Below are 52449 nucleotides of genomic sequence, written 5' to 3'. Positions count from 1 at the left end.
TTTACAAGCTCCTCGTAATTGCGTCCTTGTAAAATTATGCTACGGTTATGCGTTGGAAGCAATATCTAGTTTTAAGACACGCCCTAGTATCTGAATTGAAAAATAATGATGTCATTTTACAATCGGAATATGAATATTTTAAGAATGGTTTTATTGAATCAAAGAATAGCATTGAAATATATCGAAATAAGCTTATGAAAAAAATAATAGCAAATAACCTAAAAGTAACAAAACACCCATCCGTCCATAAAGGCAGGTGGGTGTTTGCTTATACACCATTTTTTTTACGAAAGTCAGAAGGGTTAACTCCTGTCCATCTTTTGAATTGTCTGCTGAAGTGGGAGAGGTTCTTGTAGCCTAAACGATTTGAAATCTCATTTAAAGATATCCTGGGCTGCTGGAGTAATATTTTGGCTTCCTGTAGCTTTAAGTCAGATAGATAGGTGCGGGGCGACATTTTATATATTTTTTGAAATACCTCTAATCCATAGTTAGGGCTGATCCCTAGCGAAGCAATGATGGGCTGGATGCGAATGGTGTAGTCTGAATTTCCCTGGGTGCAATTTTTCTTAAAAGCACTCTTGATGGCTTCGGCAATTTCTTTGGCGTATTTCGCAGTGGTCATGGACTGGTTAGCACGTATCTCCGTCAGGACCGGCTGGATATCTACCAGCACCTCCAATAACTCGAACAAGACCATTTGTGCTTTTAGCTTCGCTTTGGTGAACGACAACTCAGGCTCATGCAGAATATCGATCCATTTTTGAAGGCATTGTTTCAACTGGTCATGATACACATTGGAGGGCGTATAGACCCAATCACAGTTTTTCATGATTTGCATCCGCAAGGAGGGCTCGTCTATATCGAAATGAGCACAAAAATAGGTCATCGATGTAGCGGAAATACACTTATTCGTATGCTCGAACCCAGGCGGAATCAGCAGAATATCATCACGGTTCACAATGAATTGTTCATGATCCATTCTTGTCTCCTGAGCCCCATCCAGCACAATCAGAATCTCAAAGGCATGGTGGGATTCTGTAGTCATGCTCCAATCGGCAGGAACAGTCTGTGTATGTGCGCCAAAAAAGCGTATATTCCAATCAATGCGCGGCAGCAGCAGCGTCTGTGCACCTGTGTGATACCTATTCATATGTTCCAATTTGCAGCACCTGCCTTTGATTTGGGTAAATCTAGCCGTAATCATCCCATCGCTTAAGTACGTTAGTAGTTATTATAATATACATAGGCAATAGAAAAAGGGTAAATAATATGGCTAAACAGCGAAGGGAAGCAAATAAATGACGAAGATTAATAATCCAATAATCCCTGGAATGGCACCAGATCCCTCTATTATTAGAGTGGATGATGTGTATTATATTGCGACATCCACGTTTCATTGGAATCCCGGCATTCAAATTTTCAAGTCAACCGATTTAGCGAACTGGGAGCTGACGGCCTTTGCCCTGAATAAAGGTGAAGTGAATCTAAGAGGCACTAATACTCCAGCCGGGATCTGGGCACCGCATCTATCCTATGATTCTTCTACGAACCGGTACTGGTTAGCCTATTCGCATATGTTGAACATGGCAGGCCGTGAATTTAACTCGGATTCCTATGCCATGTGGGCAGAAGATATCCATGGACCCTGGTCGGAGCCTATCTATCTGACATCCATCGGTTTCGATCCGGCGCTGTTTCATGATGAAGACGGCAAACACTATGTGTCCATTCTTGAATGGGAGACCCGTGAAGGGTATCAGGCGCCTGGACATATTGTGATCGCTGAATTTGATTTGAATGAGGGGAAGATCGCTGGACAATGGCACCGGGTGACGCAAGGATTCACCAGCCGCGGCTGTGCTGAAGCACCGCAGATCTATAAATATAGAGATATGTACTATCTACTATTAGCTGCTGGCGGAACGGGATATGCTCATGGTGTTGAGCTGGGACGTGCGGAGAATATTTTTGGCCCCTATGAACCGCATCCGTCGGGAGAGCCCATTATCACCTCCTCGCCGCGCCATCTATTCTCACTGGGTAATCCGGATGCCGGGCATTTTGAGATGTATAATCCAGGCTCAATCATGCAAAAAGCAGGTCACGGCTCATTAGTTCAAACCCAAACAGGCGAATGGTACATTGCCCATCTAATGTCACGGCCTGTGGAAGGAACGCTTTTAAACCCATTAGGCCGTGAAACCTCGATCCAAAAAATGCATTGGACAGTAGACGGCTGGCTGGAAATGAAGGATGGATCGAATGTAGCCAAAATGGAAGTTGAGGGGTTAACAGGTGTTGAATTAGAGGGGGACAGGCTCTCTCATGATGTATTCGATGATTTTAACCAGGAGCACTATGATATTCATTTTCTGACTCCATACCGGGACCAGCAAGCAGCATGGGTGAATACGGTTGAACGTCCGGGTTACTTACGCATTCATGGAGGGAATTCTTTCTTCTCGCAGATTAATCCGGCGATGTTGGCCACGCGTGCAACCTCCCTTCATTATGAAGTTCAAACCAAGGTGGAATTTCATCCCGATCATTATTCGGAAACGGCGGGGATGGGGCTATACTATGATTCGAATAATTGGCTGTATGTTCACTTGACCCACTCCGAATCAGAGGGCACCGTTCTATCTGTGCTGCAGGCCAAGCTGGGGGAACGTATTGAATTGGTCCACAATTACATTCCAGTCCCTGAAGACACAGCGGAGCTCAAGCTGATCTATCATTCAGGCATCGCGAGTATCCTTTACCGCTTCGGGGATAACGGGGATTGGCAAGCTTTTGCAGAGAATATCGATGCTCTCTATCTGTCGGATGAAGGCGTGAACGGGGAGCCGGGGGAGATTGGCGGATTTACAGGCTTGTTCAATTTCATCGGCTCCGTGGATGCCCACCAGCATGACTCCTACGCTGATTTTGAGTACTATAGAGTTAAGAATTACTAACAGGAGTGGTGAATGGTTGTGAAGAAAAGTAGACAAACCCCCGTGCTGGTCGCGGTCTCTATCCTGCTCATTATTGTCAGCAGCCTGATCCCCTCGGCTCAGTCGGCTTGGCTGGGGGCGTTACAGACTCTTATGCTGGGAGCCGGATTGCTCGGCTGCTGTATGGCTTTTTGGCGGTTTGCCAAGGGCGGTAAGGGTGGTAAGGGCAAGAGCTGAGTTCTATGTACTGAACGGTTGGCGAAGACAGGATCGATGCATCGGATGGTTGAGCTATGTAAGGTGAGCCAAGCACTGCATGGATGCTGGTGCTGAGAATCAAGGACTAAGTCGCGGCGGATGCTGCGGCTTTTTTTGATAGAATCTATATGTTTTGGGATCCCCGCAAAGTACCTGAGTCATTTATCGAAGCTAAAGCCCCACTTTGAGGGGTCATTTTGTTTTGTAGGGGGACCCAGAGGCCCTTATTTTGTGAAAAAGACCGATTCTCTCCCCTTTGCGGACAGAGAGGACGTTAAAGGGCTGTGTGGAGACGGAAATGAGGCGGAATAGGTTAATTAAGCGCCTCTCAGTCCGCATGGCCTTCGGAATGGTCCCATTTGCCGAAATAGGGGATCTGTAGTCCGCATGGCTCACCATCCATCACCTTCTTCGACATCCGTACCCTAATCCCGCCACATCCAACTCGTTCCGCGGCTCTCATTCCTATAGCCCGCGTATCCCGCGTTATACCCAGTCTCATCCCGCCGAAGGACGATGGACCGCAGGCAAGGCAGAATGGGCGGCTGCCATCTGTTCGCGTATTCCTCTAAGCCGGGCCTTCAGCTCGAGGATGCTGCAATCCAGGATCTGGCTGATGTCGGGCAGGGGGAGCTGGATGCCGTACCATAAGGCACTGGCAACGTGATCGTCCCAATTAAGCAGGGTAGCAGCGCAGCGGCTATGATCCCGGGCGAGCACAGCACATTGGCGGATGCACTCTCTGTAGGCAGCCGCAGCAGCGCTGTCCCCTGAGAGGCTGCTCTTCAGCCATAGTGGATGGAGTGCCACGAAGGTGGCGGTGGTTGCTTGCTCGGCGCGGGCGCCTTTTTCCAGCAGAAGGCAGCTTAGCGCATAGACGGGACTGCTATATTGCCGGGTGTAGTGGTTGAATCCGGCAGCAGCGGCTGCCGTGGGCGATAAGGGGTCAGGCATGTGGTCACGTTCCTTTCTGAATCTATACTGTGCAATTCATTCCAGCGCGCAAAAAACCGCAGGCAGAGGAGGACCTCTGCCTGCGGTTGTGGATAACAGGCGTAAGACGCCTGGCACAAAAGCGTGGCGGATCAGGGCTCTCTCCTTACGCTTACGAGGTTAGCTGTCGGATTCGGACGGTGAGAGTCGCCCTACCTGCCGGAGACCTGCGCGTGGCATTCTCCTTCGGATTCACCCCAAGTCGGCCTGACGGCCGGATGGTTCCCCCGTTTTCCACATGACGGAAATTCAGCGTGCATGCATTGATTGTTTTCATGAATGCATTCATTTGCTTTCAACACGAATCATACTCTTTTCGGAGGGGGTTTGTAAAAATGGAAAAGAGTGCTATTCGCCTTTTTTTCAGCAAATGGCTGAATGGCTGTGCATAGGGAAGCTAAAACACCTATATGTAGCAGATTATCTGCCATTTATCTCGCTCAAGCGCTGTTTTTTATTTTTGGCAGAGATCACCACCACAGCGGAACCTTCTGATTCTTCCAGGCAATGATCCGCTTCACCTCACGAACGGTTCCTGTTGTAATCTCATAGTCGCTGCGCTGCGCTGCATGAAGGTCCAGGAAGTGCAGCATCCCTCCATAAGTCCCAACAGCCAGCAGCGTCTCATCCGGATTGATAGCTAACCCTGAAATAGTGCTTCCGGCATAATAACGCCACAGCTCCCGCCCCTCTGCATCAATGAGCCTTAAGTAGCCATAAGCGTCGCCAATGACAACACCCTCTTTCAGCGCTGCCGCTGCATACACCCGGGCTTCCTCGTTAACAAGCGGATATTCCTGGTCTGCCGGGAGTTTTCCTGCTACCACATCTTCAAGGGGAACGGCAAGGGTAACGCCATTATAGAAGTGGCAGGCATTGAACCATACGCTATGCTGGTCCTTCGTAAATATAGTATAGTGCGGGTAACTGGATTCCGGATTGAATAAGTGAACCTGCCCTGAAGTTATGTCATATAAAAGATGATCACTGCCCTGGCTGCCATAGGAAATCCATCTTCCATCCGGAGAGACGGCACCATGCGGCATGTCAATTTCAATGTGCTCTATCTCATCTGCTTTATATTCTTCGAGATCAGGATGCAGCAGATTCACCTCCCAGGGCTTCTCCTCCGATTGCTGGACCAGGAAAATTCCCTGGCTCATAACAAGCAATAACGCCCCGCCCCCGTTAAAAGGAATGACCTGCTCCAAGGGTAACGCCTGGTCCAGGCTGTCTATGTCCAAGACGGGAAAGTCCGGGTCCAGCGCTTGAATCGTTCCATTCAGCTCACGCCATGAGAGGGTTGCTACAACTGTGCCCTGAAGTGTGCTGTTCATGGATTGCATAATGGTAATCCCCTGAGTTCCGGCGAGCGCATAGAACTGATTATCAGGTGATGCCCCAACCAGGCTAAACTCGCCGAATACGGAAATAACATCCTTATGTACAACCACAACTGCATTCTTCTCCCAGGGGGTACCGGTACTGAATACCACAGCATCATCACTGATGAAATGGATACCGCGAATCGCCTGCATCTCCTTCTGAAAGTGGCCGGAGAGCGGCCACGTTGCCGCCGGCAATTGCGCCCGCAGCTCAGCCATCTCACCGTGCTCATTAGCTCCTCGAATCATCTTATAGATTTTGGCGGCGAGGGTCCCGCGTGTATCCTCTGCGGGTTCATTTCCCGCTTTGTCCCAGCCTTCAGTCAGTCCTTTATGTACGAATTGGTTAACGTCGCCCGCATAACGCTGCCCTTCTTCACGCCATTTGGCAGCCTGCTCATTTTGTAGCCAGTTCAATTGATCAGTCCTCCTGTTCCAGATATATATAAACATACATATTTTACATCAATGAATCGCAAAAAAAGGTACTGCTCCTGTTGAGAGAACAGCACCTTTGTGTATATTACAGAACAGCAGCATCCATAAGCTCTTGAAGCTCAGGAAGATTGAAGCCCTTGACTGCCCGGTCCCCGGATACAGTGACTGGAATGCCCATGAAGCCCAGCTTCTCCACTTCCTCCTGATAGACCGAGCTTATCATCACATCCCGCACCTCGAAGGGAATGCCTTTGCTCTCCAGCAACTGCTTGACCTGATTGCATTCGCTGCAGCCGGAGGTCGAATAGACAATTACGTTCGCGCTCATTGCTCCACTGCTTCCTTTATCGCTTTTTGGGTAATCTTCCAGTGTGAGGTGTTCCAGCGGACTTCGCTGTCCTCCAGCAGGAAGATTTGCGGGGATTCATGCTTGATTCCGAAATCCTCAGCAATCTGATTGGAGACAGGACGGTCTTCGATCACATGGACAACGGCTGCAGGAGTATCTGAATGCTGTGCATAGGCCTGGAATTCTTCGTTGGCCTTGGCGCTGATCGGACAGGTGGTGCTGTGCTTGAAGAGCAGTTTTTTGCCAGGCTGCCCGATATATTGCTCTAGTTCTTCCTTAGTGTGAATTTGTTGAATAGACATCGGAGGATCACCTTCCTGGGTAAGAGTTAATGAAACCTGTTGTCAACAATTGTGTTGTTAACAACTATTAATCATGATTGTAACATAGTTCAAAATTAAAGCAAAAGTAAAGTTCTGCTTAGTCCGGCCCCTCCCTTGAAGGATGTTGTTAACGGCCCGAGGCCATGCTAATGTGAGAGGGATGAATCTAGGCTCGGTGCATAATCATGCAGATATGAGGGGGGAGCTCATGAAAAGGGTTGCTTGTGTTACCGGTGCTGACCGTGGACTGGGATTGTGTCTCGTTCGATCTCTTTTGGAGAGTAAGTACATGGTGTTTGCCGGACAGTATTTGCCGGACCCTGCGGCATTGGAAGCTTTGAAAGCGCAATACCCGGATAGCCTGAGGCTGGTCCCTCTTGATATCGGCAATGCAGGGAGCGTAAAGGAGGCTGCACGGAGTATTGCCGGGAGTACAGGGCACCTTGATATGATTATCAATAACGCGGGGATTATCCACCGGTCGGATGATGCAACGGTGCTCGTGGATATGGATGATGAAGCGATGGCGGAGATTTATAACGTGAACACGCTTGGTGCGCTGAGAGTGAGCAATGCATTGATGGGCTTACTGCTGCAAGGCCGCCAGCGTCTGGTGGTTAATATCTCGTCGGAGGCCGGAAGCATCGGACGGAACAAGCGGATCAATATGTATGGCTATTGTATGTCCAAGGCCGCACTTAATATGCAGTCTTCGCTGCTGCACAATCATCTGCGTGCGATGGGCGGACAAGTGATGGTCTTCCATCCCGGCTGGCTGCAGACCTATATGAACGGGGAGAAGGATGCGAAGGCGCCTGTAACTCCTGAAGAATCGGCAGGCAAGATTATGACAATCGTTCATAACCATAAGATGTATTTGGCTGAAGAACCGGCTTTTATCGATCTGGACGGCAATCTCTGGCCCTGGTGACACGAACATTCAGGACAGGCTATCTTGGCAAAAGAGAGGTGTGTACATCATGTCTTCATACAAAGCACTGGCGTTCGGCAGCTATACTGAAGTGAAGTACCATCCCTTCGAGGGAGTAGACCGTGAACTGGAGCAGCTCCTTGAGCCCGAGTTCCATGTGGTCTCCACGGAGGATTACGGACGGATGAACCGGGCAGAGCTGGCAGAATGCAGACTGGTGATCTCCTATACGGAGTTCTCCGAGGAGCAATTACCCACTGCGCAGAGCGGGGCCCTGCTCGCTTATGTGGCTGGCGGCGGCGGGCTGCTTGTCGTGCACAACGGCATATCCCTGCAGCGTAATCAGGAGCTTGGGGCGATGCTTGGTGCCCGGTTCACCCATCATCCGGCGTTCACAGCGCTGCAGATGAAGGTGACTGCGCCGGAGCACCCGATTATGGAGGGGATATCTGATTTTGTTATAGAGGATGAGCCTTATTATTTCGAGCAGCATCCCCACTTCGGGACAACGGTGCTGGCCGAATATCCGCATGACGGAGCGATGAGACCGGCGGCATGGTGCCATGCCTTCGGTGAAGGCCGGGTGGTCTATCTGATGCCTGGGCATCATCTGCCTTCCTTCTCCTCAGAGCCGCTGCGCCGGATGATCCGCAGAGGCGGATTGTGGGCTGCCGGAATGCTGTAATACGTGACGCTTATGATAAAAGGCAGGATACCGCTTGGATAACATGCGGTGTCCTGCCTTTGTGTAAGAAATGGGATGATCAGCTATGATGCCCTATTTCGGGGGCTTAAGCATCAGCAACAGGGACGACCTCGTTCTGATGAAGAGCTTCCAGTACCTCTGCCCGCAGCGTATCGGTGAAGGCGGCCCAGACCTTTTTGCCGACATCCAGCTCTTCGCGCCCAATCGATTGCAGCGTCTCAAGCCATACCCGCTTGTCATTAATGAGTCCGAGCTGGTCCTGAATGTCCTTATAGAAGGCTTCATGGGCATGGAATTTCTGATTTAGCGCAAAAGCAGCCGCATTTGCCGTATAACGCAGTTCCTTGGCGGCGATCCGCAGCTCATGCAGAGCTTCGAAGGCTTCCTGCGATTCGGCTGCCGGACCCTTGAATAGGGTCTTACAGGATTTTTTCTTCTGTTCAAAGGCGACTTCAAGCTCGCGCATGGCTACATTGGCGTCTTTTTTGGCAGCGAGGGGTTCTAGGCCTGTCTTAATAAAAGGTGTCCACAGCGCTTCGAGCGCGTGGCCGGACAGCTTGGGCAGTGCCTTCTTCAGCTTCTTGCGGGCAGCCTTCCGTGTATCCTTCTGGTGTTCGATTACCGCCTTCAGCAGCTTGGCAGTCTTCTTATCGCCCGCCGCCTCCGCCGCCTTGCGCCGGTCCTCAAAAGACCCGATCAGCACATCTGCATCACGGACTCTGCCGAGCTTCTTCTGGGCCTGCTTGAAGCTTGTATACAATTCTGCCGTTGCAGTATGGCCCGGATCAAGAATGGACAACAGCGTCAGCAGCTTGCGGCTATTGACTCTGGCCTGATGAATATCCTCATCGTTGAACCCTTTGCGTGCATCCTTGCTGTAGTCCTGAAAATTAATATACAGCTTGTGCATGGCCTGTTCCCATTGCCTGGATTTACTAAGTTGCCTGTCCTTTGCCTGTGGTTCGGTTGTCATGCAGCATCACTCCTAGAGGTTGTGTATAGCATGAGCTTATGCGCGGATCTTATGGCTGGTATATTCTTCTGTACTACATTAAGGATAACGGGTTCGCTCCGCCATTTCAAATCTGTAAGGGGATACATTGCCGATTGTACGGTGCGGGTAGAGATCGGTTACAATGTGAATAGTTAACGGAGCTAAGATTAGCGCAGGTCTTATAGATAGAAAGGGGAATCAGCATGCGGAGTGAGCCTTATGATGTACTGGAGAGCGGGGCGGCGGGAAGGCTGCCGGAGCAGATGATCCTCTTCACACATACCGGCGGTGAAGCAGGGGAAGAGAGAGAAGAGGCATCTGCGGAGGATATGCTGATTCCGTTCGCTTTTGAAGAGGTGCTGTGCCGTGATGTCGGGGCCGGGAGGGTCCCGCCGGTGCTGCATCTCTGGAGCCACCCCGGCGGAGTCGCGCTGGGGCTGCGGGACAGCAAGCTGCCCCGCGCAGCAGAGGCGATGCAGGCGCTGGAGCAGCAGGGCATCCGTACGGCAGTCCGCCATTCGGGCGGCGCTGCGGTACCGCTGGATGCGGGAGTCATCAACGTGTCCCTCCTGCTGCCGAAGCCTGCGGGCAAGCTGGACTTCCACGATGATTTCCGGCTGCTGGCTTCGGTCATTACCGAAGCGGTAGCTGCGGGCTATCCGCAGGCAGCGGCGCAGATCCGGGCGGAAGAAGTCACCGGGTCGTATTGCCCCGGTGATTTCGACCTGGCGATCGGCGGCCGCAAGTTCTGCGGCATCGCCCAGCGCAGACAGAGCAGCGCGTACTTCGTCCACGCGTTTGTGATTGTGTCCGGCCCGGGGCTCGCGCGCGGAGAGCTCATCCGCCGCTTCTATCAGGATGCAGCGGACGGCGATGCCTCCCTGGACTATCCGCGCGTGCGGCCGGAGACCATCGCCGCGCTCGCGGAGCTTGGCGGCCCGGCTTCGGCGGCCGAATTCACCGCGGGCATCCGGCAGGCAGTTGCCGGCCGGGGAACCCGCCTGCTGCCGGCGGAACTGCTGCAGCAGGAGACGGGCTACAGCCTGCGGTACAACGACCCGCAGGTGCTTGAAGCAGCGCATATGCTGCGCGAGAGGTACGCCCGCTGAGGCGGGCTGTATGCGAAAAACAGCCCCCAACTACATATACAACTCCGGACGCCGGTCCGCGAAGACCGGGATCTGCCCCCGTACCTCCCGGACCCGGGCGAGGTCAAGCTCGCCGCTGAGGATCTCTTCGCCGCCGGAGGCCTCGCTGACAATCTCGCCCCAAGGATCGATAATCAGGGAATGTCCAGCGAAGGTATTCGCCGGATCTGCCCCTGCCCGGTTACATGCCACTACGTAGCACTGGTTCTCAATTGCCCGGCTGATCAGCAGCGCGCGCCAGTGAGAGAGGCGAGGGAGCGGCCATTCAGCGCTGATGAACAGGATCTCAGCCCCTCCGGCCATATGGACCCGGACCCATTCCGGGAAACGGATGTCGTAGCAGATCAGCCCGGCGCAGGTAATGCCGTCCAGCATGAACAGTCCTTTGGCGGAGCCGGGCTGGAGGTAGAGATGCTCCTCCATCAGCTTGAACAGATGCAGCTTGCTATACTCCCCGGTGCACGCCCCGCTGCGGTCAAAGACATACATACTGTTCGTAATGCCGCCGTTCTCCTGCCTGACGGCAATGGAGCCGGCAATGATATTCACGCCGTATTCCCGGGCCAGACCTGACATCAAGGCGCCTGTAGTATGTCCGCCGGTGTCGGCGATCTCGCCCAGCCGGGTCAGATCATATCCCGTTGTCCATAGCTCGGGAAGAATAATGCAGTCCGGCCGGCCAGCGGCAGCTTCACGAATTTTGCGCACGGCGGCAGCATAATTCACCTCCGGTTTGCCAAATGCTATATCGAGCTGAATCAGGGCTATTTTCATACAGCAGCCTCCTCCAAAAATTATTAGGGTCAACGAATTGGGTGTAAAGTATGTTTTGTCGAAAAGGTTTTGCACAATTTACTTGCGTTAGGGGGTTAATCTTGAGCAAAGTTCAGCCGGATGAACATAAGATCTTTCAACTGCTGCAGGCCCTGCACAAAGAAATCGGCCCCAAATTCGAGCGCTGCGCCGGCATGACGCCAACCCGCTTCAGGCTGCTGCAAGAGCTGTACCGGACTTCCGAGATCAGTCAGATTGCACTGCAAAAACTTCTGGAAATCGATGCAGCAGCAGTTACCCGCCACCTGAAGGGACTTGAAGAGAACGGGATGATTGCCCGCCGCAATAATCCATCCGATAACCGGGTGACGCTTGTCTCCCTGACCGTTCAGGGCCGGGATCATATCCATGACTACCGGGAGAGCAAGACCGAGTTCATCAGCGATCTGCTGAACGGATTCAACGAACAGGAGCGCACGGTGCTCGCAGAGATGCTTACCCGGCTGCAGCATAATATCAATGTACTGTAGCCGTAACCTATAATCAAACCCATAAAGGAGCTATTTCACATGAACACTACCAAAAACAATGACTTCACCAGCATTATTACAGGACGCCGCTCGATCCGCAAATATGATTCATCCGTCAAAATCAGCAAAGAGGAAATGACAGAGATTCTGACTGAAGCTACGCTGGCGCCTTCGTCCGTGAATATGCAGCCTTGGCGTTTTGTAATCATCGAAAGCCCTGAAGCCAAAGCTAAGCTGGCCCCTATTGCCAAGTTCAACCAGACTCAAGTCGAAACCTCTGCAGCGGTGATTGCCGTATTCGGTGATATGAATAACTTCGATTACGCTGAACAAATCTACGGAACGGCTGTTGAACGCGGACTTATGCCTGCCGAGGTAAAAGAAAGACAGCTTGCCGCCCTCGGTGCCCACTTCGCTAAGCTGCCCGCAGATGTGAACAGAGAGACTGTGATGATTGACGCCGGTCTGGTCTCCATGCAATTGATGCTGTCCGCCCGCGCACACGGGTATGACACCAATCCGATCGGCGGATTCGAAAAGGATCAAATCGCAGAAATGTTCGGTATGGACAAAGAGCGCTACATTCCGGTTATGCTGATCTCGATCGGCAAAGCACTAGATGAAGGCTACGCCTCCGTCCGTCTGCCTATCGACACGATTGCTCAGTGGAAATAACGTTATACCCATGAAATTCTAGGAGGAAGATCTGAATGATTATTATCCATGCACTGCTTCATGTGAATCCTGCACGGGAGGAAGAGTTCCTGGCCACGGCGAAACCGCTGATTGCCGCCACGCACGAAGAAGAAGGGAATCTGTCTTACGAGCTGTATAAGCATGCAGCTGACGGAAGTCTCTATATTATGATTGAGACCTGGCGTGACCAGGCCGCCGTTGCCGCTCACAACACAAGCCCTCACTTCACCGGCTTCGCCTCCAAAGCGGGAGAGTTCCTGACCGCACCGCTTGAGGTTAAGGTGTATAGTGCTGAGGAATTGAGCAAATAATTAAGGTGTTAAATGATTAACCCTATACAATTTGGAATCCCGGGATGCTCCGGCAGTCTAATGACTGCTGCGGCATCCTTTTTTGTTTTGGGGTCCCCGCAAAGTACCTGAGTCATCACCTACGCTAAAGCCCCACTTTGTGGGGTTATTTTGAATGACCCCATGCCGTTTATAAAACGTACAAGCCGGGTATCTTACCTTACCCTGACTTGACTTGTCATTTGCTGGCGAAGCAGGCGCGGGAAGAACGAAGGAGATGAAGACAGCATGACTAGTGTACATAACAATCACCGGTTACCCTCAATTTCTGCTGCTGCGGACCAGGACGGACAGCTCCAGCAGGATCTCATAGATTACGTGAATTATCATATTTCGGGCGGCTCCCTGGCCTCGCTGACCGAAGGCGCGGAGGAAGCTGAGCCGGCTTTTGCCCCTCTTTTGCAAAGTGATACCGCGCGCGCCTACCGACAGGAGTGCGGGGGCGTCATAACCGATATGCAGCAGCTCGGGCAGCTGCCGGGTATAAGCCAGGAATGGCTTAATCAGCTCGCGGACACAGTAGCGGGACTCGATTCCGGCAAGCTCAGGGCGCTGGCCCCGCAGACCACCCGGCATAACCGGGTAGATCCTTATGTGAACGGGCCGCAATGCCTGGACATGCTGCTCGGCGAGATCCGCAAGGCTGAACGTTATATTCATCTGTCTGTCATGCTGTTCTTCAATGATCATTCGGGGAACCTTATCGCGGATGAGCTGCTTCATGCACTTGAGCGCGGGGTAGAGGTCAGAATAATGGTGAATTATACAGTCACTGCGCTCGGATACGGCCAGAATCTGGAGGTGGGGCAATTCTCCGACATTGCCGGGCGTCTGGAGCAGGCGGGAGCCAGGCTGCTGGATACCTTCCACTCCTATTACGGTGCGGAGGAATGGGTTGCGAAGCGCAAGGCGCTGAAGTCACAGGGCGTGCCTGAGAGCATCCTTTTTCTGCAGGATAAGGTTCAGGAGGATGTGGAGGTGACCGGGCTGAATGTGATTGACCACCGCAAATTCATGATTATAGACGGAATAACTTCTATTATCGGCAGTCTGAATATCGGGGACCAGTATACCTTTGCGACACCTATCCAGGAAGCCCCGGACCAGCAGGTGGATGGACGTCCGCTCGGTATCCCCGCGAAGGAAGAGGAGTGGCATGACGGCTGCTTCCGCATTCAGGGGGCAGTGGCCCAGTCGCTGAACGCTGTTTTTCACTCCAGGTGGCTGCTGCTCGGGGGAGATCACTTTGACCTTGCGTCACCCTTTTATCGTCCTGCGGTGGACTATGCGTTCGGGGAGGAGGAGTGTACGCTCTTCGCGAGCTTTCCCGGCAACCCGGTGAATCTGATTCAGCAATATATTCTGGATGTGATCACCTATGCAGCCGATGAGACCCTTATTGTGAATCCGTATCTGATCGATCAGGCCTTCTGGGACCGGCTGGGTGAAGTGGGGCCGGAGCGTGCCTGCCATCTCGTCATCTGCAATCCGCTGGAGGTTAATGACCATCCGACGAACCGGGCGGCGGTGCGCAGCAACATGTATGTTCCCTTTTGTAACGGCGTATCCTTCTATGATTATAGTGCGACTGAACGCTTCTCCCACTGGAAAATCATCTACGACCACAGAGCGCAGGCGGTATTTCACGGCTCGTATAATATTAATGAACGGAGTGCCTGCCATGATTACGAGCTGGGCCTGCTGGTGAAGGGCAGAGATCTCGCGGAGAAGGTGAAGCGCATGATTGATTATGACCTCAGCGTCTCCCGTAAGATCAAAGGCAAACACGAGTTCTTCAAGCATCCCTGGCTGCATCCCAGCACGTATCTGAATAAAGCAACGCAGAACTACACCTGATATCCTCTCCGGCGTCCGGTCATGTATAATGGCGATATACCAATGAACGAAGATGGAGCTAATGAAGATGAACATACACATTCTTGGACAAGGTCCCCGGACCGGGGAAATCAGATTCGCGGCAGCAGAATGGGGGGAAGCCAGAGCCATCTGGTGCGGGCCGCCTGTACAGACGGGAGAGGTCTGGGAAGCTGAATGGGAGCTGCCGGCGCTGTTCATGAGCTGGGTCGATATTGTGCCGGCTCCCGGAGGTGCCTTTGGCCTGCGTATCGAAGGGGACATGGTTATCCTGACGGGCGTGCTGGAAAATATAGAGGAGGACGGCGCGGGTTATCTGCGGATCGGCCGCGACCTGATCATGTTCGAATGCCTGGGCGAACCCATGGCGCTGGGCGGGTTCGTTGAGCTGAGGACCCGTGAAGTGAGGCTGTATCCCGTGAATCTGTAAGGGCCGCAGGGCACCCGGCTTACGAACGATTTCCTGCCCCGGCATAGCCACCTTCAGGCAAATGCGCTAATATAATATAGATTGAAACAAGTAACAGCATAAGGAGCAGAAATCTGATGAACAGCGATATTCAACAATTTAAGACGGAATTCTTCAAGGCGCTGGCTCACCCGATGCGGATTCGGATTCTGGAGTTGCTTAGCGAAGGCGAGAAGAATGTGAACGAGCTGCAGGCGATTCTGGGCTCCGAAGGCTCTGCGGTATCCCAGCAGCTGGCCGTCCTCCGGGCCAAAAATGTGGTCACCAGCGTCAAGGAAGGGACCACTGTCATCTATGCCCTCCGTGATCCTCTGATCAAGGAGCTTCTGGCTGTAGCCAGGCAGATTTTCGACAATCATCTGGTGAGTACCATTTCCCTGCTCGAAGGCATCCGCAGCGAATAACCCCGGCTTCCGGGGGCGGATTACCCCGTTGACAAGAGCAGCGGGCAGGAGTAATGTGAGTATTATATTCAAATAATCAGATATTTAGAGAAAAGAAGGTTATAGGATGACAGGGTGGGGCCGTTTCAAAGGCTATAACATTGCTTCGCTGCGCAAGGATATCATTTCAGGGACAATCGTCGGCGTTATTGCCATCCCTCTCGGGATGGCATTTGCTATTGCTTCCGGTGTGAAGCCGGAGTACGGAATTTATACAACCATTGTGGCCGGTATACTGATTTCCTTATTCGGCGGGTCCAGGTTCCAGATTGGCGGGCCTACGGGTGCATTCATTCCTATTTTGTTCGCCATTGCGATGCAGTACGGGTATGAGAATCTGCTGATTGCCGGAATGATGGCCGGGGTAATTCTTGTCTTGATGGGTGTTCTGCGGCTGGGGGTATTGATTAAGTTCATTCCGAAGCCGGTGACTATTGGTTTTACGGCCGGGATTGCCGTTATTATTTTCAGCGGGCAGATTGCGAACTTCCTTGGCCTGAGGGATATGAAGCGGCATGAAAGCTTTATCGACAATATGAAGGAGATCGGGGCGCATCTCTCCACAATCAATCTGTATAGCATTCTGACTGCGGGAGTATGTCTCGCCGTAGTGGTGCTGGGGTTGAAATTTGCTCCGAAGGTGCCGGGTTCTCTGATCGGACTGTTGTGTGCTACGGTTATCGCTGCCCTGTTCTTCAGCGGCAAGGTGACGACCATCGGCTCTGCCTACGGAGATATTCCGAATACACTCCCTAGCTTTCACTTCCCGGTCATTACATGGGAGAAAATCAAGCTGCTGATCCGTCCGGCCTTTGTCATTGCACTGCTGGGGGCCATTGAGTCGCTGCTCTCCGCAGTCGTGGCCGACGGCATGTCGGGCAGCCGCCATGACAGCAACCGGGAGCTGATCGGTCAGGGGGTCGCCAATATCGCTGCGCCGTTGTTCGGCGGGATACCGGCTACCGGCGCGATTGCCAGAACCGCCACCAATATCCGCAGCGGCGCCGCGTCCCCGCTCTCCGGGATCATTCACGGTGTAGTGGTGTTCCTGATCCTGCTGCTGTTCGCCCCGTACGCCTCCAGCATTCCGCTGGCAGCGATGGCCCCGATTCTGATGGTCGTAGCCTGGAATATGAGTGAACGCAAGGAATTCCTTCATCTTCTGAAGCTGAAGACCGGGGATTCGCTGGTGCTGGCGATTACCTTCCTGCTGACGGTATTCGCCGATCTGACCGTGGCGGTAGAGGTGGGGCTGATCCTGGCCGTTGTCCTCTTCGTCAAGCGTATGGGCGAGGTACACAGAATCTCCAAGGTGCTGCCTGACCCGTCTTCCGTCAAGGTCGAGGCCCATATGGTAACCGAGAGCCACGACTGTCCGCAGATCGGAATCTACAATGTGGAGGGACCGCTGTTCTTCGGAGCCGCTTACCGCTTCGACCACACCATGCCCGAGCTCGGCCCGGATCAGCCTAAGCTTATCCTGCTGCGCATGGGCAAGGTGCCGCTGATGGATACGACAGGCGAGGCCAATCTGGCAGCGCTGGTGAAGGACCTGCAGGCGGCAGGCGGCAGGCTGATGATCTCAGGCATCCAGAGCCAACCGCTTGAGCTGCTCAAGAGAACAGGACTGTATGACCGGATCGGTGCCTCCCAGTTCTATGATCATACCGGCGAAGCGATCAATGATGCGCTGGGCAGCGTGAACCCCAGCCGTTGCCGGGGCTGCGCGCATGCGGCCTTCAGAGAATGCAGCGCCCTCTCAGGGCTGGAGGAATCCTCATCGCGCAGCGCGGCCTTCAAGGGCCGCACTCCGGCGGTGGCCCGCAAGCTGAGCGGCGGGGTATAACCCTTGTAATCCGGACAAAGAAATCGCCTTTTTGGTAAAATGGAGGGTCCGCCTTCCATCCCAAAAGGAGCGATTTCTTTGTCGTTTACTATAACATGTACCGGCTTTATCCTATATTATCCTAAATCTCCTGCGTGTAGAATCATATCGACCAGACCTGGGAAACGTGTATTTAAGTCATCCTTTCTGAGCGAATAAAAGTGCTGTTTGCCTTCTATGCGCGGCTGGATAATTCCAGCTTCACGAAGCATTTTAACGTGGTGGGACAACGTTGATTTTGAGATGTGGTCGACTTCAAAGGCGGAGCAGCGTTTCTCGCCAGAACTGGCTAAACAATGTGCAATCTTCATGCGCAACGGGTCACCTAATGCATTGCAGACCGTGGTCAGACGCATCTCTGAAACTGTAGGTATCGATAAATGTCTCATAAGGTAGATACTAGCATATTCAATATCTTCTTTCAATGTTCGATAATTTTCGAATTATAATATACGTTGCTTTAGAAGTGTGGTATAGTTCTTCTTATGTTAAATAGTTCGAAAATATTCGAACTATAAAACAACTTTGTATAACACTACAGAAAATTCAGGAGGTAACAAAATGTCTAACACAACAAATGCCGGTAATACCACTAACGCTCAACACACGGATAAGAACATAACCATGTTAAATAACTATTTCCGTTTGTATGATGCCTCTCGCACCGACGATCGGGCTATGCACGACTTGTTGTCACTGTTCACGCAGGATGCTGAAATTGTGTCGGGCGGGAGAAGCCGCACAGGATTCGAGGTAGTGATTAAGACTTTTTATGAACACAACAAAGACATTAAACATATGTGGGACGCATGGGTACTTCAGCCTGACGGCAGCTACCTGACCAACTGGGCAGTATGCGGACAAGCTGCCGATGGCACGGTCTATGCGAAGGCGGGTATAGATATTATGCATGTGAATGATATGGGGCAGATTACGTATCTGAAGAACGTGCAGACGACTGAGGATGAGTACAGTGAATATATTTCGTAAGCGAAAAGTAATTCATATGAGGGTTACTGCATAAGCCTACGGTTAGGCAGTAACGAACCGGCTCAAAGCAAAAACCGGCGGGGAATTTACAGACGTAAATTTCCCGTCGGTTTTATTAAAATATAAGAACTTATATGTTGCACACGATAACTTATCCTTCTATTTCTCGCTGAAACGGTACCGTCCTTTAAAAGGACGGCGAAGCCGTTTCCACTTGTGTCTTGTCCACTTGTCACTGGATATCCCGTGAACCCTCCCGTTGAACCTTCCCATATTGGACACTCCAGCCCCATATTTGTACAATTACATAAATGGACTATATCAAGGTAAGGAGATTATCCTTCATGAAAGAACTGAATTACACCAAGGTCTTCATCCTTCTGGCTGCTATGACGGCGGCAACGCTGGCGGTATACCGCGTAGTTTCGCTGCAGACGGATACGTTCTATGCCTTTCTGATCTGGAATCTGTTTCTGGCCTGGGTGCCGTTCTTCTTCTCCATGGCCGCGCATGAGCTGGATAAGCGGAAGATCGGGGGGCTGCTGATTCTGCCGTTGGGCGTTGCCTGGCTGCTGTTTTTTCCGAATGCGCCTTATATTATGACCGATCTGATTCATCTGACCGTCCGCAAAAGCAAGTATATCGTCGGCGGAACGATCCAGAACCGGTACTGGTATGATCTGACCACCCTCCTCCTGTTCACCTGGAGCGGCTGGCTGACCGGATTCTTCTCCCTGTACCAGTTCCAGCACGTGATATACCGGAAAAGCAACATGCTGCTCTCGTGGGTCTTCGTCCTGTTCGCCTGTGTTATGGGCGGCTACGGCGTCCTGCTCGGCAGAGTCTACCGGCTGAACAGCTGGGATGTGCTGACGGACCGCCATCAGCTGTACCGGCTGGTCATGGACAGCCTGAACCGGCAGTCTGTGTTCTTCAGCCTGTTCATCGCTTTTGTCCTGCTGGTGATCTATGCCACGATGTATTGCCTGCTGAACGGGCTGGGGGGCGGGAGCCGCAGGAGTTATTCCGAGAGCCGGAGGAAGATAGGTTAAATGTCCTCCTCATCGCCGAGTTCAGGCGGAAGCTCCATGTCCATCTCTAGCTCAGGAGCCGGAACATATTGGTAGCGCTCCAGGTCAACCATGCCCCGTTCATCGAAGCTAACGCCCTCTCCGGTTAAGTACAGCTGCTGCAGGGAGGCGGACTCGTCTTCGGTGAGCGAGATCATGCCTTTGGCGTTGATAACCCTGTGCCACGGCAGCTTGTACTTCCTGCTCATGGAGTGCAGAATGCGCACGACCTGCCGTGCTGCCCGGGGGCTTCCGGCCGCCCGGGCAATTCCGCCGTAGGTCATGACGGAGCCTTCCGGAATCGATTGAATGATGAGGATAACTTTTCGTGTGAATGGTGTCATCTTGCGGGCTCCTTTAAATTCTCATTCTGTAACAATACTATTCTAACCATAACATAAAGCGGCTGCTGCAAGGAGCATTGGCACTAGTCCAGCAGTAACTGACAATCTCATACGAAGCTTGGCCTCAGCCGGCCCCTCTGTTACAGAGCGGGCTTATTTGAAATATAAGAATGTATAGGTTTCACGCTATACATTATCCTTCTATTTCTCGCTGAAACGGTACCGTCCTTTAAAAGGACGGCAATGCCGTTTCCACTTGCTGTGCCATTCAGGGGCCGGGCGGCTTCTGCTTCTCCTATCCAGCAAATTTTGGTGAATAGGAGTTAGAGAGACGGGGGATAATCAGAGCAATAGATCTCTGACAGGAGTGATAGCGGTGAAGAACAAGCATTCTGCACTGAACAGTGAAGCTGCCGGTACCCTGTCCGCGCATCCTCCGCTAAGCCCTTCGCTGGAGGAGACGGTGGAACGGCTGCGGAAGATTTTCAATAACGACGGGACACTGAGAGTAAGGATCATAGAGAACAGCCAGGGCGCTCCCGTCCGCTGCGGATTAATCTATGTCGATGGAATGGTGGACCGGAATCTGATTCAGACAGGGATCATCAAGCCGGTACTTGCTTACCAGCCCGCAGAAGAAGAGTATCGGGACCCCAAGGTTCTAATGGAAAGAATCCGGATGACCGTTATTGATACGCCTGATGTCACGGCCACCGGGGAGCTGGAGGGATTGATCGGAGCGGTCGTCAGCGGGAAGGCGTTGCTGCTCCTGGATGGCTATGCCGGAGGGCTGGTTATCAATGTTCAGGGATGGGATTCCAGAGCGATAGAAGAGCCTACTACAGAAAAAGCAGTGCGCGGTCCCCGGGAGGGGTTCACCGAATCGCTGCTTGTCAATCTGACCCTAATCCGCCGCAGAGTGCAGGACCCGGATCTGAAATTTGAATTCACGCAAATCGGAACACGCAGCAGGACACAGACCTGCATCTGCTATATGGAGGGCCTGGCCTCTCCTGCCATTATTAAGGAGCTGTATGACAGGCTGGAGAAGGTGGAGCTTGATCTGATTCTGGATACGGGTTATTTGTCCGAGCTGATCCGTGACGAGCCGTATTCTCCGTTTGAAACTGTCGGAAATACCGAGCGGCCGGACACACTGGTAAGCAAAATCCTGGAGGGCCGGGTTGCGGTTCTTATCGAAGGCACCCCTTTTGCGCTGACTGTCCCTTATGTATTTGTAGAGAACTTCCAGGCCAGTGAGGATTATTATATAAATTATTATTTTGCATCGTTTAACCGTGTGCTTAGAGTGATGGGCGCCTTCATGTCGATCAGTATCCCGGCCGGTTATATTGCCCTCGTGACCTATGCCCAGGAGATGGTCCCCACTCTGTTGCTGCTAAGCATTGCGACTGCCAGGCAATCGGTGCCTTTTCCAACCATAGTTGAAGCCCTGCTTATGTTGACCATTTTCGAGGTGTTGCGGGAAGCGGGGGCGCGGATACCGACTTCGATTGGGCAGGCGGTAAGCATTGTCGGAGCGTTGGTGCTGGGTCAGGCTGCTGTGGATGCACGGATTGTCAGTGCGCCGATGGTCATCGTGGTGGGCTTGACAGGGATAACGACCCTGCTGAATCCAAGGCTGACCGGGCCGCTGATCATCGCCAGACTGGCGCTGCTGGGCGCCACCTTTTTCCTCGGTCTCTACGGATATTTCTTCGGTCTGCTCGGTCTGGTCATTCACCTGATGAGTCTGCGCTCCTTCGGGGTCTCTTACATGCTGGGAGTTGGCTCGATCCGCCCGCAGGATATTAAGGATACAACCATCCGTGCCCCCTGGTGGGATATGAATCTGCGGCCGGCGATGATTGGAATGCGCAACCGGAGACGGAAGCCGCCGAAAAGACCGGCGAAGCGGTCATGAGATCCCTGCGAAGAGGGATCGCCTCTCTGATCTCACTACTGCTGCTGTTGAGCCTGGGACTCACCGGCTGCTGGAATTATACCGAGGTGGATGATATGGCGATTGTAGCCGGGGTGGCCATTGACAAAGATGAGGATGGGAAGCTGTTGCTTACAGTAGAGATCGTAGATACTGGCGGGGCAGCCAACAAGGCTCAGGCGGGCTATAAAATGGTCAGCCTCAGCGGGAATACGATGTTTGAAATCGTCCGCAATATGATCTCTATGACCGGCAAGAGGCTATTCTGGAGTCACGCCAAGGCAATAATCATCAGTGAGGAAGCCGCCAGAGAGGGGCTGGTGAAAGTCATTGACTGGTACAGCCGGGACACGGAGACCCGTTCGGATGTGTTCATCTTCATATCAGGAGAGAAGACGGCCCGCGAGGTGCTCAATCTGAACAGTACCACAGAAGCGATTCTGTCTTTTGAATTAGCCCAGATGATGCATGACGAGAAGTATATGAACATCGCTCCGGCTGTGGAGATCTGGGATTTCATTGACAAGCTGGAGACTTCAGGGATTTATGCTACAGCCCCAATCATTCATATTCATCAGAAAAATGGTGAAAAGAGCGAAAGGGTGGCAGGCACCGCCGTATTCGTGAAGGACCGGATGGTGGGCAAACTGAGCGGCGATGAGACGAAGACGATGCTTATGATCAAAAATGTACTGCAAGGAGGGGTGCTGGTTGTGGATGATAAGCGGGGGAACCCGGCGTATTCCCTGGAGATTGTCTCCAATCAGACCAAGCTGAAGCACCAAATGGTAAATGGCAGGCTCCAGATGGAGATTCGTACGGCAACCAAGACGGGGCTGGATGAGGTGATGACCACGGACGGATTCTTAAAAAATGAGACTATTCATGATATTGAGCAACGGGCGGCTGAGCAGCTGCAGGCGGATATTCTTACGTTAGTTCATAAGATGCAGCAGCAATATGAAGCTGATATTTTTGGCTTTGGCGAGAGCCTGTACGAGAAGCAGCCCAAGCTCTGGGCGGAGCTGAAGGATCACTGGCCTGAGGTCTTTGCCGGTCTTGAAGTGAACGTCAAGTCCAAGGTGACGATACAGAGCAGTGCCAAGACATCGCGGGCCATCCGGCTGGGAGATTAAGCTATGGCTATTTACGTGGTGTTGATCTATGCCTTGATCGCTGTAATTGATCCATATGGGCTGCGGAAGAAGGGAATGAAGCGGGATTTCCTGGTCTGTTCTGCCCTGTACCTGATCTCCTTCGCGCTGGCCTTCGCACTCTCGATGCGTTGGGAGATACCCAGTCCGTCCCCGCTGTTTGTGGATTGGATCAAAAGGCTATATTAGCGCGTGACGCTGAAGGAGGAGGAGAGTGTGAGCAAAGAGATTATTCCGGCTGGCCAGTCGATCAGCATCGCTGTATTATTTATCACCGGAGCTTCCCTGTTCCTGGGAACCTCGTCACAGTCCGGCAACAGCAGCTGGATTGCCCAATTGCTGGCGATTCTGCTGGCGATTCCCCTTATGCTGATCTATGCGAGACTCCATGTCTTGTTTCCGGGCAAGGATCTGTATGACATGCTGATTGAAGTGTTCGGCTCCGTCCTGGGACGGATGCTCTGTTGTCTGTATATCTGGTATGCTTTACATCTTGGAGCGCTGGTGCTTCGCAATTTCGGGGAGTTCAGCAAGACCGTGGCTTTAACCGCAACTCCGATGCTCGCACCTATGCTTGTGATCGGCCTGCTCTGTATCTGGGTGGTCCACGCCGGGATCGAGGTGCTTGGAAGAAGCGCCAAATTCCTGCTGCTGTTCTCGCTGATTGTAATTGTGGTCCTACAACTACTCTCTGTACCCAAGTTTGAGTACCATCATCTGAGGCCACTGCTCCATACCAGATTAGACCTTATTCTTGCAGATACGGCTGGCTCGTTCACCTTCCCTTTTGCCGAGATTGTAGTCTTCCTGGGCGCGTTCAGCGCCATCCCGGCCAAGGGCTCTGCCAAGCGGGTGCTGGTCAGCAGCACACTGATTGCAGGGGTTATCATTATTATGATTACACTGCGCAACCTGCTGGTGCTTGGCCCTGATATTCTGTCCGGTCTGTACTTCCCCTCTTACGTGGCGGTCAGCCGGATTAATATCGGTGATTTCGTTACCCGGATCGAGGGCTCGGCAGCCATTGTGTTTGTTACGGCGCTCTTCGTCAAGGTCAGTCTGTGTCTGTATGTAACCTGTAACGGGGTAGCGAAAGTATTCAAGCTGGGTAGCTACCGGTCTGTAGTGCTGCAGATGGGACTGATCATGATCTATCTGTCGGACTTCATCTATTCCAATATTATGGAAATGGAAGAGTTCGCGTATCACATCTACAAGGTATATGCCCTCCCGTTCGAAGTGGTGATTCCTGTGCTGCTGTGGCTTACAGCCGAGCTTGTTGTCCGCAAAAGGTGCAGCAGGCACAAGGCTCTTCCAGAGCAGCAGCCGGAAGGTTTATAGAGCAGAGCAGCGTCATTTCTTCAGCCCCGCCCTGCGGGGCTTTCCGGATTTCAACCTGTGCTGAAGTTAGCTATAATGAGAGATAAGAGAGAATTTCATAGAACAGGTAAGAAAGGCGTGGATTACAGATGAGCGTATCCAGCATTGTAATGTCCTCACATTGGGGCAGAGAGGTCAGACATAAGCTTATTACGCAAGGCTCCAAGGTGCTGGCCGTGGTGTTTCCAGGACAGAATTATTCCGCCGAGCGGCCGCTGCTGGATTATGCAGGCAAGCTGGCCCGGGAATACGGCTGTGACCTGCTGCTGCTCGAATACGGCTACCAGGCTGCCAGAGTAGCCTTCAAGCGCGAAGAGATTGATATTGTTGCCGAGGAATGCAAGATTGCGCTTGCTTCGCTTCCCGACTATGAGCAGTTCCTGTTCATCAGTAAGAGTATGGGCACGATTATTGCCGGTAAGGCGGCGTCGGAGCCCGGAATGGGCGAGAAGGTCTCGCATCTGTTCCTTACCCCTGTTCCCGAGAGCCTTCCGTTCATCCGGCAGAGCCGGGGCAGTGTGATCTACGGCGGGAGTGACCCGATGTTCACCGGGCAGCATCCTGCCGAGCTTAGCAGCATGAAGCAGGTAAGGGTATATAGAATTGACGATGCCAACCACTATCTGGAGGTGGATAGCGTCAACGAATCGCTGGCTGTGCTGCTGGTTATTATTAATTTTTATCATGAATTTTTCCGAGATTCACTATAAAAGGAGATGAGAGCATGATTACAGAAGCGGCAATGCTTCAGGTGAAGCCGGGACAGACCCATTCCTTCGAGCAGAGCTTCAGGGAGGCTTCCCCGCTGATTGCTTCGATTGACGGCTATTTAGGCCATGAGCTTCAGCACTGTATGGAAGATGAGCACAAGTATCTGCTGATTGTCCGCTGGCGCAGCCTGGAGGATCATACGGTAGGCTTCAGGGAATCGCTCCAGTATCAGGAGTGGAAGGCGCTGCTGCATCATTATTACAGCCCTTTTCCTATAGTAGAGCATTATACGAAGGTTAGTCTGGATTAGTGGAGAGGGTATGTATATGCAGGGGAAGGTAATCGGTCAAGGCAGAACGGCTGAAGTGTTGGAGTACGGGGAAGGAAGGATTCTTAAGCTGTACCGTGACGACGTTCCAGAAGAACATGTGGACTTGGAATACCGCATCAGTAAATGGGTCTATGAACAAGGTGTTGCTACTCCGCAGCCTCATGAGCGGGTGGTTGTAGAGGGCAAACAGGGAATTGTATATCAGCAGATCGCCGGTCCTACCCTGCTGCAGCAGATGAGCCGGAAGCCGTGGCTTAACTTCAACGGCTTCAAACAGATGGCAGGCCTGCATTACAGCCTCCATCAGCTGGGTGGCATGGGCGAAGCCGGAGCACAGAAGAAGCGTCTGGAGCAGCATATTATCGCCGCACCCATGCTTGAGACAGAGGAGAAAACACAGATTCTGTCCCGGCTTGCCCGGCTGCCGGACGGGGAGAAGCTATGCCATGGCGATTTCCACCCGGATAATATCCTGATGGACGATAAGCTGTGGGTCATTGACTGGATGACCGGCGTCCGCGGTAATCCTGCGGCAGATGTGGCACGTTCAGTAATCATGTTCAGTATCGGGGCCATGCCTCCGCAGGCTTCCGTGTTCGCTAAGGGGTTCCTGGGGTTCGCCAGGAAGCGGCTGACCGAGCAATATGTCGGCAGGTATCGGAAACTGTCAGGCTTGACGCTTGCGGATATCGAACCGTGGATACTGCCGGTAGCAGCCGCACGGCTGGTGGAGGGACTTCCGGTTCCCGAGAAGGAGCTGCTGGTCCGTGAGATCCGCAGACGTCTGAGAGCATAGCGCTGCAAGCAAGAGACTGTATAGGGGAGGCGGAAGTGCTGGTGAATACATATATTGCATGGCTGCGCGGCATTAATGTCGGCGGCAACAAAGTGATCAAAATGCAGGACCTGAAGGCCACCCTCGGAACACTTCCATTCAGGAATGTACGCACCTACATCCAGAGCGGCAATGTTATATTTGAGAGTGAAGCATTAACCGGCGAGGGGCTGGCCGAGATGATTAGCGGGAAGATTCAGGAGACCTTCGGCTTTGAAGTACCGGTGATGATTCGTTCTCTGGAGGAGCTGGAGGCAGTTATTGCCGGCAATCCGTTCCCGCAGAGTGAGCAGGAAGCCTACAAGCGGCTGTACGTCTCGTTCCTGGCAGCGGAGCCAGCCGCTGAAGCGCTGGAGAAACTCCGCCCCTATGAGGATGGAGCTGATAAGCTGCGGGTGATCGGCAGGGAGCTGTATGCCTTCTATGAAGTGAGTGTAAGCGGGTCGCCGCTGTTCAAGGTGCCGTTCGACAAGCTGCTGGGAACGGCGCTTACTGCTCGCAACTGGAACACCCTGAACAAGGTAGCCGCACTGGCCCGTAAGCCGTAAAGGAAATAGTAGCTCTACCAAATACCCCACCGGGACATCTCCTGGCGGGGTATTTGGCGTGTCCGGCACGTTCAGCAAACATTCAGCGGGCATTCATTACGGGTTAAGGTACAGATGCCATAATACACCTAAGAAATGAACGAATCGGAGTGGATCATACAATGAAATTACTGAAGAGGCCGGGTATCGATGTTGTCCTGCTAATGATTATGCTGCTGGCAGCCGTCCTGTACGGATACGGAATCTGGAATGACCAATATGCCAATACGTACTATACAACCGCAGTGGGCAGCATGCTGCAGAGCTTTCATAACTTCTTCTTCGCTTCCCTGGATTCGGCAGGGTCTGTAACGGTCGATAAGCCGCCGGTAACCTTCTGGCTGCAGACCTTAAGCGCGCTGGTCTTCGGCCTGCATGGCTGGAGTGTCATTCTGCCGCAGGTGCTCAGCGGTGTAGGCTCGGTACTCTTAGTCTATCTGCTGGTGAAGCCAACCTTCGGACGGGCGGCGGCACGGCTTGCAGCGCTCGTTATGGCCGCTACTCCGGTAGCAGCAGCGGTAAGCCGGACGAACAATATTGATACGCTGCTGGTATTCACACTGCTGCTGGCGGCATGGTTCCTGTTCAGAGGCACCCGGACCCACCGGCTTGGCAGCCTGCTGGCAGCTTTCGGACTCATCGGTGTCGCCTTCAATGAGAAGATGCTGCAAGCTTATATGGTTCTTCCGGCCTTCTATCTATTCTATCTCCTGGCAGCCAAGGTGAACTGGAAAAAGAAGACCGGCACCCTGGCAGCCTGCACTGCCGTACTGCTGGCAGTGTCTCTATCCTGGGCTGTAATTGTCGATTCCATTCCGGCCGATGAGCGTCCTTACATCGGGAGCAGCGGCACCAACTCTGTGCTTAATTTGGCTTTTGGCTATAACGGTGTGTCCCGTCTGACCGGTGACCGTAGTACTGGGGGAGCCGGAGGTGGCGGCTTGGGCGGTGGTGGTATGCCAGGAATGAACGGGGAAATGCCGGACTTAAGCGGTGAATTCCCGCCCATGGATGGAGCTGACGGGCAAGGGGGCGCAGACGGGCAAGGGACGATGAACGGCCGTGATTCCGCCGCCGGGGACAATCAGAGCCGTGACAGCGGCGGGACTGCACCAGGCCAGGACGGACGCGGTGGCGGAATGGTGCCGGGCGGTCAGGATGGAGGACGGCGCGCAGAAGGAGAGAGCGGCGGATTCGGCGGGTTCGGAAGCCCGAACGGACGCGGTGGGATGGGCGGTGGCGGGATGTTCAACACAGGCACTGCTGGTCCGCTGCGGCTGTTCCAGCAGGAGCTGTCCGGCCAGGCGAGCTGGATGCTGCCGTTCGTGCTGTTCGGCAGCATCGGGATCTTGGCCAGCCTGCGCCGCAGGAGCTTCACCCGGCAGCATAAGGAAGCCCTGTTCTGGTTGGCCTGGCTGATTCCGGTCATGGGATTCTTCAGCATCGCCGGCTTCTTCCACCAGTACTACCTGATCATGATGGCTCCGCCGGTGGCGGCGCTGGCAGGTGCAGGCTGGTCTCAGCTCTGGAGCTACTATAAGGAGCGGAAGACCTGGCTGTCCTGGCTGCTGCCCGCAGCGGTGCTGGCTACAACGGTGCTTGAGGTGTACATTATCCGTCCGTATAACGATACCATCGGCAGCGGGTGGTCCGTGGGCATACTGGCAGCAGGTATTGCAATGACAGTAGTGCTAATCATTCTGCGGCTGCTGAAGGCGGTACAGGGTAAGCCTTCCTGGTTACATGCCGCTGCGGTAACAGGGTTCCTGGTGCTGCTGATTGGCCCGCTCTACTGGGCATTCACACCGATTGTCTATGGCAATAACAGCATGACGCCTGCAGCAGGGCCGGATAGCGGCAGCTCCTTCGGGATGAGCGCAAGGGGCAACATGCCCAACATGCCCAACATAGCCAACATGGGCGGCATGGGGGGAAGAAATAACGCCGCTGGTATTAATGAGTCTCTGCTGGGCTTTCTCAAGGAGCATAATACCGGCGAGAAATATCTGTTCGCAGCGATGGATTATGGAACAGCAGGCCCGTATATCATCGACGAAGGGGAGCAGGTTGTTATCCTGAACGGCTTCAATGCGTCAGATACGCCTTACACCCCGGACAGCCTGAAGGAGCTTATAGAGAGCGGGCAGGTGAAGTACTTCCTGGTCAGCGGCGGCATGGGCGGAATGAGGGGCGGCAGCTCGGAGATTACGGAATGGATCACCAAGAACGGCACGGAGGTTCCGGCCGCAGACTGGCAGGGAACACAGAGCAGCGGCAATGCCGGAACCCTTTACGAGATAACCCTGGACTAACCTGCGGGAGCAGGAGAACAAGAAGCGCGTATATCCGGCCCTGTGCCGGCGCGCTTCCTTACTACTTTTGAGGAGGAGCTGCCCATGAGTATCCAAGTGCGCTATTCCATTATTATACCGATGTTCAATGAAGAGGCTGTTATTCAGGAAACCTACCGGCGCATCAAAAAAGTAATGGGCACAACAGGCGAGCCTTACGAGCTGATCTTCATTAATGACGGCAGCACGGACAATTGCGCGCAGATGATCGAGGAATACAGCTATTGGGATGAAAGTGTGAAGCTGATCGATCTGTCCCGCAATTTCGGGCATCAGGTTGCTATTACCGCAGGGATGGATTATGCGCTGGGCGATGCGGTTGTGATCATTGACGCGGATCTGCAGGACCCGCCCGAGTTGATTCCGGAGATGATTTCGGAGTGGAAGCAAGGCTACCAGGTCGTATATGCCAAGCGGATCAAGCGAAACGGAGAGTCCCTGTTCAAAAAGTGGTCGGCCAGCTTATTTTACCGGGTGCTGCGTTATTCGACAGATATCTCTATTCCGGTGGACACTGGCGATTTCCGCCTGATGGACCGCAGGGTCTGCGACGAGCTGAAGCGTCTGCCGGAGAAGAACCGCTTCGTACGCGGTCTGGTCAGCTGGGTTGGATTCCGGCAGAAGGCGATAGAATACGAGCGGGAGGAGCGGCTGGCCGGAGAGACTAAATATCCGTTAGGGCGGATGCTGAAGCTGTCACTGGACGGCATTACCTCCTTCTCTTATAAGCCGCTGAAGCTGGCGGGTGTTCTTGGAGCGCTGCTGTCCGTATCCGGTTTTCTGTACCTGCTGTATGTGCTGTACCTGGCACTCTTTACAGACGCAGCCGTGAAGGGCTGGGCATCGATGATCGGAATCACCTTAACCTTCAACGGGTTCGTGCTGCTCATGCTGGGTATTCTGGGCGAGTATGTCGGACGGATCTATGATGAATCGAAGGGCCGTCCCCTCTACATCGTTCAGGAGTTCTACAGCGGCAGGCCGCAGCAGAGCGCACAGGAGCAGAGAGTCGCCAGTCTCAACAAATAACAATATTTCGTAAAAAAGAAACGCCTCTCCTCTCTAAGGAAAGGCGTTTCTTATGTAGTCTCTGCTAAGCCTTCAGCAAATCATGATCGACATAACGTGCGCCGTTCAGCTCACTGATAATGTTGACGGCAACCTTGGCGCCATCCCCGGCAGTGATTATGGCGTGGACACTCATTCCGGCAACGGTTCCGGCGGCCCAGATCCCGTCGATATTGGTTCTGCCTTCCGGTGTGGCGGCAATCACCGTCTTGATTCTTGGCTCCGTACCTTCTTTGGTCGTTACCCCGGCTGCGGCAGCCAGATCCGTCAGAACACCTGTCGCCAGCACGACATGCTTAGCTTCATAAGTAGCCCCGCTCTCTGTCCCGATGACGAAGCCCTCACCGCTGGCTTCAAGCGACGTCGCCTGTCCGGCAACCAGCTCGGCCCCGAACTTCACAGCCTGCTTATGTCCGGTTTCTACCAGATCAGGTCCACCGATCTCGCTAATTCCGTAATAATTCTCATACCAGCCTCTGCGGGTCATACCTTTGTCGTTGTCAATCAGCAGTGTTTTTTTGCCGGCCTTGGCAGCGAACAGGGCGGCGCTTGCACCGGCAGGGCCGGCACCGATAATGGCGATTTCGTACATGAGATAACCTCCTAAAAGTTTTGAAAGCATACACTTAAGTTTTGATAGCATAAACCTCGTTGAATCACATCGCAAAACTCGCTTCGGAAGCATACACTTCGCAGAACTATTATATCGCTATTTACAGCTCATTGGCTAATTCCGCAGACATGGAAGAGAGACCTTGAAGGCAGCCCCCTCACCCGGGGGGCTGGATACAGTAACTTCTCCCTGATGAGCTTCGGCAATGGACCTCGTAATCGATAATCCAAGCCCGGAGCCGCCGTATTTGCGTGTGCGGGAGGAATCGCTGCGGTAGAAGCGGTCGAACACATGCGGGAGATGCTCCGCAGAGATGCCGGAGCCGTTATCCTTCACGGTAAGCTCTGCTAATTCTCCCCCGGCGTGTAGCGATATGTGGATGATGCCCTTGAGCGCATCGGTATGCTGAACCGCATTGTGGAATAGATTAAGAAGGACCTGTCTGATCTGGTCAGGATCAACCAGGCAACGGATGCCGCAGGCCAGGTCGAAGACGACCTGCCGCTCTCCGGCCAGCACCCGGAGCTGCGCCTGCATGTCGTCGATCAGCTCGCCCAGCAGTACCTGCTTGACCCGCAGCCGGGGTGCGCCGTCCATCCGGGCGAGCAGAAGCAGGTCCTCCACCAGCTTGTTGATGCGCTTGGCTTCACCGTGCATGCTGTTCAGCGCGCTGTAGAGCTGTTCCCGGTTATCGGCAGCTCCGCGCAGAAGGACCTCCAGGAAGCCGTAGATGGATGTCAGCGGCGTTCGCAGTTCATGGGAAGCATCTGCGGCGAACCGGCGCATCTGCTCTTTCGCCTCCCGCTCATTCTTGAACGAAATCTCCAGCCGCTCCAGCATGCCGTTGAAGGACTGGGCGAGCTGGTCGATCTCAAGCTGGCCCTGCTCCTCAGGGAACCGCACATTCAGGTTGCCGGCATCGATAATCTGGGCCGAACGCCCCATGTTGGATAAGGGGACCAGCGTTTTGCGCAGCGCAGGCAAATACAGCAGCAGCCCGGCCAGCAGAGCCGTTACCGACAATGCGCCGAAGATAAGCAGCTGCTGCAGGATGACATCCTTCAGCGGTCCGGTCTCCACCGTCATCTGCAGAAGCATCCGGGCAGCTCCGGGCCTGCCCAGATTCATGAAGACCGCCAGATGCTCGCTGCCATCCCCGGCGGGAATCAGCTGGTAACTCCCGCCCCTCTTGTCCTGGGGGAGCTTCAACAGCTGGTCATAGGCCTCATTACTCATTCTTGGTGCAGGCGAAGCGGACAGGGTCTCTTCCTTCAAATCCATGAAGCTGCCGTCCTGATTATAGATAGCGAGGGTAGTATGGGCGTCGAGCAGCAGGGGGCGCCGGTCTCCCCCTGGCCGTCTGTTACCTGCATTATTGAAGATTTCAAATGGCACAGAGCGTATCTGGGTCTCCATCGCCTCCGCCCGGTTGCTGTATATGAAATTCCGCATGAGTACATACTGGAGTGTGCCGATCAGTATAAGCAATCCTGAAAGAATGAGCAGCGAGGCGGCGAGCAGCTGCTTGCGCAGGGAACGCGGAGCATGGAATCTGCCTGTGAATCTACGGGTCCGGGCAGTCATACCAGATCCACCCGGTACCCCGCCCCGCGCAGGGTGCGGATGATCCGGTGCTCCTTGTCGCCGAGCTTCTCCCGGAGGGAGCGGATATAGACCTCCACGATATTCTCCTCCCCGCCGAAGTCATAGCCCCACACCTTGTCGAGAATCATCGGCTTGCTCAGGACCAGTCCGTGGTTGATCACCAGATACTGCAGCAGCTCATATTCAGTCGGAGACAGCTCCAGCACCTCCTCCTTATGGCGGATCTCCTTGCGGCGGCCGTCAATCCGGAAGGGGCCGCACCGGACCTCACCGAGCAGGCCGGGAAACTGGTTGCGCAGCCGGGCCTGAATCCGGGCCAGCAGCTCCTCGAAGCTGAACGGCTTCACCATGTAATCATCTGCGCCCAGAGACAGGCCCGCCACGCGGTCGTCCACCTCATCCTTGGCGGTCAGCATGATGATCGCCACCTCCGCTTCCTCGGAACGGAGGCACCGGCAGACCTCGAATCCGTCCATACCGGGCATCATTACATCAAGGATAACAACATGCGGCTTAAAGTCGGCTGCCGTTGCCAGGGCTTCAGCGCCATCTGCGGCGGTTTGTACCTCAAAGCCTTCGTTCATTAGGCCCAGCTCCAGAAACTGAAGGATATGAGGCTCATCATCCACCAGGAGTAGCCGGATACCTTGTGTCGCTTTCATTGGCATTTCCTCCATTTTGAGTAAGTGAAATTAGTGTAGTATGTCCATAGTATGAATTCCCCGGTTGAACGTTTGCTGAAAATAGGCCTTTGGAGCCACGGATTCGATTCATCCCGGCTGATTGCGGTTAATCATAATGGTTAATCTAATTATAGTGACTTATCGCGCCATGAATATGAAATATAGTTATAAATTTAAACAGTTTAGTTCAGGTAATAAAGGGTTTTTTACGGCGGGCATAGAACACTATTAGAATATAAGGATACAACATGTCCCGTTCAGCTGTTTTCCTCCCCGTACAACCCGTATTCATCCTGTCTAGGCATTTCTTTTGGGTTAAATCTTTTCACAACACTTCTTTTTAGGGTATCTATTTAGGTCTGCACTTCACAGCATCACTCATTCAACCTAATTTATTACATGTTCCATTACCCATAAGTCAAGGAGGCTCTTCCATGAAGAAAAAAGAGATGGTAGCCATGCTGTTGGCGGGAGGCCAAGGGAAAAGATTAAAAAGTCTGACCAAATCGATTGCCAAACCGGCTGTATATTTCGGAGGAACCTACCGCATCATCGACTTCCCTCTAAGTAACTGCTCGAATTCAGGCATCGATACCGTGGGTGTGCTGACACAGTATGAACCGCTGGTGCTGCATTCGTATATCGGGGTCGGCAGCGACTGGGACCTGAACCGCAAGGATGGCGGCGTATTCGTCTTGCCTCCGCATGAACGGGAGAACGGAAGCAGCTGGTACCGGGGAACGGCAGATGCGATCTACCGCAATCTGAAGTTCGTGGATCAGTTCGATCCGGAGCATGTGTTAATTCTGTCGGGAGACCATATTTACAAGATGGATTATCATGCGATGCTGCAATATCACAAATCCAAGAATGCGGACTGCACCATCTCAGTCATTGACGTTTCACTGGAGGAAGCAAGCCGCTTCGGCATACTGAATACAGAAGATGACCTGAAGATCTATGAGTTCGAAGAGAAGCCAGCCCAGCCTAAGAGCACACTTGCTTCGATGGGGGTATATATTTTCAAATGGGATGTTCTGCGCAAGCATCTGCTTGAGGACGGGGAGAACGCCGGATCATCCCATGACTTCGGTAAGGACATTATTCCGATGATGCTGGGTGAAGGCCAATCGCTGTACGCTTATCCTTTTGAAGGCTATTGGAGAGATGTAGGTACGGTAGACAGTCTGTGGGAAGCGAATATGGATCTCCTGAGCGATACGCCTCCCCTGAACCTGAATGATACCGGCTGGAGAATCTTCACCCGTAATCCGAATCAGCCCGCACAATATGTGGCACCGGGAGCCAAGGTATCGAGCTGCATCATTAATGAAGGCTGCATCGTGCATGGCGAGGTGAAGCACTCTGTCCTCTTTTACGGGGTTGAAGTGGGCGAAGGCAGTGTCATCACCGACTCTGTCATTATGCCCAAGGTGAAGATCGGCAAGAACGTGAGAATTCACAAAGCGATCATCAGTCAGAACACGGTCATTGAGGATAATATGGAAATCGGCGCCGACCGGGAGAATGAGAATGAAATTCTGCTGATCGACAAACGAAGCAAGAAGCTCAAATCTGTAGCAGCCAAAACCATATAACCACAAGAGGGCGGGGGATTCCGATGAAAGAGCTTATGGGTGTAATTAATCTTGATCATGAATTGGATAATTTAAATGAACTGACCTATTTCCGCTGCGGAGCAGCGGTCCCCTTCGCCAGCCGTTACCGGCTGATCGACTTCGTCTTGTCGAACATGATGCGTGCGGAGCTGGAGAGCGTAGGGCTGTTCGTCCGCCGCAAATACCGTTCATTGATGGATCATCTCGGCGACGGCAAATCGTGGGATATGAACCGCAAGCATGGCGGACTGTTCATCCTGCCACCGGACTGGAATGACCCTACGGACACCTCCCTGGGCGACCTGCAGCATTATCATAACAATCTGGATTTCTTCAAAAGGGCTTCGGCCAAATACATCGTCTTCTCCGGCAGCCAGCATATTAACACGGTGGACCTGCAGGACCTCTATCAGTATCACCTGGAACAGGGTGCGGACGTAACGATGGTCTACAAGCAGATTGACGAGCTTCAGCCCGAGCATGACCCGTGCCTGCGGGTCGAGCTTAATGACGACAATCTAGTGACGAATATTCACCATGAGAAGCATCATCCGAATGTGTATCTGGACATCTTCATTATTGAGAAGAAGCTGTTCCTGGAGCAGGTGGAGCATTGCATTGCCCATGGCGAGAGCTATTTCTTCCGCGATGCCATTCAGAAGAACCGCCACAAATTCAAAATCTCCGCCTATGAATATAAGGGTTACCATGCCGTTATCAATTCGCTGGAGAGTTACTATAAGAACAGCCTGGAGCTGCTGAAGCAGGAGAATTACTTCGGTCTGTTCAAAGAGAATCCGGTGCAGACCAAGATTAAATATGAGGCGCCAACCCGTTATCTGGACAGTGCGTCGGTCAGCAACTCGCTGGTGGCCAACGGCTGTGTAATCGCCGGGTCAGTGGAGAACAGCGTTATTTTCCGGGGCGTACAGATTCGTAAGGGTGCGAGAATTATTAATTCTGTGATTATGCAGAAATGCGTCATTGAAGAGAATGCTGTGATTGAGAATGTGATCATGGACAAAGATGTGCATCTCAGCAAAGACCGGATACTCGTTGGAGACAGCAGGCGTCCATTTGTCATAGCCAAGAGCAGCAAGATATAATATCTGGATCAGGGGAAATGTACCGCTAGGGGCATTTCCCCTGATCCAGTGTTGTAATAGGCACTATTATCAACAAATACATGCATCCTGTAAGGAGGAACCTGCTGTTGTTCAACGATAAAGAGACTTTCAAACAAGTGTTCCGCGAGAAACTCATCGGGAAATTAGGCAAGCCGCTTGAAGAAGCTTCGAACGCCGACATTTATAATATTCTCGGCAACATGATCCGCGAGAATGCCGGTAAGGACTGGGCGGCCACCAATCAGAAGTTCAAGATCGACAAGGATAAGCAGGTATATTATTTCTCCATGGAATTCCTGATCGGCAGGCTGCTGGGCAATAACCTGCTGAACATGGGTGTGCTGGAGGTCGTTCGCGAGGGCCTTGCGGATCTGGGATTCTGTCTGCAGGATATCGAAGAGGTCGAAGCCGATGCCGGCCTGGGCAACGGGGGGCTGGGCCGCCTTGCAGCCTGCTTCCTGGATTCGCTCGCTTCCCTGCAATATGCAGGGCACGGCTGCGGCATCCGTTATAAATACGGCTTGTTCGAGCAGAAGATTGTAGACGGCTATCAGGTGGAACTCCCGGATTACTGGCTGCAGAATGACAACGTGTGGGAAGTTCGCCGCGAAGATAAACAGGTAGAGGTGCATTTCTGGGGACATGTGGACACCCGCTGGGAGAATGATGAGCTTGTGTTCGAGCACAAGGATTATGAGGCTGTACGTGCGGTTCCGTATGATATCCCGGTGATTGGTGCAGACCGCAGACATGTGAACACGCTGCGTAACTGGAGTGCTGAGTCCATCACCCAGCCATCGAGAGTCTTCGGCGCTCAGGGCGGTACGGATTATCACAAGTTTCTGGAATACAAGCGTTCGGTGGAATCCATCTCTGAATTCCTGTATCCCGATGATTCCCAGTACGAAGGCAAGCTGCTTCGTCTGAAACAGCAGTACTTCATGTGCAGTGCCGGCCTGCAGAGTATTATCCGGACCTTCGCCAAGACAGGCCTGCCGATTGACAGCCTGCCTGACAAGGTAGCCCTGCATATCAATGACACTCACCCTACGCTGGTGATCCCTGAGCTGATGCGCATTCTGATGGATGTCTATAATCTGGGCTGGGATCACGCCTGGAGCATGACTACCCGGATGGTATCGTATACCAACCATACCATTCTGAGCGAAGCCCTGGAGAAGTGGCCGATCGGCATGGTCAGAGAGCTGCTTCCGCGCATCTTCCTGATTATTGAAGAGATTAACGCCCGCTTCTGCGGCGAACTGATGAGCAAATATCCTGGAGACCAGGACCGGATCAATCAGATGGCGATCATCCATGACGATCAGGTACGGATGGCGCATCTGGCGATTGTTGCCAGCCACAGTGTGAACGGTGTAGCGGCGCTGCATACCGAGATTCTGCAAAAGCGTGAGATGCGGCTGTTCAATGAGATGTATCCGCACCGCTTCAATAACAAGACCAACGGCATTACGCACCGCCGCTGGCTGCAGCATGCCAATCCCGAGCTTGCCGGACTGATCAGCGAGTCGATCGGCACCCGCTGGCTGCATCAGCCACAGGAGATGATCGGACTGATCAAATACAGTGAGGATGCCTCCTTCCAGGAGCAGGTGGCCGCCATCAAACGCCGCAACAAGCTGCATCTGGCTGAATATATCACGAAAAAGCACGGTATTGCGGTAGATCCCGACTCGATCTTCGATGTACAGGTCAAGCGCCTGCATGCCTATAAGCGTCAGCTGCTGAACGTGCTTCATATTATGCATTTGTATAATCAGATCAAGGATAATCCATCCATTAATATCGTGCCGCGGACCTTCATCTTCGGTGCCAAGGCTGCTCCAAGCTATCATCTGGCCAAGCGGATCATTAAACTGATCAATACGGTGGCTGATGTAGTGAACAAAGACCCGGACATTAACGGGAAGATCCGTATCTTCTTCCTGGAGAATTATTCTGTATCGCTGGCGGAGAAGATTATTCCGGCCGCTGATGTCAGCGAGCAGATCTCCACGGCGAGCAAGGAAGCCTCCGGTACCGGCAATATGAAGTTCATGATGAACGGTGCGCTGACGATTGGAACCATGGACGGGGCTAATGTGGAAATGCATGAGATGGTAGGGGACAATAATATGTTCCTGTTCGGCCTCCGTGCAGAGCAGGTACTTGATTATTACCAGTACGGCGGATACCACGCCCGCGATATCTACAATGGCGATGGCCGGGTAAAAGAAGTCTTGGATCAGCTAATCGTCCCTGGCCCCTTCAGTTCCCATGCCCAGGAGTTCGATACGCTCTTCCAGTCGCTGATTGACAACAATGACGAATTCTTCGTGCTTAAGGATTTCGCCAGCTATGTGGAGACCCATGTCAAGATTGACCTGGCTTACCGGAACCAGAAGGAATGGCTGAAGAAGTCCATCATCAATATCGGCCATTCCGGCAAGTTCTCCAGCGACAATACGATTAGCCGCTACGCCGCCGAGATCTGGCATATCGATCCGGTCCGGCTGTAACGCCATAGGTACGGGCCGCAGCTTCAGGCGGTGTAATCAGAGCAGCAAAAGCCGCCCCAACCAGGAATCATTCCTGCGGTGGGGCGGCTTTTTTGATAGATAAGAATTGATATGTTTTGGGGTCCCCGCAAAGTACCTGAGTCATCATCAAAGCTAAGCTCCACTTTGCGGGGTTATTTTGCGGTTCAGGGCTTATTTGCTGCTGATAATGAAGGCTAGCCTTACAGCACCTCGGATACCATGGCTGCGAACCGTTCGAGGAAGCGGCGCTCCTCGTCGTCGAAGCGGTGCTTGAGCGGGCTGTCGATATCAAGTACGCCATAGAGGGTGTCCCCTTTGACCAGGGGAACAACTATTTCGCTGTTAGAGGCAGCATCACAGGCAATATGTCCCGGGAAGGCATGAACATCGCCGACCACTAGCGTGCGGCGTTCAGCGGCTGCGGTTCCGCAGACGCCGCGGCCCAGCGGAATCCGGATGCAGGCCGGAAGTCCCTGGAAGGGTCCGAGCACCAGCTCTTTGCCGTCAAACAAGTAGAAACCGGTCCAGTTGGTGTCCGGCAGAGAGAGCTTTAACAGTGCCGAAGCGTTGGCCAAGTTGGCAATGGCGTTCGGTTCACCCTCCATCAGTGCCCCGAGCTGGCTGAGAACGGCTTCGAACCGTTCGCTGCGAGTGCCATCATAAGGCATGGCTTGAAACATGAAGCATCACCTTCCTGTACCTTGAGTCAGTATGAATCCCATAACTGTTAACTATCAAGATAGTACAGGGAAGCGTGATACGTCAAGTATAATCAAGGATTAACAGGTTTTTCCGCTTAGTGGAAAAAGAGTAAGAAGAAAGAATCCTAGAAGTGAGGATGTTTCCGGGAACTCAGGGCAGGGTAATGCTTTTATAAATACAGCAGGCTAGTAGCCAGAAGGAGTGAAATATGCGCGCCGACGTACAGAACTTGTTTATTGGAATCCATATGCTATATTGTGCACATGAGAAGGATCTGACACTAACGGAAATGCTGCCGGAGCTGGAGAACCTGGGGTACCGGGTGGCGGAGCGCGAAGTGAAACAGGAGCTGGAACGGCTGACCCAGGAGAATTTCCTCACCGCCCATGGCGACGCTTATAGTGTTACGGGAACGGGAATCGAAGAATTCAAAGCCATTCAGGCCAAGCTTGGCGTGCTGTGCACTGAGGTGCTTAAGCCGGTTAAGGCAGCGGGTGCGTCAGGTTAATTCTGAATGCTGCTGTACGGAATGTAACATAACATTAGGTATAAGGTACAGCGTCTGACCGTGTGGCGGCAAGCCATAGGGTCAGACGCTGTTTGTGATGGTTAAGCGGAAGTGACAGGTAAACGCGCCGCCCGGGCAGAATAGAGTGTATACTGGTAGGGTTGAAAGGGGACGGGAACATGTATGTGTGCGGAGGGGTAATCCCGGAATTAAGCGGACGGAGGGTGCGCCTGCGGGCGATGCTGCCTGCGGACGCGCAGGCGCTGTTCGGGATTTGGAGCCATCCGGCGGTAGCGCCCTGGCTGGATGGCCCCCCTCTGTCCTCTGTGGAGGATGCAGAAGCACTGATTGCCCTGCTGGCGGAGTGGGCTGCGGAGGAAGAGAGCCTGCGCTGGAGCATCCTGGGGCCGGAAGGCAGTGTCATTGGCAGCTGCGGCTATAACCACTGGCAGCTTCAAGGCGCCTACCGGGGAGAGATCGGCTTCGAGCTGTCACCGGCAGCCATGTGCCAAGGATACATGCGGGAAGCGCTGGAGCTGGTGCTAGCCTTCGGCTTCCAGAGCATGGGGCTGAACCGGATGGAAGCCCTGTGCCACCCGGACAACCTTCGCGCAGAGCGGCTGCTCACGGGACTTGGCTTCCGGCAGGAAGGGCTGCTGCGGCAATACCGGCATACGGCTTCCGGCTATCAGGATGTAGTAATGTATTCCCTGCTGCAAGGAGATACGGGTGCAGGAGAGAGAACAGAGAGAACATAGAGAGAAGGTATGGAATCATTGAGTTCACTGGGGGAAAAGCAGCGAAAGTTAATATTGACAGGCGTACTGCTGGCTACATTTCTGGCAGCAATTGAAGGGACCGTAACGGGTCCTGCGGGTCCGGCCATCGTAGGGGATTTCCAGGGGATGCAGTGGCTGAGCTGGATCTTTACAGCGTATCTGCTGGCGATGGCCGTGACCACGCCGATTTTTGGCAAGCTGAGTGATCTGATCGGGAGGAAGCCCGTGTTCATAGGCGGCGCTGTAGTCTTCCTGGCAGGTTCGCTGTTATGCGGAATCTCGCAGAGTATGCAGCAGCTGATTATTTACCGGGGGATACAGGGGATTGGTGCCGGTGCGCTGATTCCGATGACCTTTACCATTATCGGAGATATCTACAGCCTGAAGGAACGGGCTAAGACGCAGGGGCTGCTTAGCTCGGTGTGGGGGATTTCTTCGCTTGTAGGGCCGCTGCTAGGCGGTTATGTAGTCGATTATTTAAGCTGGCGCTGGGTATTCGTATTCAATCTGCCGTTCGGCCTGCTGTCGATTATCTTCATCTCACGGTACCTGAAGGAAGAGAAGGTGCGCCGTAAGACGAAGATCGATGTAGCCGGAGTGCTGCTGTTCGCTGCGGGGATGGGGGCGCTGCTGTTTGGCCTGACAACTGGGGGGCAGAGTTTGCCCTGGGACTCTCCGCTGCTGCTGTCCATTCTTCTGGCGGCTGTTCTGCTGCTGGTGGTGTTCCTGTTCGTGGAGCGCCGGGCCGCTGAGCCGATGCTGCCGCTGGAGCTGTTCTCCATCCGTAATATTGCGGTCTCTACAGGGGCGAACCTGCTGGTCAGCACGCTGATTATCGGCCTGTCTACCTATGTTCCGCTGTGGGTGCAGGGCGTATTCGGCAAAAGTGCCGCCCTCTCAGGCCTGCTCCTGGCGCCGATGTCGGTCGGCTGGATGCTGGGCTCCATTGCGGGCGGGCGGATGATTCTGCGTGCAGGCACGCGCCGTACGGGAATGCTCGGCCTGTCGCTGATTGTTGTCGCGGCCGTGGGGCTTACGCTAATGAATGCAGACTCCTCCCAGCAGCTGCTTCTGGTGCTGATGCTGTGCTGCGGGGTGGGCTTCGGCTATGCCTCGACCGTCTTCACCATTATCGCCCAGTCCTCGGTGCAGCATGAGCAGCGCGGTGCGTCTACGGCACTGAACACCTTCACCCGCTCACTCGGGCAGACGGTGGGGGTGGCGATCTTCGGCTCGTGGTTGAACTTCAGTATTGACCGGAGCCTGGCGGAACAGCCAGGAGCTGCCGTCTCTGGCGCAGATATTAACCAGCTGCTTAACCCGCATAGCGGAAGCGTCCTGCCTAAGGAAGCCTGGAGCAGTCTGCAAGGTGCGCTGGAGGGCGGCCTGCACTCCCTGTTCATCGTAATGGCGGTGTTCGCTGTAATCTCTCTGGTGATCTCAGTACGCCTTGATCGAGGGGTGCCTTCCATACAGGAAGCAAGCACACCTTTGAAGCATTAAGCTTCAAGTCTTAGCACTGATTCTCCTGATTAGGAGATTTATCGAGAGGGTTTTTGAACATACAAAGAAATCGCTCCTTTGGGAATGGATGGCGGACCTTCCATTTACCCAAGGAGCGATTTTTTGAAAATATAATTTTTATGTTGCACATGAGTGATTCGTAGAATGACTGGGTTGCTGAATGTGACTGAGGGCTGAAGGTAAAGTATGCATACAACCACATACCATGGCGGGTACGTGGCATATGAACTAAATTGTAATTGTATGTGAAAAACAGCATACATTGTGCTCAGACACAGGCGCATAGCCTGAATGCGGTCCGTTCACGCAGCGTCCACCCAAGTGCTCACGTTGATCCCGCTCAAAACAAAGGGCTGTTCCAAGCAGCCGATTCATGCTTTTTGGAGCAGCCCATACTCTGATAACTGGTTGAATTAGTGAATAGATTCACAACCGCCGATTCCTTAACTAGCCTTATTTGCGCGGGAGCGGGGAGAGCTTCTCGGCTTGCAGGCCCATTTTCTTAAGCAACACAATCATCTGTTCCTTCTCTTCGTCGCTGAGTCCACTGAAGGCCAGATGCAGGCGCTCTGAGTACTTCGGATACATCTCGTTCATCAGGCGTTCGCCCTCTGTAGTCAGCTCGGCAAAAATAACACGGCGGTCGCTAGGGCAAGGCTTGCGCTGCAGATAGCCGCGTTCTTCCAGCTTGTCGATCACATAAGTAACGTTGCCGCTCTGAAGCAGCAGCTTGGCACCGATCTGCTGGATTGGCTGTGGTCCTTTGTAGAAGAGCACCTCCATGACTGCGAAGGCGGTCGGGTTGAAGCCTTCGATCTTGCTGCCGGTTACAGCATGCTCGTTAATGCTCTTGAAGGACTTGGCAAAAACTCTGTACAAATGCAGGGTCAACTGAGTATCGCGTTCATAGGATTGTATCATGCTTCTCCACCTCTATTGTTAATCGTACGGGCTTATCCGCACGGTTTGGAATACTTGCTTCCTGATATCTAGTTTTACAATACGTCAAACAAAGATTGAAGAACATGTCATTTGTCACAATAAGCACACTTTTAATTATAAAAAATTGAACAATCTTTTGAAGGTGCATAAAAATGTATTCTTGTGCGGAATTTGAAGTCGGTGACCGGTTATTCGTATAATGAAGGCTACAGGCTGCGGAGAGAGTAAAGGGTGAAAATTATTGCAGCAAAGGCCCGTCCAGGGTGCTATGATCGCATTATATTGAATGATGATACAGGAGATGGAGAGATACATGGAAGAGACAGAAGGCTCAGAGGAACAGAAGGCTCCGAAGCAGACGGAGGAGCGGATCAACAAGTATTACGACGACGATGATGACTACGATGATGAGGATACTGTGCTTGATGTGGTGATTGAGGAAGCGGGCTATGAGGCAGGAGATATCCGCATCTCAGGAATCTCTTTCCAGGTAAGAAAGGGCGAACTGCTGGGACTGATCGGACCGAACGGGGCCGGCAAAAGCACTACGATCAAGACGCTGCTCGGTCTGCTGAAGCATGCCAAGGCCCGGGTGAAGCTGGGCGGCGAGAACCAGTCCTACGCCTACGTGCCGGAGCAGCCGGTATTCTACGAGGACCTTACGCTGTGGGAGCATCTGGATCTGGCCGCTGCCGCCTACGGCTTAAGCTATGAAGCCTTCGAGTCCACGGCGGAACAACTGCTGGTACAGTTCAGCATGACCCATGTGCGCGATGATCTGCCTGCGGGCTTCTCCAAGGGGATGAAGCAGAAGATGATGCTCATGCTTGGCTTCCTGGTACAGCCGGATGTCTATATAGTGGATGAGCCATTCATCGGGCTTGATCCCAGGGCCACCAAGGATTTCCTGCGCCTGCTGGAGGCGGAACGGGAGCGCGGTGCCGGGGTGCTGATGTCCACACATGTTCTGGATACAGCGGAGAAAATCTGCGACAGCTTCATTCTGATCTCCGGAGGCAAAATTGCCGCCGAGGGGACACTTGCGGCGATACGCGGGGAAGCGGGGCTGCCGGAGGGATCGCTGTTTGATTGCTTCGACGAATTAACATGAGCCGGAATTCATTTGCGTTCCCGGCTGCAAGGAATCTCTTAAGACGAAGACTGTTCTCCCATTTCCGGGAGCAGACTGCTATTATCCGTACGGCTGTAGACTGGACAGTCCTGCTGTATATTCTCATCCCGGGGGGCTTGCTCGGCGGCCGCTTCTACTATGGCTACTGGAATGGCAATCTTCCGGGTTGGTTCAGCCATGTACCCTTTGTGATCGTGCCTTCGCTGCTGGCCATTCTGCTGGCTACCGGAGGTATCGTGCTGTTGCTCCAGGAAGGCGATCTGCTGTTCCTGCGGCAGCGGCAGAACTGGATCAGCACGATTCTCAAAGGCGGCATGGTCTATAGCCTAGCGGTAACTGCGCTGAAGATGGCGGCGGTGTACGTCATTCTGCTGCCGTTTCTGATCCGCGGCTATGGTCTGAGCGCGGCAAGCACCTATGGCCTGCTGGCGCTGACCATAACCTGCAGCTGGGCCGTTAAGCTGCTGGGTCATATCGTCAAGGTGCAGCGTCAGGGCTTCCGCCGCCGGCTGTGGCTGATCCTGGCGGTGGCCGTGCCCTGCGGGATCTACCTGCGTCTTGCGCTCTTCTGGAAGGATAGCCCAACCCTTCTGTTCCTTGCGGCTGCCGCCTATGCGGCAGTGACCGTCCTGGCCTTCAGAGCACGCCTGCGCCTGCGCGGCACGTTCATCAATGATGTGCGCGAAGACTACAAGCAGCGGATGAGAATTGCAGCGATTCTGCTGCGCCGTGTGCTGGATAAGCCGCGGCCGACACGTTACAAGCCCTGGATCTTCCGCAAGTCGCAGCCGCTGCTGGCCTCGAAGTTGCCCGAGAGCCGCTTCGCCGCCGCAGGGATGAAGGCGATGCTGCGCAATCCGGCCCATCTCAAGCTGTACTTGCAGTTCACTGGAGTGTCGCTGGTGGCCATCTTTATTGTGCCAGTAGTACTGAAATGGCTGCTATATATTGTCTTGACGAGTATGATGGCCTACTGGCTGACTTCCTTCTGGAATCTGTTCTCCGGGGATGATTATATCGGCATTCTGCCGTTCACCAAGGTGCAGAAGGCGGACGCCGGTTCCAAGGCGATGCCCATTCTGCTGACGCCCTTCGCTGTCCTGTGCTCCGCTATGCTCTGTATTCCTGCCTATGGCTGGTGGGGCTTGCTGATCTTTATCCCTGTCGGGGCTGCCGCCGGAATCTGGATCGGCCGTATCTTCAGTGTCATCAGATTTGCAAGATAACAGCAAAGAGCCTTCCTCCACAAGCTGGGGGAAGGCTCTTTACTGTTCTAACTATAGGCGCTGCTTATCCGCCTTACTGCGCCGCCGCATGCTTGCCGGCCGTATAGCCGGTGGAGAAGGCGGCGGTAATATTATAGCCGCCGGTATACCCGTGAATATCGAGAATCTCACCGCAGAAATAGAGGCCTGCGGTCAGCTTGGACTGCATGGTTTTGGGATCAATCTCCTTAAGCGCGACTCCACCGCCGGTTACGAAGGCTTCCGCCAGGGAACGTGTCCCATGAACCTGAACGGGCATCCGTTTCACCAGGGCAGCCAGCGCCCCAAGGCCAGTCTTGGGCAGATGATGGCCTGTAATCTCCCCGTCAAGCCCACCCTTCGCCAGCAGCAGCGGGATCAGGCGCTCGGGCAGCAGGCCCTTCAGCGAGTTGCGGATAGCCTTCTTCGGCTCCAGGTCGAGCTTATTCTGGAGCATAGACTCCGCCTCCTGGAGGGACAGATCCGGGAACAGGTCGATGGACATCTCCACGGTATCGGTTCCCGACTTCTGCTGAACCTGGCGCAGGAACTGGCTGCAGCGTAGCGCGATCGGGCCGGATAGGCCGAAATGGGTGAAGATCATATCCCCCCGGTGAGAGATCACCTTTTTGCCCCTCTGATTCCAGACGCTCAGCGTAACATCGCGGAGGGACAAGCCCTGCAGCTCCCCGGATTTGATCCACGCCTCCCGTGAGAGAATGGGGACCTCGGTCGGGAACAACTCCGTGATCGTATGTCCGGCAGCGGCAGCCCAAGGGTATCCGTCGCCGGTAGAGCCAGTCTGAGGCACGGACTTGCCTCCGGTGGCGATGATGACAGCCTTCGCACTGAAGGCTTTGCCTGACTCCAGGCGGATGCCACGGACGGCTCCTTCCCCGTAGAGAACCTCCCGGACCGGGCTGTCCGTCATGATCTGCACGCCAAGGCTCCGTACTTTGCCTATCAGAGCGGATACTACGCTTGCGGCCTTGTCCGATACAGGGAACATCCGCCCGTTATCCTCCTCCTTCAAGGCGATGCCCAGCCCCTCAAAGAAATCTATAATATCCCGGTTATTGAAATGATCAAACGAGCTGTATAAAAAACGGCCGTTGCCCGGAATATGGGCGATCAGCTCCGAGGTCTCCTTTATATTGGTAACATTGCAGCGCCCGCCGCCCGAAATCCCCAGCTTGCGGCCCAGCTTAGCCCCTTTGTCGATCAGAAGTACGGACGCCCCGTGTCCGGCTGCGGCTACGCTGGCCATCAGCCCGGACGGGCCGCCTCCAATGACGATTACATCATAGCTATTCATTCATTTGCTCCTTTTGCTTATTGCGACACTCTATTAACGGCATCATACCATTCCAGGCGGAGTGTAGCCAGATCCAAGCGACCGAAACCTGATTATCGTTGTCAGGAATGCGCGGGTATGCTTTAATCTAAGTGGAAAAGGAATTTTAACCAATTTGAGGAGTGATTGCAATTATTTATGCGGTAAAGGATATTTTATTGCAAATATCGGCTGCCTGCATGTTCCTGTTTCTTTTTCAGTGGAGGCTGGACCGGGGCGATCCCCTACGCCGGAACATCAGGTTCCCCGATGACCATACCTTTCTGATGATCTGCTGCGCACTGGGCATTACGTTGTGCATGGCGCTATCCGATACGATGTTCGGAGTGGTCTATTTGAATCTGGCGATTCTCCCGGCCTATCTCGGGATCTTATATGGTAACCTGCCCTCCAGTGTATACCTGGCACTGTATTTCTTATTCTGTACTGCATTATTCTCGATGCCGTCAGGGATAGAGCATTTTTTCTTGAATACAGGGGTGCTGATGTATCCGCTGCTCTTCGGTATGTCCGGGCTGTTCAAGAAATCCGCGATTCCCGGCAAAATCGGCATTCTGTGGGGCGCGCTTTTCCCGAGCATGCTGTTCATTGTCATTGTACCGAATATGCAGGGCCGGAGCGTCCTGAATATCCTTTCTGCTGAAGCCGCCCTGGCCGGGCTATATGCCTTGACGGCCTTAATTCTGGGCGCCTTGTTTATCATTTATATTGATAAGGCCTGGGACAAGCTGCAAGTCAGGATACAAATGCAGGGGATCTCGGAGAAATTCCTGTGGGAATCGGAGAAGCTGCAGCAGATCACGAATGTGGTTCCGCTGAATATTATGGAGTTCGATGACAACGGGTATGTGACGGAGGTGAATGAATACATGCTGAGCCTGATGCAGCGTCATTGCCCTCTGTTGACCAGAGAGATTATTTTGTCCAGTCCGGCCAGTGAGCTCTTCGGCAAAAGCATGGATCAGGCCGCCCTCACCCGGTTACATGAGGTTCTGCGCAGCAGACAGCGTTCCAATACCAAGATCAGGGTCGATTCGATGACCTATCATATTTTTACCGCGCCGCTTCAGCATGAATCGGGGCAGCCGGGCGGAATCGTCATGATTATTCAGGATTTGACGGAAGAGGAGAAAATCCGCAGTGAACTTGGCAATGTCGAGCGCCTGTCGCTGGTCGGGCAGATGGCTGCCGGAATTACGCATGAGATCCGCAACCCGATGGCGGTAGTACGCGGCTTCCTGCAGCTGATGCGGGAAAAGAGCCCGGAGGATCTCCACTCCTATTATCATATTGTCATGGAGGAGCTGGACCGGGCCAACAGCATCATCAATGACTTTCTGTCGCTGGCACAGACCCGTGTATCGGACAAGGAGCCGGCCGGGCTCCAGCCTATTCTGGAGGAGCTTACGCCGCTGATCTGGGCGGATGCCAATCTCCGCGGCCAAAGTGTTGAACTGAAGATCAGCCCGGCCATGCCGCTGCTGCAGCTCAATGTCCGGGAGATCAAGCAGCTGATTCTGAATCTGGCCCGCAATGGCATGGAGGCGATGGAGGCCAAGGGCGTGCTGACACTGGCTGCCTGTGAGCATGAGGATACCGTGCTACTGATTATAACGGATACCGGAGGCGGTATGCCCGAGAGCCAGCTACAACAATTGTTCACCCCGTTCTTCACCACCAAGAGCCAGGGGACAGGTCTTGGGCTGTCGCTCTGTCTTAGTATTGCAGAGCGGCATAACGGGACGATCCGGGTAGAATCGGAGGTAGGGTGCGGGACCTCGGTCATCGTTACTATTCCGGTGGATTCCAGAGAGGGAGTGGTCCAAAGCCCTGTATATATGCAGCGGATTCGGGGGTGACGGGCACCGATTCGGGACTGTGCAGCGGCAGGCTGGAGCAGGCTGCTTCTCTTGCTTTCGCAGAGTATGTATGTATAATAAAGTTAGCAAGTAGTGCTGGAACGCGGTAACTTTATCCCGGTTCAGGGCCGTATCTCAATTCAAGTGATGAAGGAGAGTGCAGAGAAATGTCCATGTCTTTTAATCAATATATGAGAGATTCTATTCAACCTATGCGCGACGATCTGACAAGTATCGGATTTCAGGAGCTATTGACCCCGGAGGATGTGGAAGCAGCCCTTCCGGCAGCCAAGGGAACTTCGCTGGTTGTTGTTAACTCCGTATGCGGCTGTGCCGCCGGACAGTGCCGTCCAGGGGTAGCCCAGGCGCTGCAGAACGAGATTCTGCCGGATCACCTGTTCACCGTATTTGCCGGTCAGGAGAAGGATGCTACAGCCAAGGCGCGTGAATATTTCGCTCCGTATCCGCCATCGTCCCCGTCCATCGCCCTGATGAAAGACGGCGAGCTGGTTCACTTCATCGAACGTCACGGTGTGGAAGACCGTTCGGCCGCCGAGATTGCTGCGGAGCTGAAGGAAGTTTTTGACCGCGTGTGCCAGTAATAATGTCCTGCAACCTAAGGCAGCAGAATGAATAAGTAATGATCCCGCATCAGCCAGCCGTCAGCCGGAGGCTTGGCTCATGCGGGATTTTTTCTAATGTTAAGGGTAGGAAATACAATTCTAAGAAACGGGGTGGTCCTGTGAGTCTGCAGGAAGAGATTATTGCTACGCTGGGAGTTAAGCCGGTAATTGATACAGATACAGAGATACGGGGACGTGTAGATTTCCTGAAAGCGTATGCGCTCCAGGCGGGGGCCAGAGGTCTGCTGATTGCGATTAGCGGGGGTGTGGACAGTGCGGTGGCTGCGGGTCTGTGCAAGCTGGCTACGGATGAGCTGACGGCAGAGGAAGGCAAGGAGTATATGACACTCGGGGTGTTCCAGCCTTACGGGGAGCAGGAGGATATTGAGCACAGCTATGCGGTGGCCCGGGCTTTTGAGCTGACCCATACGGTGGAGACCAATATTGAAGAAGCGGTGAACGAAATCGCTCTGGAGGTCGAGCATAGCCTGAAGGCCCTGGGACAGCATAAGCATATTACCCATCAGGGCAAGGGGAATGTAAAAGCGAGAACGCGGATGGTGATGCAGTATGCGCTTGCTTTTGAGAACAATCTGCTGGTGGTGGGTACCGATCATGCCTCAGAGGCCATTACCGGATTCTATACGAAGTGGGGCGATGGCGCCGTCGATATTACACCGCTGTCTTCTCTGAACAAACGGCAGGTACGGCAGCTGGCTGCGGCGCTTGGCGTGCCGGCGGATATCGTAACCAAAGCGCCGACGGCTGGACTCTGGCCGGGTCAGACGGATGAGACTGAGCTTGGAATCACCTACGAGGAGAACAGCGATTATCTGGAGGGGAAGACCGTCAGCCCTGAAGCGGCTGAGAAGCTGGAGCGCTTCTTCCGGAGAACGGCGCATAAGCGTGACAGTATTCCGGGGATCTAAGCAGGTTATGCCGGAGCCGCCGGGGCGCTGCGTTTGATGCAGACGCTCCGGCGGTTTTTTGGTAAGAGTAAGAATCTACTTCGCGAGCACCCGGTTGATGAAATCCCTGGTAGCGGATATCGCCTGTTCTAACTGGGGGGTAGTACCGGCAAAAGGATGAACGGTGCCAAAGGTATGATTGCCGCCGGGAATCTGCACCCATTCGATATCCGGCCGCAGCCGGATCAATTGCTCGGAGCCGCGCCGCAGATGCTCTCCGTCCTCACTGCCTTGAATCAGGACAACGGGGCAGCTGGCCTGTTTCATCCGCTCTACAATCTGGTAACGCTCCGCTTGCTGCTCCAGATCCTCTATAATGATGGCATCCAGCGGCATTTGCTGGCCGGTCCGTCCGTTGAGCACATGGGTCCTGCCCTTTTCCCGCATTTCACTCTTCTGCTGCTCTGTGAACAGATCCAGGTTAGTGATCCCGTTCCAGGAGATGACCCCGGTGATTTCTGCGGGATGATCCAGTGCGTAGAGGAGCGAGTCGCCCCCGCCGCGGCTATGGCCTAGCAGGAAGAGCGGGAGGCTGCCGAACCTGTGGTGCTGGCTCAGATAAGAGAGCAGGATCTCCATATCCTTGATCTCACGCTGGTAGGTGTTGCGGGCGAACTTGTCCAGTTCGGTGAAATTCTGCAGATCCTCGCCGATGCCGGCATGGGAGAAGTTAAAGGTGATTACTTCATGCTCGTCGCTGAGCGCCTGTGCCGTATACGGGAACATCCCCCAATCCTTGAAGCCTTTGTAGCCGTGAGCGATGACTATCACACTGCGGGCCTCTCCCTGGGCGGGGAAATGGGAACAGCGAAGCACCGCATCCTCTCCTGCGGGTAATTCAAAATTACGGGACATAAGGTATTCTTCCTTTCCTACATATCTTGGAACTGGCGGTTGTACTTCTTTACCAGATATACCTGATTTGTGCGTGATAGACTTTCAGTTTTTTTTCTTTTAAAATAGCAGAAAGCTGACGCTAAGACTATTATTAATAATACTTGGTCAAGATGCTGACAGGCTTCACTGTTACATGAGATCTGTGGAGTCCTAGCAAGATCATATCATTAGACGCAGGGTAAGGATAGAAGGTAATATAAGAGGGTTAAGGAATGCAGAGCCAGGAGAGGTGTGGGATGTGTGATTTACGGAATCGGGCATGATGTGCTGGAAATCGGCAGGGTTGCCGGGATTACGGAGGGCAGCCTGGGCAGCCGCTTCTCCCGGAGAATTCTGACCCGGCAGGAGCTGGCGCTGGCCGCAGGCAAAGGCGCGAAGACAGCGGAATTCATCGCCGGAAGATTCTCGGCCAAGGAAGCGGTTGTGAAGGCGCTCGGCTGCGGAATCGGTCAGATGGTGGGTTTTCAGGACATTGAGATTCTGCCGGATGCACTGGGCAAACCAGTAGCCATCCTGTCTGCGGAGGCCTGGTCCCGGCTGCGGCTGCCGAAGGAGGAGTATGTCATTCATCTCACTATTACGCACAGCCGCGGACTGGCCTCTGCCTTCGCGGTGGTGGAGCGGACACCCGGTCTACAGCCTGTAACTATATAATATGAACGGCAAGGAGAATAACGATGAACACAGATGAGAAGCACGTAGAAGCGCAGCAGGAAGCCAAGTTATTCTTCAGCCGGTTCCTGCTGGAATGGTACCACCTCCAGAAGCGGGACCTGCCGTGGCGGCGCCACCGCAACCCGTATTACATCTGGATCTCAGAGATTATGCTGCAGCAGACCCGGGTAGATACGGTAATTCCTTATTTCAACCGTTTCATTGAGCAATTCCCGACTGTAGAGGCGCTCGCTGATGCACCGGAGGAAGAGGTGCTGAAGTGCTGGGAGGGACTTGGCTACTACTCACGTGCCCGGAATCTCCAGCATGCCGCGAAGCAGGTCAAGGAGCTGTACGGAGGGCAGGTACCGGATGACCGAGATGCCGTATTCGGCCTCAAGGGCGTAGGCCCGTATACAGGCGGTGCTATTCTGAGCATCGCGTTCAACCGGCCGGAGCCGGCGGTGGATGGCAATGTGATGCGCGTCTTATCCCGGTATTTCCTGATTGAGGATGACATTGCCAAAGGCCCGACCCGTGTGAAAATGGAAAAGCTCGCCGCCGAGCTCATCCCCGAAGGGGAGGCAGGCAGCTTCAATCAGGCGCTGATGGAGCTTGGTGCGCTCATCTGCACGCCGAAATCACCGCGCTGCCTTCCGTGTCCGGTGATGGAGCACTGCGCCGCGCGGCTGGCGGGCTGCGAGGCTTCGCTGCCCGTCAAGACCAAGGCGAAGCCGCCGCGTCCGGAGGAGCGGCTGGCCGCCCTGGTCGAGGGCCGCGGCGAGCACGCGGGCCGGGTACTGATCCGGCAGCGGCCGGCTAGCGGG

Annotated in this window: 53 protein-coding genes and 1 riboswitch; of the genes, 37 read left to right on the top strand and 16 right to left on the bottom strand. The window is 53.6% G+C overall.

The window, feature by feature from the left end; all coding sequences use genetic code 11:
- Positions 1-268 precede the first annotated feature (268 nt).
- Positions 269-1153 carry an AraC family transcriptional regulator gene (locus C162_RS28300; RefSeq protein WP_036700247.1) on the bottom strand — a complete coding sequence of 295 codons (885 nt, stop codon included), beginning with the start codon at positions 1151-1153 and terminating at the stop codon, positions 269-271.
- Positions 1154-1301: 148 nt separating this feature from the next.
- Here C162_RS28300 and C162_RS28295 point away from each other — a divergent pair, with 148 nt between their 5' ends.
- Entirely contained in the window at positions 1302-2960 is a 1659-nt protein-coding gene (locus C162_RS28295; protein WP_036700227.1) for a family 43 glycosylhydrolase, read from the top strand.
- Between the two features lie 18 nt (positions 2961-2978).
- Complete coding sequence (locus C162_RS28290; RefSeq protein WP_143804369.1) at positions 2979-3176, top strand: hypothetical protein; 198 nt, start codon at positions 2979-2981, stop codon at positions 3174-3176.
- A 519-nt stretch (positions 3177-3695) separates the two neighbouring features.
- Here C162_RS28290 and C162_RS28280 read toward each other — a convergent pair.
- From C162_RS28280 to ytxJ, 4 genes are all read right to left on the bottom strand, one after another.
- On the bottom strand, positions 3696-4151 hold the full coding sequence (locus tag C162_RS28280; RefSeq protein ID WP_036700221.1) for a hypothetical protein: 456 nt from the start codon (positions 4149-4151) through the stop codon (positions 3696-3698).
- Positions 4152-4285: 134 nt separating this feature from the next.
- Positions 4286-4455, bottom strand: a riboswitch (cyclic di-AMP (ydaO/yuaA leader).
- Positions 4456-4660: 205 nt separating this feature from the next.
- Entirely contained in the window at positions 4661-5992 is a 1332-nt protein-coding gene (locus tag C162_RS28275) for a WD40 repeat domain-containing protein (protein ID WP_036700219.1), read from the bottom strand.
- Positions 5993-6098: 106 nt separating this feature from the next.
- Entirely contained in the window at positions 6099-6341 is a 243-nt protein-coding gene (locus C162_RS28270; protein WP_036700216.1) for a glutaredoxin family protein, read from the bottom strand.
- Positions 6338-6664: a bacillithiol system redox-active protein YtxJ gene (gene ytxJ / locus C162_RS28265; RefSeq protein ID WP_036700214.1), complete on the bottom strand. Its 327-nt coding sequence runs from the start codon at positions 6662-6664 to the stop codon at positions 6338-6340. The genes C162_RS28270 and ytxJ overlap by 4 nt, the downstream gene beginning before the upstream one ends.
- A gap of 229 nt (positions 6665-6893) precedes the next feature.
- Here ytxJ and C162_RS28260 point away from each other — a divergent pair, with 229 nt between their 5' ends.
- Complete coding sequence (locus tag C162_RS28260; protein WP_036700212.1) at positions 6894-7616, top strand: SDR family NAD(P)-dependent oxidoreductase; 723 nt, start codon at positions 6894-6896, stop codon at positions 7614-7616.
- A gap of 49 nt (positions 7617-7665) precedes the next feature.
- Positions 7666-8301, top strand: coding sequence for a ThuA domain-containing protein (locus tag C162_RS28255; protein WP_036700211.1), 636 nt, complete (start codon positions 7666-7668; stop codon positions 8299-8301).
- Positions 8302-8407: 106 nt separating this feature from the next.
- On the opposite strand, the gene C162_RS28250 is transcribed toward C162_RS28255, so the two are convergent.
- Complete coding sequence (locus C162_RS28250) at positions 8408-9295, bottom strand: CHAD domain-containing protein (RefSeq protein ID WP_036700208.1); 888 nt, start codon at positions 9293-9295, stop codon at positions 8408-8410.
- 224 nt (positions 9296-9519) lie between these two features.
- On the opposite strand from C162_RS28250, the gene C162_RS28245 reads away from it, so the two are divergent.
- A complete protein-coding gene (locus C162_RS28245) occupies positions 9520-10425 on the top strand; it encodes a lipoate--protein ligase family protein (RefSeq protein WP_051493993.1) in 906 nt (301 codons plus the stop codon).
- A 30-nt stretch (positions 10426-10455) separates the two neighbouring features.
- On the opposite strand, the gene C162_RS28240 is transcribed toward C162_RS28245, so the two are convergent.
- Positions 10456-11238: a carbon-nitrogen family hydrolase gene (locus C162_RS28240; RefSeq protein ID WP_036700205.1), complete on the bottom strand. Its 783-nt coding sequence runs from the start codon at positions 11236-11238 to the stop codon at positions 10456-10458.
- A gap of 101 nt (positions 11239-11339) precedes the next feature.
- Here C162_RS28240 and C162_RS28235 point away from each other — a divergent pair, with 101 nt between their 5' ends.
- The 7 genes from C162_RS28235 to C162_RS28205 all read left to right on the top strand — a co-directional run bounded on the left by C162_RS28235 (position 11340) and on the right by C162_RS28205 (position 17447).
- Positions 11340-11768 (top strand): MarR family winged helix-turn-helix transcriptional regulator, encoded by a 429-nt coding sequence (locus C162_RS28235; protein ID WP_036700203.1) that lies wholly within the window; start codon positions 11340-11342, stop codon positions 11766-11768.
- Positions 11769-11807: 39 nt separating this feature from the next.
- The gene (locus tag C162_RS28230; RefSeq protein ID WP_036700201.1) at positions 11808-12443 is read left to right on the top strand and encodes a nitroreductase family protein; all 636 of its coding nucleotides are present in this window, start codon (positions 11808-11810) and stop codon (positions 12441-12443) included.
- Positions 12444-12478: 35 nt separating this feature from the next.
- Complete coding sequence (locus C162_RS28225; protein WP_036700199.1) at positions 12479-12775, top strand: putative quinol monooxygenase; 297 nt, start codon at positions 12479-12481, stop codon at positions 12773-12775.
- Positions 12776-13042: 267 nt separating this feature from the next.
- Positions 13043-14671, top strand: a complete 1629-nt coding sequence (locus C162_RS28220) for a phospholipase D-like domain-containing protein (protein WP_083678078.1) — start codon at positions 13043-13045, stop codon at positions 14669-14671.
- Between the two features lie 67 nt (positions 14672-14738).
- Complete coding sequence (locus tag C162_RS28215; protein WP_036700196.1) at positions 14739-15119, top strand: hypothetical protein; 381 nt, start codon at positions 14739-14741, stop codon at positions 15117-15119.
- Between the two features lie 116 nt (positions 15120-15235).
- Positions 15236-15562 (top strand): ArsR/SmtB family transcription factor, encoded by a 327-nt coding sequence (locus C162_RS28210; protein WP_036700195.1) that lies wholly within the window; start codon positions 15236-15238, stop codon positions 15560-15562.
- A 106-nt stretch (positions 15563-15668) separates the two neighbouring features.
- Complete coding sequence (locus tag C162_RS28205; protein WP_036700193.1) at positions 15669-17447, top strand: SulP family inorganic anion transporter; 1779 nt, start codon at positions 15669-15671, stop codon at positions 17445-17447.
- 116 nt (positions 17448-17563) lie between these two features.
- Here the strand turns inward: C162_RS28205 and C162_RS28200 are convergent, their stop codons facing one another.
- Complete coding sequence (locus C162_RS28200) at positions 17564-17875, bottom strand: ArsR/SmtB family transcription factor (protein WP_036700192.1); 312 nt, start codon at positions 17873-17875, stop codon at positions 17564-17566.
- 172 nt (positions 17876-18047) lie between these two features.
- Here C162_RS28200 and C162_RS28195 point away from each other — a divergent pair, with 172 nt between their 5' ends.
- Positions 18048-18476, top strand: a complete 429-nt coding sequence (locus tag C162_RS28195) for a hypothetical protein (protein WP_051493992.1) — start codon at positions 18048-18050, stop codon at positions 18474-18476.
- Between the two features lie 344 nt (positions 18477-18820).
- Positions 18821-19528: a DUF1361 domain-containing protein gene (locus tag C162_RS28190; RefSeq protein WP_036700190.1), complete on the top strand. Its 708-nt coding sequence runs from the start codon at positions 18821-18823 to the stop codon at positions 19526-19528.
- On the opposite strand, the gene C162_RS28185 is transcribed toward C162_RS28190, so the two are convergent.
- A complete protein-coding gene (locus C162_RS28185) occupies positions 19525-19890 on the bottom strand; it encodes an MGMT family protein (protein WP_036700187.1) in 366 nt (121 codons plus the stop codon). The two genes, C162_RS28190 and C162_RS28185, sit on opposite strands and share 4 nt — an antisense overlap.
- Positions 19891-20266: 376 nt before the next feature.
- Here C162_RS28185 and C162_RS28180 point away from each other — a divergent pair, with 376 nt between their 5' ends.
- The 10 genes from C162_RS28180 to C162_RS28135 all read left to right on the top strand — a co-directional run bounded on the left by C162_RS28180 (position 20267) and on the right by C162_RS28135 (position 30210).
- Positions 20267-21814 carry a spore germination protein gene (locus tag C162_RS28180; protein ID WP_235218554.1) on the top strand — a complete coding sequence of 516 codons (1548 nt, stop codon included), beginning with the start codon at positions 20267-20269 and terminating at the stop codon, positions 21812-21814.
- Positions 21811-22968 (top strand): Ger(x)C family spore germination protein, encoded by a 1158-nt coding sequence (locus C162_RS28175; protein WP_036700183.1) that lies wholly within the window; start codon positions 21811-21813, stop codon positions 22966-22968. Before C162_RS28180 ends, C162_RS28175 begins: the two co-directional genes overlap by 4 nt.
- Positions 22969-22971: 3 nt before the next feature.
- Positions 22972-23175 (top strand): hypothetical protein, encoded by a 204-nt coding sequence (locus tag C162_RS28170; protein WP_036700181.1) that lies wholly within the window; start codon positions 22972-22974, stop codon positions 23173-23175.
- Between the two features lie 27 nt (positions 23176-23202).
- A complete protein-coding gene (locus C162_RS28165) occupies positions 23203-24327 on the top strand; it encodes a GerAB/ArcD/ProY family transporter (RefSeq protein WP_036700179.1) in 1125 nt (374 codons plus the stop codon).
- 128 nt (positions 24328-24455) lie between these two features.
- Positions 24456-25076: an alpha/beta hydrolase gene (locus tag C162_RS28160; RefSeq protein ID WP_036700176.1), complete on the top strand. Its 621-nt coding sequence runs from the start codon at positions 24456-24458 to the stop codon at positions 25074-25076.
- 14 nt (positions 25077-25090) lie between these two features.
- Positions 25091-25387: an antibiotic biosynthesis monooxygenase family protein gene (locus tag C162_RS28155; RefSeq protein ID WP_036700174.1), complete on the top strand. Its 297-nt coding sequence runs from the start codon at positions 25091-25093 to the stop codon at positions 25385-25387.
- A gap of 16 nt (positions 25388-25403) precedes the next feature.
- Entirely contained in the window at positions 25404-26204 is an 801-nt protein-coding gene (locus C162_RS28150) for a phosphotransferase family protein (protein ID WP_036700172.1), read from the top strand.
- Between the two features lie 41 nt (positions 26205-26245).
- A complete protein-coding gene (locus C162_RS28145) occupies positions 26246-26791 on the top strand; it encodes a DUF1697 domain-containing protein (RefSeq protein WP_036700234.1) in 546 nt (181 codons plus the stop codon).
- Positions 26792-26952: 161 nt separating this feature from the next.
- On the top strand, positions 26953-29142 hold the full coding sequence (locus C162_RS37400; protein ID WP_036700170.1) for a glycosyltransferase family 39 protein: 2190 nt from the start codon (positions 26953-26955) through the stop codon (positions 29140-29142).
- A gap of 84 nt (positions 29143-29226) precedes the next feature.
- Positions 29227-30210: a glycosyltransferase family 2 protein gene (locus C162_RS28135; RefSeq protein WP_036700168.1), complete on the top strand. Its 984-nt coding sequence runs from the start codon at positions 29227-29229 to the stop codon at positions 30208-30210.
- A gap of 64 nt (positions 30211-30274) precedes the next feature.
- Here the strand turns inward: C162_RS28135 and C162_RS28130 are convergent, their stop codons facing one another.
- From C162_RS28130 to C162_RS28120, 3 genes are all read right to left on the bottom strand, one after another.
- Positions 30275-30841 carry an FAD-dependent oxidoreductase gene (locus C162_RS28130; RefSeq protein WP_036700166.1) on the bottom strand — a complete coding sequence of 189 codons (567 nt, stop codon included), beginning with the start codon at positions 30839-30841 and terminating at the stop codon, positions 30275-30277.
- 135 nt (positions 30842-30976) lie between these two features.
- Complete coding sequence (locus C162_RS28125) at positions 30977-32446, bottom strand: sensor histidine kinase (RefSeq protein ID WP_036700164.1); 1470 nt, start codon at positions 32444-32446, stop codon at positions 30977-30979.
- A complete protein-coding gene (locus C162_RS28120) occupies positions 32443-33129 on the bottom strand; it encodes a response regulator transcription factor (protein WP_036700162.1) in 687 nt (228 codons plus the stop codon). Before C162_RS28120 ends, C162_RS28125 begins: the two co-directional genes overlap by 4 nt.
- 455 nt (positions 33130-33584) lie before the next feature.
- Here C162_RS28120 and C162_RS28115 point away from each other — a divergent pair, with 455 nt between their 5' ends.
- The 3 genes from C162_RS28115 (at position 33585) to C162_RS28105 (ending at position 38415) form a co-directional block, all read left to right on the top strand.
- Positions 33585-34748 carry a glucose-1-phosphate adenylyltransferase gene (locus C162_RS28115; RefSeq protein WP_036700161.1) on the top strand — a complete coding sequence of 388 codons (1164 nt, stop codon included), beginning with the start codon at positions 33585-33587 and terminating at the stop codon, positions 34746-34748.
- A 23-nt stretch (positions 34749-34771) separates the two neighbouring features.
- Positions 34772-35875 carry a glucose-1-phosphate adenylyltransferase subunit GlgD gene (gene glgD / locus C162_RS28110; protein WP_036700159.1) on the top strand — a complete coding sequence of 368 codons (1104 nt, stop codon included), beginning with the start codon at positions 34772-34774 and terminating at the stop codon, positions 35873-35875.
- A 107-nt stretch (positions 35876-35982) separates the two neighbouring features.
- Complete coding sequence (locus C162_RS28105; protein ID WP_036700156.1) at positions 35983-38415, top strand: glycogen/starch/alpha-glucan phosphorylase; 2433 nt, start codon at positions 35983-35985, stop codon at positions 38413-38415.
- 221 nt (positions 38416-38636) lie between these two features.
- On the opposite strand, the gene C162_RS28100 is transcribed toward C162_RS28105, so the two are convergent.
- A complete protein-coding gene (locus C162_RS28100) occupies positions 38637-39116 on the bottom strand; it encodes a GAF domain-containing protein (protein ID WP_036700153.1) in 480 nt (159 codons plus the stop codon).
- A gap of 230 nt (positions 39117-39346) precedes the next feature.
- Here C162_RS28100 and C162_RS28095 point away from each other — a divergent pair, with 230 nt between their 5' ends.
- The 3 genes from C162_RS28095 to C162_RS28085 all read left to right on the top strand — a co-directional run bounded on the left by C162_RS28095 (position 39347) and on the right by C162_RS28085 (position 41928).
- On the top strand, positions 39347-39646 hold the full coding sequence (locus C162_RS28095; protein WP_036700151.1) for a hypothetical protein: 300 nt from the start codon (positions 39347-39349) through the stop codon (positions 39644-39646).
- 179 nt (positions 39647-39825) lie between these two features.
- Positions 39826-40404 (top strand): GNAT family N-acetyltransferase, encoded by a 579-nt coding sequence (locus tag C162_RS28090; protein WP_036700148.1) that lies wholly within the window; start codon positions 39826-39828, stop codon positions 40402-40404.
- A gap of 9 nt (positions 40405-40413) precedes the next feature.
- Positions 40414-41928, top strand: coding sequence for an MDR family MFS transporter (locus tag C162_RS28085; protein ID WP_036700145.1), 1515 nt, complete (start codon positions 40414-40416; stop codon positions 41926-41928).
- A gap of 474 nt (positions 41929-42402) precedes the next feature.
- Here C162_RS28085 and C162_RS28080 read toward each other — a convergent pair whose 3' ends face one another.
- Entirely contained in the window at positions 42403-42870 is a 468-nt protein-coding gene (locus C162_RS28080) for a MarR family winged helix-turn-helix transcriptional regulator (protein ID WP_036700143.1), read from the bottom strand.
- Positions 42871-43204: 334 nt separating this feature from the next.
- Between C162_RS28080 and C162_RS28075 the strand changes: the two genes are divergently transcribed.
- Both C162_RS28075 and C162_RS28070 read left to right on the top strand, forming a co-directional pair.
- Positions 43205-44002 (top strand): ABC transporter ATP-binding protein, encoded by a 798-nt coding sequence (locus tag C162_RS28075; protein ID WP_083678082.1) that lies wholly within the window; start codon positions 43205-43207, stop codon positions 44000-44002.
- Entirely contained in the window at positions 43981-45249 is a 1269-nt protein-coding gene (locus C162_RS28070) for an ABC transporter permease (protein WP_156949730.1), read from the top strand. Before C162_RS28075 ends, C162_RS28070 begins: the two co-directional genes overlap by 22 nt.
- Before the next feature lie 73 nt (positions 45250-45322).
- Here the strand turns inward: C162_RS28070 and C162_RS28065 are convergent, their stop codons facing one another.
- The gene (locus C162_RS28065; protein ID WP_036700138.1) at positions 45323-46582 is read right to left on the bottom strand and encodes an NAD(P)/FAD-dependent oxidoreductase; all 1260 of its coding nucleotides are present in this window, start codon (positions 46580-46582) and stop codon (positions 45323-45325) included.
- 197 nt (positions 46583-46779) lie between these two features.
- Here C162_RS28065 and C162_RS28060 point away from each other — a divergent pair, with 197 nt between their 5' ends.
- From C162_RS28060 to nadE, 3 genes are all read left to right on the top strand, one after another.
- Positions 46780-48480, top strand: coding sequence for an ATP-binding protein (locus C162_RS28060; RefSeq protein WP_156949729.1), 1701 nt, complete (start codon positions 46780-46782; stop codon positions 48478-48480).
- Between the two features lie 167 nt (positions 48481-48647).
- The gene (locus tag C162_RS28055; RefSeq protein ID WP_036700137.1) at positions 48648-49082 is read left to right on the top strand and encodes a BrxA/BrxB family bacilliredoxin; all 435 of its coding nucleotides are present in this window, start codon (positions 48648-48650) and stop codon (positions 49080-49082) included.
- A 140-nt stretch (positions 49083-49222) separates the two neighbouring features.
- Entirely contained in the window at positions 49223-50032 is an 810-nt protein-coding gene (gene nadE, locus C162_RS28050) for an ammonia-dependent NAD(+) synthetase (RefSeq protein WP_036700135.1), read from the top strand.
- A 75-nt stretch (positions 50033-50107) separates the two neighbouring features.
- On the opposite strand, the gene C162_RS28045 is transcribed toward nadE, so the two are convergent.
- Complete coding sequence (locus tag C162_RS28045; protein WP_036700133.1) at positions 50108-50926, bottom strand: alpha/beta hydrolase family protein; 819 nt, start codon at positions 50924-50926, stop codon at positions 50108-50110.
- A 282-nt stretch (positions 50927-51208) separates the two neighbouring features.
- Here C162_RS28045 and acpS point away from each other — a divergent pair, with 282 nt between their 5' ends.
- Positions 51209-51622, top strand: coding sequence for a holo-ACP synthase (gene acpS / locus C162_RS28040; protein WP_036700130.1), 414 nt, complete (start codon positions 51209-51211; stop codon positions 51620-51622).
- 23 nt (positions 51623-51645) lie between these two features.
- Positions 51646-52449: A/G-specific adenine glycosylase (mutY, locus tag C162_RS28035; RefSeq protein WP_036700128.1), on the top strand; the 804-nt coding region annotated here is incomplete at its 3' end.

This window comes from Paenibacillus sp. FSL R7-269, assembly GCF_000517865.1.
Lineage (GTDB): Bacteria > Bacillota > Bacilli > Paenibacillales > Paenibacillaceae > Paenibacillus_AQ.
This window is presented reverse-complemented; position numbering and strand designations above follow the sequence as displayed.

Bases quoted from the DNA above. Each gene is read 5' to 3' on its own strand.
- C162_RS28200 (WP_036700192.1), bottom strand. From the start codon at position 17,875: ATGAGACATTTATCGATACCTACAGTTTCAGAGATGCGTCTGACCACG.
- C162_RS28170 (WP_036700181.1), top strand. From the start codon at position 22,972: ATGGCTATTTACGTGGTGTTGATCTATGCCTTGATCGCTGTAATTGAT.
- glgD (WP_036700159.1), top strand. From the start codon at position 34,772: ATGAAAGAGCTTATGGGTGTAATTAATCTTGATCATGAATTGGATAAT.
- C162_RS28115 (WP_036700161.1), top strand. From the start codon at position 33,585: ATGAAGAAAAAAGAGATGGTAGCCATGCTGTTGGCGGGAGGCCAAGGG.
- C162_RS28160 (WP_036700176.1), top strand. From the start codon at position 24,456: ATGAGCGTATCCAGCATTGTAATGTCCTCACATTGGGGCAGAGAGGTC.
- C162_RS28085 (WP_036700145.1), top strand. From the start codon at position 40,414: ATGGAATCATTGAGTTCACTGGGGGAAAAGCAGCGAAAGTTAATATTG.
- C162_RS28215 (WP_036700196.1), top strand. From the start codon at position 14,739: ATGAACATACACATTCTTGGACAAGGTCCCCGGACCGGGGAAATCAGA.
- C162_RS28280 (WP_036700221.1), bottom strand. From the start codon at position 4,151: ATGCCTGACCCCTTATCGCCCACGGCAGCCGCTGCTGCCGGATTCAAC.
- C162_RS28195 (WP_051493992.1), top strand. From the start codon at position 18,048: ATGTCTAACACAACAAATGCCGGTAATACCACTAACGCTCAACACACG.
- C162_RS28260 (WP_036700212.1), top strand. From the start codon at position 6,894: ATGAAAAGGGTTGCTTGTGTTACCGGTGCTGACCGTGGACTGGGATTG.
- C162_RS28175 (WP_036700183.1), top strand. From the start codon at position 21,811: ATGAGATCCCTGCGAAGAGGGATCGCCTCTCTGATCTCACTACTGCTG.
- C162_RS28130 (WP_036700166.1), bottom strand. From the start codon at position 30,841: ATGTACGAAATCGCCATTATCGGTGCCGGCCCTGCCGGTGCAAGCGCC.
- C162_RS28125 (WP_036700164.1), bottom strand. From the start codon at position 32,446: ATGACTGCCCGGACCCGTAGATTCACAGGCAGATTCCATGCTCCGCGT.
- C162_RS28295 (WP_036700227.1), top strand. From the start codon at position 1,302: ATGACGAAGATTAATAATCCAATAATCCCTGGAATGGCACCAGATCCC.
- C162_RS28210 (WP_036700195.1), top strand. From the start codon at position 15,236: ATGAACAGCGATATTCAACAATTTAAGACGGAATTCTTCAAGGCGCTG.
- C162_RS28090 (WP_036700148.1), top strand. From the start codon at position 39,826: ATGTATGTGTGCGGAGGGGTAATCCCGGAATTAAGCGGACGGAGGGTG.
- C162_RS28230 (WP_036700201.1), top strand. From the start codon at position 11,808: ATGAACACTACCAAAAACAATGACTTCACCAGCATTATTACAGGACGC.
- C162_RS28255 (WP_036700211.1), top strand. From the start codon at position 7,666: ATGTCTTCATACAAAGCACTGGCGTTCGGCAGCTATACTGAAGTGAAG.
- C162_RS28225 (WP_036700199.1), top strand. From the start codon at position 12,479: ATGATTATTATCCATGCACTGCTTCATGTGAATCCTGCACGGGAGGAA.
- C162_RS28120 (WP_036700162.1), bottom strand. From the start codon at position 33,129: ATGAAAGCGACACAAGGTATCCGGCTACTCCTGGTGGATGATGAGCCT.
- C162_RS28250 (WP_036700208.1), bottom strand. From the start codon at position 9,295: ATGACAACCGAACCACAGGCAAAGGACAGGCAACTTAGTAAATCCAGG.
- C162_RS28135 (WP_036700168.1), top strand. From the start codon at position 29,227: ATGAGTATCCAAGTGCGCTATTCCATTATTATACCGATGTTCAATGAA.
- C162_RS28270 (WP_036700216.1), bottom strand. From the start codon at position 6,341: ATGAGCGCGAACGTAATTGTCTATTCGACCTCCGGCTGCAGCGAATGC.
- C162_RS28240 (WP_036700205.1), bottom strand. From the start codon at position 11,238: ATGAAAATAGCCCTGATTCAGCTCGATATAGCATTTGGCAAACCGGAG.
- C162_RS28080 (WP_036700143.1), bottom strand. From the start codon at position 42,870: ATGATACAATCCTATGAACGCGATACTCAGTTGACCCTGCATTTGTAC.
- C162_RS28205 (WP_036700193.1), top strand. From the start codon at position 15,669: ATGACAGGGTGGGGCCGTTTCAAAGGCTATAACATTGCTTCGCTGCGC.
- C162_RS28075 (WP_083678082.1), top strand. From the start codon at position 43,205: ATGGAAGAGACAGAAGGCTCAGAGGAACAGAAGGCTCCGAAGCAGACG.
- C162_RS28245 (WP_051493993.1), top strand. From the start codon at position 9,520: ATGCGGAGTGAGCCTTATGATGTACTGGAGAGCGGGGCGGCGGGAAGG.
- C162_RS28190 (WP_036700190.1), top strand. From the start codon at position 18,821: ATGAAAGAACTGAATTACACCAAGGTCTTCATCCTTCTGGCTGCTATG.
- C162_RS37400 (WP_036700170.1), top strand. From the start codon at position 26,953: ATGAAATTACTGAAGAGGCCGGGTATCGATGTTGTCCTGCTAATGATT.
- C162_RS28220 (WP_083678078.1), top strand. From the start codon at position 13,043: ATGACTAGTGTACATAACAATCACCGGTTACCCTCAATTTCTGCTGCT.
- C162_RS28185 (WP_036700187.1), bottom strand. From the start codon at position 19,890: ATGACACCATTCACACGAAAAGTTATCCTCATCATTCAATCGATTCCG.
- C162_RS28300 (WP_036700247.1), bottom strand. From the start codon at position 1,153: ATGAATAGGTATCACACAGGTGCACAGACGCTGCTGCTGCCGCGCATT.
- C162_RS28100 (WP_036700153.1), bottom strand. From the start codon at position 39,116: ATGTTTCAAGCCATGCCTTATGATGGCACTCGCAGCGAACGGTTCGAA.
- C162_RS28095 (WP_036700151.1), top strand. From the start codon at position 39,347: ATGCGCGCCGACGTACAGAACTTGTTTATTGGAATCCATATGCTATAT.
- C162_RS28055 (WP_036700137.1), top strand. From the start codon at position 48,648: ATGTCCATGTCTTTTAATCAATATATGAGAGATTCTATTCAACCTATG.
- C162_RS28150 (WP_036700172.1), top strand. From the start codon at position 25,404: ATGCAGGGGAAGGTAATCGGTCAAGGCAGAACGGCTGAAGTGTTGGAG.
- C162_RS28045 (WP_036700133.1), bottom strand. From the start codon at position 50,926: ATGTCCCGTAATTTTGAATTACCCGCAGGAGAGGATGCGGTGCTTCGC.
- ytxJ (WP_036700214.1), bottom strand. From the start codon at position 6,664: ATGTCTATTCAACAAATTCACACTAAGGAAGAACTAGAGCAATATATC.
- C162_RS28065 (WP_036700138.1), bottom strand. From the start codon at position 46,582: ATGAATAGCTATGATGTAATCGTCATTGGAGGCGGCCCGTCCGGGCTG.
- C162_RS28155 (WP_036700174.1), top strand. From the start codon at position 25,091: ATGATTACAGAAGCGGCAATGCTTCAGGTGAAGCCGGGACAGACCCAT.